Source organism: Curtobacterium sp. VKM Ac-2861 (assembly GCF_013204965.1).
GTDB lineage: Bacteria > Actinomycetota > Actinomycetes > Actinomycetales > Microbacteriaceae > Curtobacterium.
Map to the genome: position 1 here is coordinate 283552 of NZ_JABMLA010000005.1, position 57352 is coordinate 340903.

Consider the following 57352-nt stretch of genomic DNA (forward strand, 5'->3'; position numbering starts at 1 on the left):
CACCTGGGAGAGCACCTCCCGCGAACGCTTGTGGGACTCGAGCAGGGCGTCGGCGACGCCCAGGTCCGGGTTCGGCAGGCCGTACGCCACGAGGTTCGACGCGTCCTCGCCGCCGGCGAGCATCGCGGCGATGTTCGGCTCGTTGATCGTGCAGACGTACCGGACCCCGTCGGACACCACGGGCAGCGCGGCTTCGGTGTAGCGGGCGAACAGGTCGGCCGCGTCGGGTGCGCGCCAGAAGCCGTCGCGTTCGAACCAGCGGGGCACCGTGAAGTGCATGAGCGTGACGATCGGCTCGATGCCGAACTCGTGGCAGGCGTCGACCATGCGGCGGTAGTGGTCGATCTCGGCGCGGCTGACGAACCCGCGTTCCGGCTCGATGCGCGCCCACTCGATGCTGAACCGGTACGAGTTCAGGCCGAGCTCGGCGGCGATCCGGATGTCGTCGCGGTACCGGTGGTAGCTGTCCGCGGCGTCGCCGGACGGCTCGACGATGGTGGTGTCCGGCTCGTGCTCGTGCACCCACCAGTTCGAGTTGACGTTGTTGCCCTCGATCTGGTGCGCGGCGGTGGCGGCGCCCCAGAGGAAGCCCTTCGGGAAGTCGAGCGTGCTGATGACGGGGTCCTTTCAGTGGGCGTTCATGAACGCATCGAAGACGGCGACCGTGCCGAGCGGGTTCTCGATCTGGGGGCCGTGGTAGCTCTCGGCGATCACCTCGTACGACGCACCGAGACGCGAGGCCATGTCCGCCTGCCACGGGATCGGCCAGGCGCCGTCCCAGACGCCGTGCGCGACGAGGACCGACAGTCCGGTCGCGCGGAGTTCCTCGGTGGTGTCGGTGCGGTCCTCGAGGATCGCCGCGCCACCGAGCACGCTGAGCACGCTCGTGTGGTCGAAGCGCTCGCGGACCATCCGGGCGTCGTCGGGGAGTTCGGCGTCGGGGCGGCCGGCCCAGAGCGGGTTCTGCGCGTCGAACAGCGCACGGTTGGAGCACGTGTCGGCGACGATCGTCTTCTCGGCGGCCTTGCGGTACGACCAGCCGTGCGGGCCGGAGCAGAACATCGTCACGTCGCGGAACGACGTCGGCGAGGCGATCGCTGCGGCGCGGACGATCACGCCGCCGAGCGAGTGGCCGATGAGGTGCACCGGAGCGCCGTCGTCGAGCAGTCCGGCGACGCGGACGACGTCGGCGGCCTCCTGCTCGAGCGTGTACGCCGTGCGGTCGTCGGGCGAGACCGAGTCGGCCTGTCCACGACGGCTGATCGCCACCGCCGACCACCCGGCGTCGCGGAGGAGCGGCAGGAACGTGCGCCAGTCCTCCTTGGAGCCGGTGTAGCCCGGGACGATGAGCACGACACCCTTCGACACCCCGGACGGCACGATCCGGTACGCCGTGAGGCGGCCGATCGGCAGGTCGATCCCGACGACGTCGACCCCGTCCGGCGTCGGCAGGTGGCCGAACGCCGGCACCGCCGGGAAGTCGTGCAGCGTGGTCACAGCCGGCCCTCCGCGAGGGCGCGGCGGGGGTTCGGCACGGCGTCGAGCAGGGCGATCGTGTACGGGTCCTGCGGGTTCTGCAGCACCTCGGCCGTCCGTCCCCGCTCGACCACGGCACCCTCGTGGAGCACCATGATGTCGTCGGTGATGAGCCGCGCGCTGAGCAGGTCGTGCGTGATGTAGAGGAGCGAGACGCCCCACTGCTCGCGCAGGTCCTCGAGCAGGGCGAGCACGCCGGCGCGCAACGTCACGTCGAGCATCGAGACCGGCTCGTCGGCGATGATCACCTGCGGGTCGGACGCGAGTGCCCGGGCGATGACGACGCGCTGCCGCTGCCCACCGGAGAGCTGGTGCGGGAGCTTCTGCGCGAACTGCTCGACCGGGGTCAGGCCCACGGTCTCGAGGAGCTCGAGCACGCGGCGCCGGGCGTCCTGCCCCGTCAGGTCCGTGTAGTTCGCGATCGGGCGGGACAGCGTGTACTCCACGGTGTGCAGCGGGTTGAGCGCCGCGTACGGGTCCTGGAACACCATCTGCACCTCGGAGCGGAGGTCCCGCAGGCCGCGCTTGCCCAGGCGTGCGACGTCGAGGTCGCCGAACCGGACGGTGCCGGTCGTCGGCTTCTCGACCCCGGTCAGGAGCTTCGCGATGGTCGACTTGCCCGAACCGGACTGACCGACCAGGGCGAGCGACTGCCCCGGCTCGAGGGTGAACGACACGTCGCGCACCGCCTGCACGGGCTGCTCGCCGCGGCGCGGAGCCGGGTAGGTCTTCACGATGTTCGAGACGACGATCGGGTTCTTCGCCGCCGAGCGCTCACGCGACCCGACGGTGCTGAACGACGACGTGGCCTCCTGCCGCTTCTCGCCGGACGTCGCACGCTGCGACCGGTCCGGGAAACCGGGCAGGGACACGATCTCGGCCCGCGGGTCGGCGTAGTGCGACAGCAGCATCTGCGTGTACTCGTCCTGCGGGTTGCGCAGGAGCTCCTTCGAGCCGCCGTCCTCGACGATGCGGCCCTCGTGCATGACGAGCACGCGCTCGGTGGCCTCGAGCACGATGCCGAGGTCGTGGCTGATCAGGATCGCCGTGAAGCCCTCGGCCTGCTGCAGCTCGATGATCGTGTCCATGACGGCGTGCTGCACGAGCACGTCGAGTGCCGTGGTCGGCTCGTCGAACACCATGAGCTGCGGTTCGAGCGACAGGGCCAGGGCGATCGAGACACGCTGCCGCATGCCGCCGGAGAGCTCCCCGGGGAACCGGGCGAGCATCGACGTCGGCAGCTTCACCTTCTCGATGAGCTCCTTCATCCGGGCGTCCCACCGGTCGCGCGACACGTGGCCGTGCGCCTTGAAGATGTCGATGAAGTGGTTCCGCACGGTGCGCACCGGGTTGAGCGCGTTCATGCCGGACTGCAGCACCATCGCGAAGCCGCCCTGGCGTTGCTGCCGGAGCGCTTCCTCGTCGAGGTCGCGGATGTCGTGGCCGTTGAAGACGATGCTGCCGCCGTTCGTGCGCGCCGGCGGCTTCTGCAGACGCGTCAGCGCGTAGCCGAGCGTCGACTTGCCCGAACCGGACTCACCGACCAGGCCGACGAACTCGCCCTTCCGCAAGCTGAACGACACGTGGTCGACCGCCTGGACGGCCGTCTGGCCGGCCGATTCGTACACGACCGACAGGTCGCGGACGTCCAGCAGGACGCCCTGGGCGTCACCACCGTCGGACGGGAGGCCCGTGGCGGCGCCGTCCCGCGCCTCCAGGCCGTCTGCTGGTTGCGTCGTACGCGAGCCGCTCATGCGGTCGCCTCCTTGCGCTTCGGGCGCGCGCCTTCGCGCAGCCGCGGGTTGGACACGGCGTCGACGCCGAAGTTGATCAGGGTGAGGCTCATCGCGAGCAGCGCGATGCAGAGGCCGGGGGCGAAGAGCAGGATCCACTGGCCGGTGAGCAGCGCGTTGGAGTTCTGCGCCCAGTAGAGGATCGTGCCCCAGCTGACGATCGACGAGTCGCCGAGCCCGAGGAACTCGAGGCCCGCCTCGGCCAGGATCGCGCTCGTGGCCGCTCCGAAGAAGGAGCCGACGATGAGCGAGGTCATGTTCGGCAGGATCTCGCGGAACACGATGCGGGTCGCACCGTCACCGGAGAACTGCGCCGCCGTCACGAAGTCGCGACCGCGCAGGGACTGCGTCTGGCTGCGCAGGACGCGAGCGCCCCAGGCCCAGCCGGTCACGACGATCACCGCGATGATGACCGCGATGCCGCCGTTCTGCAGGTACGCCGCGATGACGATCATCAGGGGCAGGCCCGGGATGACCAGGAACAGGTTCACGATGAAGCCGATGACCTCGCCGATCCACCCGCGGACGTAGCCCCAGCTGAGGCCGATCGCGACGGCGACGAGCGTCGACAGGATGCCGGCGACGGCACCCACCATCACGGAGATCCGTGCGCCGTAGATGATCTGGGACAGCACGTCCTCGCCGGCGGCGGTGGTGCCCATCCAGTGGTCGGCGGTCGCGTCGGCGGACCGGGCGAAGCCGTTCTGGCTGGCACCGTACGGGGCCAGGAGCGGCGCGAAGATCGCGACCAGCACGAACACCGCGAGGATGATGATGCCGATCCGGGCCTTCGAGTTCGACCAGACGACGCCGAACTGGCGGGCGATGCTCTTCCACTTGGAAGGAGCCTGTTGTTCGTCGGTGTCCTGGGTCCGGACAGCGACAGTGGCGTTGTTGGTCATCGGCGCGTCCTCGGGTCCAGGACGCCGTACATGACGTCCACGATGAAGTTGGCGATGAGCACCGACACGGTGATCATCAGGAAGAGGGCCTGCATCAGCGGGTAGTCCTGCCCGATGACGGCGTTGAACAGCAGGTAGCCGATGCCGGGGTAGCCGAAGACCTGCTCGACCAGCACCGAACCGCCGACCACGCCACCGAGTGCCAGACCGAAGCCGGTCAGGTTCGGCAGGATCGCGTTCCGCGCCGCGTACCGGACGGCCACGGTGCGGCCGCGCAGACCGTTCGCCTCGGCGAAGGTCACGTAGTCGTCACCGAGCGTGTTGATCATCGCGTTGCGCATGCCGATGATCCAGCCGCCGAGGCTCGTCACGAGGATCGTCACCGCGGGCAGCACCGCGTGCTGCAGGGCATCGGCCGCGAACGCTCCGTTGAGCCCCGGGGTGGTGGTCGCCGAGTAGGCGCCCGTGGTCGGGAACCAGTGCAGCACGTAGCCGAGGAAGAACAGCAGGAGCAGGGCGGTCCAGAAGTACGGGAACGTCGACATGAACGACCCCGACAGCGTCGGGAGCGAGTCCAGCCAGGTGCCGCGCTTCCACGCCGCCGCGACGCCGATCAGGGTGCCGAGGACGAACGCGAGGATCGTCACGACGCCGACCAGGATGAGCGTGTACGGCAGGGCCTTCGACACGAGGTCGCCGACCGGCTGCGGGTAGAACGTGTAGCTCACCCCGAAGTCGAGCGTGACGACCTGGTGCAGGTAGTTGACGTACTGGTCCCACAGGTTGCCCGTGGGGACGCCGAGCTGGGCCTCGATGGCCTTCTTGGTGGCTTCGGTGACGGGGCCGTTCTGGCTGAGCTTCGCCAGCGCGGCGTCCGACGGGCTGCCCGGCATGAGGCGCGGGAGCACGAAGTTCAGCGTGACCGCGGCCCAGAGGGTCAGGACGAAGAGGACGAGTTTCTGGAGGATGTACTTCACTTCTGGTCCTCTTGCTGCTTCAGGATCTCCTGGCCGGCTGCGCTGTCCCGGAGCCGGAGCTTCGAGAAGATGAGCAGCGGTGCGGAGTCGTAGTTCTGCGGGGCCATGTACGGGTCCTCGGCGCTGGGCCAACCGACGAACTTGCCGGTGTTGAACAGCCCCCAGAGCCCGCCGTAGTACATGCCGATCACGGGCAGTTCGTCGTACACGATCTCCTGCAGCTGGTTCAGGATCTCCTGCTGCTTCGCCGTGTCCGTCGTCGCCTTGTACTCGTCGAGGAGCTTCTGGGTGTCGGCGTTCTTGTAGCGCTCGTAGTTGTTCACCGTCGACTTGCCGACCGGCTGGTAGAAGTCGCTGCTGAGCAGGGAGTTGAACGCCTGGTAGACGTCACCGTTGCCCATGCCGCCCATCGCCATGTCGAACGTGCCGTTGTTGATGTTCTGCTGGTAGCCGGCGGGCTGCGGTGCCTGGATCGTCACCTTCACGCCGATGGCCGTCAGGTCGCGACGGACCTCCTGCGCGGCACGGAGCCAGTCCGAGTAGCCGTTCGCGGTCATGATGGTGATGGACAGCTGCTTGCCGTCCTTCATGATCTTCCCGCCCTGCTCGGTCCAGCCGGACTTCGCGAACGCGGCCTTCGCAGCGTCGACGTCCTGCGTGACCATGCCCTTGTCCGGGATGTCCGGGTTGAGGTACTTCTCCTGGTTCGGCAGGATCAGGCCGGTCTGGCCCGCTGCCGCCAGGTTGCCCTCGGACGCGGTCTCGGCGATGTCGTCACGGTTCAGCGCGAGCGAGATGCCCTTGCGGACGTTGACGTCGTTGTACGGGGCCTTCGTCAGGTTCGGGATGAGGCCGATCACGCCACCGGCCGGGAACCACCACTGGTTCGTCTTCGACGCGGCACCCCAGGTGCCCTTGACGTCCGAGATGAACGAGTACGCCCAGTCGTAGCCGCGGGTGACGGTGTCGAGCTGCGTGTTCGTCGCCGGCAGGATGAGGTGCTTGATGGCGATCTTGTCGGCCTGCCAGTACGTCGGGTTCTTGTCCATCGAGTACTGCTGGTCGGTGTAGTTGCCGAGCACGAACGGACCGGTGCCGACCGGGTTCGGGTCGCGGAACGTCGTGGGGTCCTTCACGCCGCCCCAGTGCTGCTCCCCGAGGATGTACGTCGCGCCGATGATGTTCAGGCTGGGCACGTCGTCGCTCTTGAGGTGGAAGACGACGTGGTCGCCGTCCACCTCGATGCTCTTGATGTGCTGCCAGGCGCCCTTGACGTCCATCGCCGGGAACTTCTTCAGCAGGTCGAACGTGAAGACGACGTCCTTCGCCGAGAACGGCGAGCCGTCGGACCACTCGACGCCCTGGCGGATCGTCATGTCGATCGTGCTGGCGTCCGGCTGGCTCCACTTGCTGGCGAGCCACGGGGTGCCCTTGCCGTCGAGGGGGTTGATCTCGATGAGCGGCTCGTACATCCACTTGGAGGCCGTGCGGGCGTTCGCGATGTACGGGTTGAAGTTGCGGTCGAACAGCGGGTTGCCGTGGTCCGCGTTGATGAGCATCGTGTCCTTGCCGATCGTGGGATCGGGTTCGGACCGGACCTGGATGCTGCAGCCGGTGGCCATGAGGGCCACTGCTGCGAGCCCGGCGATCGCCGCGACGAGGCGTCCGCGTCGTCGGGTGCTGCCGGGGCGCGTTCCGGGAGCGCGGGTCCCGGGGTCGCGCTTGCCGCGCGTGCGCTGTGGGGGAAGCGTCATTGCTCGGTCGACCTCCGTGTCGAATCGGTACTGGGTCAATGTATGCGCTTACATCGCGTCGCGCAACACCGGGGTTCCGTGCCGGGGTGGTACGCAGTGGCGGGCGGCGGCAGCGAGGGTCGGAGTGAGGGTCGGAGTGAGGGTCGCTGCGAGGGTCGCTGCGCACGGTGCGCGTTCCGTTGCCGGGTGCGAGGCTGCCCGCTCCGTGCGCGGTTGCAGGCCCGCACCGGGCGGTCAACGTCGCACGGGATGAGCAAAGCCGCACGGTGCGGACGCATCGCCGCGCCGCTCGCCGCCTCGCTCGCCGCGCCGCTCGCCGCGCCGCTCGCCGCGCCGCTCGTCACAACGCCGGCGGGCAGCTTTCGCGCAGCAGCACCTCGACCGGCAGCCGGACGGCGCGCGGCGGTCCCTCGCGACGGTCCAGCCGGTCGACGATCGCCCGCACCGCTGCACGCCCGAGTTCCCCCATCGGCTGGTGCACCGTGGTGAGCCGCGGCGACGAGAACCGCCCGGCGTCGATGCCGTCGAACCCGGTGACGACGACGTCCTCGGGCACGCGCAGGCCCCGGGCGGTGGCGGCGTCGAGCACCCCGAGCGCCGACTGGTCGTTCGAGCACACGATGGCCCGGGGCACCTCGTCCGCCAGCAGCGTCGCCGCCAGCTCGCGCGCCCGCGCCCGGCCGAAGTCACCGTGCACGACCCGGACCGACGACGCCGGCACCCCGTGGTCCGCCAACGCCGACCGGAAGCCCGTCGAGCGCTCCATGTCGTCCGGCGAGTCGATCGGGCCTGCGACGTACGCGAGCGACCGGATGCCGAGCCGCCCGATCACGTGCGATGCGAGCGTCCGCATGCCGGCGCTGTTGTCCACGCTCACGGAGTCGAACCCGTGCGACCGCCGGTCGTCGGCGAGCACCACGACCGGGATCCGACGGGCGACGTGCTCGAGCAGGTCGTCCGGCACGGTCTGCGCGAGCACGGCGAGGCCGTCCACCCGGCCGGCGACGTCGTTGACGATCACGTCGCGCGAGGACCCCCGACCGGCGGCGACCATCAGCGCGAGTCCGCGCTGCCAGGCCTCGGTCTCGGCGCCGCGCAGGACCTCGTCGAAGTACAGGTTCGAGGAGAACGGCTGGGTCACGTGGCGGCGGTCGTCGACCACGCGGACGCCGCCGTCGGTGACCAGGTCCGGCCGTTCGTCGGGCACCACGTCGAACCCGGGCAGCAGCAGTCCGACGACGCCGGTGCGCTTGCCGGCGAGGGCTCGGGCGTTGCCGGAGGGGACGTAGCCGAGGCTGCGGATCGCCGCCTGGACGCGATCCCGGGTGCCCTCGCGGACGGCGTCCGGCGTGCGGAGCACGCGCGAGACGGTCGCGATCGAGACGTTCGCGGCACTGGCGACGTCGTAGACCGTGGGAGGTGCGGTACGTGGTGCAGCCAAGCCGTGCCTCCCGTCCGACGTCCGCTGGTGCGCACCGGGGCGGCGCGGCCGCACCATCCTAGGCACGGTCCGTGATGGCACTTCTCCACATGTGACGAAAGCCCTTGCGGCGGCCGGAGCGACCGCGCGACACTGTCACGACCTCAGTACGTCCCGTGAGGAAGCGCACCGGCGGGCAGGATGCCCGCGCACACCACGATGCCCACACGCAGGGGAAGGACACCGACATGTCACAGGCGACACGATCCGGAAGCAAGCTGGCGAACCGCGCGAGCCACGACGAGGCCGAGGTGCGCGACGCGCTGCTCGAGCGCACCGACGGCGGCGGTTCGACGTTCGACCAGCTCGACGCGACGGAGGAGCGCGCGGACCGCCCGTAGCGGGTCACGTCCGGCGTCGACCGGGCGACGGCCAGGAGGCGCGGACCGGCACCTGCTGTCGGGTCGCGTCTCCGGGGCGGTCGCGTCCAGTGCCCTGCTCGCGTCACGGCGGACCGCGTCACGCGCCGCGCGTCACGCGCCGCGCGTCATGCCGGGCCCCGGGGTTCGTGCTCCGTCAGGTCACGCGGTTCGCGTCAGCGCTCGGTGGCCCCGACGATCGTCATGCCCGCGCCGCGCAGTCGGCGGCGCTCCTGTGCGATCCAACCGAGCAACCGGTCGTTCGTCCCGGCGACGTGCGCTGCGACGAGCCCGGCCGCACGGTCGGCGTCGCCGTCGCGCACGGCGTCGATGATGGCGCTGTGCTCGTCCCACGCGGCGTCGCGGGCCTCGGGCGTGCGGACCTCGATCCACCGGGTGCGCTCGAGACGGGTCAGGGCATCGGCGATCGCGTCGGTGATGAACCGGTTGCCGCCGAGCGCCGCCAGGTCGAGGTGGAACGTCGAGCCCATCCGGATGCCGGCTTGCTGGTCGGGCGTCGGGCGCAGGGCGTCGAGGTGCCCGCGGACCTCGGCGAGCTGTTCGGCGCTCGCCCGCTCGACCGCGAGTCGGGTGGCGGCGGGTTCGAGCACGCCCCGGAGTTCGGCGAGCGAGGCGATCTCGTCGAGGTCGATCGGGGTGACCGTCCACGAGCGCCCCTCGTGCAGGATGAGGCCCTCGCGCTCGAGCCGCGACAGTGCGGCACGGACGGGGGTCCGCGAGGCGTGGAACCGCGCTTCGAGACCGCGCTCCGAGATGCGCTCACCCGGCGCGATGTCGAGCGTCAGGATCGCGGCACGCAGGTTGTCGTAGAGCTGGGCCGTCTGCGACACCGGGGTTGCATCGGTCGTGTCGGTCACGGCGAACAACTCTAGCGGGGACACCGTCGGAATGGTATACCGTTGTGGTATACCAATTGCTTCCGACATGAAACGATGCGAGCCACCACGATGACCGCGACCGCCGCACCCCCGACGCCCACCACGATCGGCCGCCGAGCGTGGACGATGCTCGCGCTCGGGGTCGCCGCGCAGGCCGCCGGGACCCTCGTGGTGACGGCTCCCGCTCTGCTCATCCCGTACCTGCACGCGAACGGCACGTCCCTGACCGTGGCGGGCGTGCTCGCCGCTGCACCGACGTTCGGCATGGTCCTGACGCTCATCGCCTGGGGCGCGATCACCGACCGGATCGGCGAACGGATCGTGATCGCCGGCGGACTCGTGCTGACGACCCTCGCGGTGGTCGGGGCATGGCTCACCGCGGGCGACCCGGTCCTGCTCGGGCTGGCCTTCCTGCTGGGCGGCATGACGAGCGCATCGACGAACGCCGCGAGCGGCCGGGTCGTCGTCGGGTGGTTCCCGAAGGAGCGGCGCGGGCTCGCGATGGGCATCCGGCAGATGTCGCAGCCGCTCGGGGTGACACTCGCGGCCGTCACGGTGCCGCAGCTCGCCGAGGGGTCCGGGATCCGCGCGGCCCTCGTCCTGCCGATCGTCCTCTGCGCCGTGCTCGCGGTGCTCTGCGCCGTCGGCATCCAGAACCCGCCACGACCGGCCCGGCACACGGCACCGGCCGACGCGACGGCGAACCCGTACCGGGCGAGCGGGTTCCTGTGGCGGATCCACGCGGTGTCGATCCTGCTCGTGGTGCCGCAGTTCACCCTGTCGACCTACGGGCTGGTGTGGCTCGTCGGGCTGGGCTGGTCGACGGCCGCGGCAGGGCTGCTCGTCGGGGCGTCGCAGTTCGTCGGGGCGATCGGGCGGATCCTGGTCGGCGTGTGGAGCGACCGGGCCGGCTCACGCGTCGGACCGCTGCGGATCGTGGTCGTGAGTGCCGCCGTCGTGATGGGGCTGCTCGCGCTCGTCGACGTCACGCACCTGGCCGCCGGCGCCGTGTTCTTGGTGATCGCGACGAGCGTCACCGTGGCGGACAACGGGCTGGCCTACACGTCGGTCGCCGAGGCGGCCGGGCCGTTCTGGTCCGGTCGCGCCCTCGGCACGCAGAACACCGGGCAGTTCATCGCGGCGAGCGCCGTCGGCCCGGGCATCGGCGCGTTGGTGACGGCGCTCGGGTTCGCGGCGTCGTTCGGCATCGTGGCCGTGCTGCCGCTGCTGGCGCTGCCGCTGGTCCCGCGCGCGGACCGGTCGCACGACTGACCCGCGCGGAGTGGGGCCGCCGAGGTTCCACGACTGACCCGCGCGGCGTGGGGGCCGCCGAGGTTCCACGACTGACCCGCGCGGTGTCGGGCCGCCGAGGTTCCACGACTCGCCGCACGCGGTTCGCGGAGGTTCCAGAGAACCGCGGCGCGAGCCCCGAGATGCCGAGATTTCGGAACCTCGGGGCGCGCGCAGGACGCTCGCGGCTCGCTAGGCGGGGACGACCGGACCCACGGGCCAGCGGAGCAGTGCGGCGGCGGGAGCGCCACCGGGCAGCGACGCGGCGTTGACGAGCACGAGCTCGGCGTCGGTCAGCACCGCGGCCCGCACGAGCGCGCACACCGCCGGCACCGCCCCGATGACCGGCGTCCCCGCGGCCTGCTCCGGTGCGGTGGCGACCCACGGCGCCCCGGCGAGCGCGAGCAGCGTCCGGTCGCCGATGGCGACGGCGTCGAGGGCGACGGTCGCGCCCTGGGCCTGCTGCAGCGCCTCGACGACGGGTCCGAGGCCGGTGACGACCTGGTTGTCGCCACGGCCGACGTGCGTGCGGAGCGAGTCCTCGAGGTCGTGACGGCGGGTGGCGACGACGCGGGCGAGTGCGGTCTCGACGTGCTCGACGAACGCCTGCTTCGAACCGGCGTCGGCTCGCGGGTCGCCCGGGAACACCGAGACGAGTGCACGGGTCTCGGACGAGAGTGCCTTCACCAGCAGCTCGCGGGCGGTGACGTCGCCGGCGACGACGACGAGTCCGGGGCGGATCGTCCGAACGGCCTCGTCGACGGCGGCAGCGGTCTCCGACGAGTTCTGCTTCCAGATCTCCTCGGTGTGCTGCTGCCAGTGCGGCTGCTTCCACCCGGTGCCGGCCTTGGCGTAGTGCAGGGTGTCGTTCCGTCCAGCCACCTGCTGCTCGGACGCGTCGGCCGCGACCGGGGCGTGGCCGAGGCGGTAGGCGCGGAAGGCCCCGCCCTCCTTGCCGGCGTGGACCATCAGGAACGGCAGGTCGACGGGACGGTGGGCGACGAGCGGCACCAGGTCCGGCACGGCTCCGACGCCGACGGACTCCGATCCGTGCAGGGGGCCGGGCAGGACCTCGCTCAGCACGACCTCGCCGTCGTGCACGAGCACGTACCGGGTGACGGGCGAGGGGACGCCGGGCTCCTGCTCGAACTCGGTGGCGACGGCGTCGACGACCTCGTCGGACGCACCCTGTGCCCGGAGCCCCTCCTCGACACCGCGGAGCTTGAGCGCCGCCTGTCGTCGGGGATCCTCGACGTTGCCGGAGACGTCGGCGTAGGCCCAGGCCCAGGTGCCGCCGCCCTCCAGTCGCTCTCCCAGGATCCGGTGCAGTTCGCTCGTCGCGTTGGTCGACGTCATGGCAGCTCCTCTCGGACGGTTGCCGGAGCCGATGAGCTCCGGCGCTCTCACGTGCGACCACACTCCACCTCGCCGCCACCGGGCGTCCACAGTCGGGAGCGAACACCCAGGCGCGAATCTGCAACGACGCTCGGTTTTGTGGTTGGCTGACCTGGACCCCGAATCGACGACGAACCGGAGTGCGGCAATGACGCCACGACCACGACCCATCTCCAGACGACAACTCCTGGGCTTCGGCATCGGCACGGCGGCGGCAGGGCTGCTCGCCGGCTGCGCCGTCCCCGGTTCCACCAACGTGAACAAGGCCGCCCTCGTGCCGGCCGCCGCGTCGGGCGAGACCGTCCAGCTCACCTACTGGGCCTGGTTGAAGGACCTGCAGAAGGTCTGCGACGTCTGGAACAAGACGCACCCGAACATCCAGGTGTCGGCGAACTGGATCCCCGGTGGCAACAGCGGCGGGTACCAGAAGATGTACTCCGCGCTGGCGGCCGGCGGCGGTCCGGACATCGGTCAGGTCGAGCTCCGGCAGATCCCCGAGTTCATGCTCGCCAACGGTCTCGTCGACCTCGCCCGCTACGGCGCGAAGGACTTCGAGTCGAAGTACGACGAGGCGGCGTGGGCGCAGGTGTCGTTCGTCGACGGCATCTACGGCATCCCGCAGGACACCGGCCCCATGGGCTTCTACTACCAGACCGCCCTGCTCGAGCAGGCCGGCGGCGAACCCCCGACGACGTGGGACGAGTGGCGGGACCTGGCCGAGAAGGTCCGGAAGACGGGCAAGCAGAACTACCTCGAGGTGTTCCCGGTCTCGGACGCGTCACCGTTCGCCGCGTACGCGCAGCAGGCCGGCGCCCGCTGGTTCAAGGTCGACGGTGACGAGTGGGTCGTCGACATGACCGACGACAAGACCCTGATGGTCGCGGACTTCTTCGACGGGGTCATCGACGACAAGCTCGTCGACACGAGCGCCGGTGCGTACTCCCCCGGCTGGTACGCCTCGGCCGCGAGCGGCAAGATCGCCGCGGTCACGAGCGCGAGTTGGGGCGACGCCCTGATCGAGTCCGTGCAGGGCGGCGAGGGCAAGTGGAAGGTCGCCCCGATGCAGAAGTGGGGCGCCGACGGCTTCGGCTCGAGCGCCATCGGCGGTTCGACGGCGGCGGTCCTGGCGAACGCGAAGCACCCGAGGGAAGCGCTCGAGTTCATCACGTGGATGACCACCTCGAAGGAGGGCATCGACGCGATGATCAAGCACTGCGGCATCGGCTGGTCGCCCGCGGTCGACTACATCGGCAAGCAGCGTGAGCAGCCGTCGAAGTGGTTCTCCGGCCAGAACTACAACGAGGACGTCTTCGTGCCGGCCTCGAAGGAGCAGAACATCGACTGGTCCTGGTCCCCCGTGACCCAGTCGGCGTTCACGAGCCTGCAGAACCAGTTCCGCCGGAAGCTCACCTCCGGCCTCAAGCTCTCCGACGCGGTGGAACTCGCGCAGCGGGAGATCGTCCAGTCCTTCAAGGACAAGGGCCTCAGCGTCAGGACGGCACGATGAGCCAGCAGACCAGCACGCGACCCGCCTTCCGCACGAGCACGAAGGCCACGAGTGCGCAGAAGCGTGCCCCGTGGATCCTGCTCGCGCCGTTCCTGGCCCTGTTCCTGCTGACGTTCATCATCCCGATCATCAGCGCCCTGTTCCAGTCGTTCACGACCGTCGACCGCGAGGGCTTGTTCGGCGAGGACGGCGTCGTCGGCAAGTTCGCCGGCTTCGACAACTACGCGATCGCCCTGCAGGACTCCGGTTTCGTCGCCTCGATCGGCCGCATGCTGCTCTTCGGCATCGTGCAGGTCCCGGTGATGATCATCGCCTGCACGATCCTCGCGCTGCTGCTCGAGTCGGCGAGCGCCCGCTGGCCGGGCTTCTTCCGCGCGATCTACTTCATGCCGTACGGCGTCCCCGGCGTCATCGCGACGATCCTGTGGTCGTTCCTGTACGTGCCCGGCCTGTCGCCGATCGTGTCCCTGCTGCAGTCGATGGGGCTGCAGCCGGACTTCCTCGGTGCCAACAGCGTGCTCTGGTCGATCGCGAACATCGTCACGTGGACCTACACGGGCTACAACATGCTCATCATCGTGGCCCAGCTGAAGTCGATCCCCGGCGAGGTCTACGAGGCCGCCAAGATGGACGGCGCCGGCCCGTTCCAGGTCGCGTGGCGGATCCAGATCCCGCTCATCGCGCCGGCCCTGGTGCTCACCACGGTGTTCTCGATCATCGGCACGCTGCAGCTCTTCGCGGAGCCGCAGATCCTGTCCACGGTCGCCCCGGCGATCGACACCGAGTACACGCCGAACTACGCCGCGTACACGAACGCGTTCGCGTTCAACGAGTACGGCGTCGCGAGTGCGCAGGCGGTCATCATCGCGCTGGCCGCGTTCATCCTGTCGTTCGCGTTCCTCGCGTTGACGAACCGCGCGCCGAAGGACGAACGCGACCGGCGCAAGCGCGCCAAGCGTGACGGCCTGGAGGCCCGCACCGCGCTCCAGACGCGCGCTGCGGCGGGCAGCACCGGTACTTCCCAAGCCGCACCGGGCCTCCAGCCCAGGTCCGGTCTGCAGAACGGAACGAAGGGGGCGGACGCATGACCAGCGAAGCCATCGAAGCGCCGGCCACGGCGAAGACCGCCGTCCCCGTGGACACCACGTCGATCTCGGCGCACCAGCGCCGGAAGCTCGACCGGTCTCCCCGCTCGCAGATCGTCGTGACGGGCATCCTCGTCATCGTCGCGCTGTACTTCCTCGTCCCGCTGTACTGGGTTGTCATCGCCGCGACGAAGACGACCGGCGCGCTGTTCTCGACGAACGGGTTCTGGTTCGGTGGCGAGTTCGCGCTCTGGAGCAACCTGCAGCAGGTGTTCACCTACGACGGCGGCATCTTCGTCCGGTGGATCGCGAACAGCATCCTGTACTCCGGCGTCGGTGCGGTCCTGGCGACCTACTTCGCCGCGGCCGGCGGGTACGCGCTGGCGAAGTACGACTTCAAGGGTCGGCAGTTCGTGTTCGGCACGATCCTCGGTGGCGTGCTCGTGCCCGGGACCGCGACGGCGCTGCCGCTGTTCCTGCTGTTCTCGACGCTGGGCCTGACCGACACGTACTGGAGCGTGCTCATCCCGAGCCTCGTCTCCCCGTTCGGCCTGTTCCTGTGCCGGGTGTACGCCGCCGCGTCGGTGGACACCACGCTGCTCGAACAGGCACGCATCGACGGTGCCAGCGAGCTCCGGATCTTCCACACCGTGGTGCTCCGGCAGATGACCCCGGCCCTGGTGACCGTGTTCCTGTTCCAGGTCGTCGGCATCTGGAACAACTTCTTCCTGCCGCTCATCATGCTGGCAGACCAGAAGCTGTACCCGATCACACTGGGGTTGAACAACTGGCGCTCGCAGGTCGACCGCCTGCCGGAGTTCTACCAGCTCACCACCGGCGGGGTGCTCGTCTCGGTCATCCCGCTCGTCATCGCCATCATCGTCCTGCAGCGCTTCTGGCGCGGGGGCCTCACGGAAGGATCGGTCAAGGGTTGACCAACTCCGCACTCGACGACCTCCACTCGACCTCGCCGGGTTCGGCATCACGGCTCCCTCCGCGGGCCGCGCTCCACACCGACGCACCGTCGCTCTCGCTGAACGGCGATTGGCGCTTCCGGTGGTCGCCGGTCGCGTCGGTGTCCGACGCGTTCGCCACCGACGCCGCCGTGGAGGACGATCCCGCGTGGGGCGAGCTCCCGGTGCCGTCGCACTGGGTGCTGCACGGGCACGGGTCGCCGAGCTACACGAACCTGCAGTACCCGTTCCCGATCGACCCGCCGCACCCGCCGGACGAGAACCCCACCGGTGACCACCGGCGGACGTTCGAGCTGCCGGCGTCGTTCGCGGCCGCCGGTCGGGTGCTGCTGCGGTTCGACGGGGTCGAGTCGCACTTCCGGGTGTGGCTCAACGGCACGCTCGTGGGCTGGTCGACCGGGTCCCGCCTGGCGACCGAGTTCGACGTCACGCAGCTGCTCCGTCCGGGGTCGAACGACCTGGCCGTGCGGGTGCACCAGTGGTCGGCGGCCTCGTACCTCGAGGACCAGGACCAGTGGTGGCTGCCGGGGATCTTCCGCGACGTCACGCTGCTCGCCCGTCCGACGGCGCCGATCGACGACGTGTTCGTCCGGGCGTCGTGGGCTCTAACCCTGGGCAGTGCCGCGACGGCCGGGACCGCTGCGTCCGGACGCCCGGCGACCGGCAGCGGGACCATCACGTTCCCGACGCTGGACGCTGGATTCCCGGTGCGGTTCGCGGTGCCCGACCTCGGCGTCGACGTGACGTGGGCGACGGCCGACGAGGTCACGCCGATCGAGGTCGAGGGCGTCGAGCCGTGGAGCGCGGAGCTGCCGAAGCTGTACGACGCGACGGTGTCGACCGGCCCGGACGCCGGCGGTGCCGCCGGTGGCGAGACCGTCTCGTTGCGGCTCGGCTTCCGCACCGTGTCGATCGAGGGCGACCGGTTCCTGGTGAACGGCGAGCGCGTGGTGTTCCACGGCGTGAACCGGCACGAGACCCACCCCGTCCGCGGCCGCGTCTTCGACGAGGAGCACGCCCGCGCGGACATGGCGCTCATGAAGCGCAACAACGTCAACGCGATCCGCACCTCGCACTACCCGCCGCACCCCCGCGTGCTGGACCTCGCCGACGAGCTCGGCTTCTGGGTGATCCTCGAGACCGACCTCGAGACCCACGGGTTCATCTTCACCGGCTGGGTCGGCAACCCGTCGGACGACCCGGCCTGGGCGGACGCCTACCTCGACCGCGTCGCACGGACCGTCGAGCGGGACAAGAACCACCCGTCCATCGTGATGTGGTCGCTCGGCAACGAGTCCGGCACCGGCCGGAACCTGGCGGCGATGTCGCAGTGGGTGCACGACCGCGACGCCGAGCGGCCCGTGCACTACGAGGGCGACTACACGGGCGAGTACACCGACGTGTACTCGCGGATGTACCCGTCGCTGCAGGAGACCGAGTCCATCGGAGGCGGCACCCCGACGCCCCTGCTCGGCTGCGGCCCGGCCGAGGCCGCACGGCAACGCTCGAAGCCGTTCATCCACTGCGAGTACGTCCACGCGATGGGCAACGGCCCCGGCCAGATCGCCGAGTACGAGGCCCTGGTCGACCGGTACCCGCGCCTGCACGGCGGGTTCGTGTGGGAGTGGCGCGACCACGGGCTCCTGGCGCAGACGGCGTCCGGCCAGGACTACTACGCCTACGGCGGCGACTTCCACGAGGTCGTGCACGACGGCAACTTCGTGATGGACGGCCTGGTGCTGCCCGACGACTCCCCGACGCCCGGGCTCGCCGAGTTCGCGGCCGTCGTCGCGCCGATCCGCCTGGCGGTGTCGGAGACCACGATCCTGGTCGAGAACCGGTACCACTCGGCCTCGACCGCCGGGCTGCGGTTCTGCTGGACCCTGTCGCGGAACGGCGTCGTCGAGGCCTCCGGTCGGTTCGCCGCCGGTGTGGTGGCCGCCCGCGAGTCGGCGACCGTCCCGGTGCCGTCCGAGGTGCTCGACGCGGCCACCGCCGAACTCGCACCCGGCGACGAACTCTGGCTCGACCTGACCGCCGAACTGGCGGGCCCGACCGCGTGGGCGGACACCGGCCACGTCGTCGCACGCACCCAGCGGCTCGTCGCGAGCCGTGTGGCGGACGCACCACGGGCCTCCCGGCAGGGGTGGGACGGCGACCGTCTCGGCGACGGGACGTTCTCGGACCGCGGCGACCTGGTGTCCTGGAAGGGACACGAGGTCGCAGGACCCCGCCTGGAGCTCTGGCGCGCCCCGACCGACAACGACCGCTTGGCGTCGCAGGGCGGCTACGAGACGGCGGACCCGGTGCTGACGCACGGTGTCGGTGACCCGGACGCTCCCCCGTCGGCCTCGCGCTGGCGGGACCGTGGACTGGACCGGCTGACCCACCGCCTGGTGTCGGTGGCACGGACCGACTCCGGCCTGGAACAGCGGGTGCGGGTGGCGGCGGCGAACAGCGGGTGGGGCCTCGAGGTCACGCACCGCTGGACCCTGACGTCCGACGGGCTGGTGCTGCAGACCGACGCGGTGCCGTTCGGGGCGTGGGACGTCACCTGGCCGCGGATCGGGGTGCGGTTCGACCTGCCGGCCGGGTTGGCCGACGAGACGGCCACGTGGTTCGGCACCGGACCGCTCGAGTCGTACGCCGACTCGTCGCACGCTGCCCGGGTCGGTCGGTTCACCGCTCCGGTGCGGTCGCTCGGGGTCGAGTACTCGCGGCCGCAGGAGACCGGGCACCGGCCTGCTCTGCGCTCGTTGTCCGTCGGGCCGTTCACGGTGTCGACCGTGGGGTCGCACCGTGCGGGCTTCACCCTGTCACCGTGGACCGCGCAGCAGATCGACCGCGCCGAGCACCCGTACGAGCTGCCGGCGTCGGACCACCTGTACCTGTACCTCGACGCGGCGCAGCACGGGCTCGGCAGCCGGGCGTGCGGCCTCGACGTGCTGCCGGAGCACCAGCTCTGGCCGCAGGCGTTCAGTTGGAGCGTGGCGCTGGCGTAGGGCGGGGCGGGCTGCACAACCAAAGTCACCCCGAACCACGGATCGCCGCGGTTCGGGGTGACTTTGGTTGTGCGGCGTCCGGCTGCCTACGCGTCGGCGGACAGGGCGCGCAGGGCGTCGGGGTCGCTCGCGTTCAGGAAGTCGGTCAGGCGCTCGGGCTCCCCGGGCTCGTCGATCGCCTCGGCCGCACGGCGCAGCGCGAACAGCGCGCGGAGCACGCCCCGGTTCGGCTCGTGCGCCCACGGCACCGGACCGGCACCGCGCCAGCCGGCCTTGCGCAGGGCGTCGAGCCCGCGGTGGTACCCGACGCGGGCGTAGGCGTACGACTCGAGCGCCGCGCCACGCTCCCAGGCCTCGTCGGCGAGCAGAGCCCACGCCAGGCTCGACGACGGGTGCGACACCACCACGCTGGCGACGGGGGCGTCGGCGGCGAGTGCCGCGGTCACCTCGGGTTCGGCGGGGAGCAGGGTCTCGGGGTTCGTCGACGGGTTCGGCAACAGGTTCTCCGGCATGCCCCCAGCCTGTCATCCCTTGCGCGTCCCCGTGGCCGGGATTACCGTGGGAGGCACCTCGTCGTCATCACGAGGCCCCCGGGGCGGGAGACCGACCGGCGGCACGGATGGCGGACACGGGGGTCCCCGACGGAAGAAGACGGATTGCTGTCGATCACCGGTTCTGCTCAGCCCACGCGCTGACACCGTGATCGCGCGCCCCCGTCGGGCGCTCCACCGCACAGCGGTGGGTTCGGTGTCGTGCGCCCAGCATCGACACCGGGAGGCATTCCCATGCCCAGCAGTCCATCCGTCGTCCTGCACGACGTCACCTTCGCCTGGCCCGACGGCACCGTCGCGCTCGACCACCTCACCGCCGCCTTCGGGCGTGGCCGGACCGGCCTGGTCGGGAGGAACGGGGCCGGCAAGTCCACGCTGGTCCGGCTCGCCACCGGCCGGCTCCACCCCACGTCGGGCACCATCTCGACGTCCGGCCCCGTCGACCACCTGCCGCAACGCCTGGCAACCGGGACCGACGACGCCGTCGCCGACCTGCTCGGCATCCGGTCGACGCTCACCGCACTCCGGGCCGTCCTGTCCGGTGACGCGTCCCCCGAGCACTTCGAGGCGGTCGGCGACGACTGGGACCTCGAGGAACGCGCTGCCGCAGCGATCGCGAGCGTCGGGCTCGACGGCGCCGACCTGGAACGTCCGGTGTCGACGCTGTCGGGCGGGCAGTCCGTGCTCGTCGCCGTCGCCGGGGTGCGGTTGCGCAGCCGTCCGATCGCGTTCCTCGACGAGCCGACGAACAACCTCGACCGTCGGGCACGAGGGCTCCTGCTCGACCTGGTCGACGACTGGCGCGGCACCCTCGTGGTGGTCAGTCACGACCGGGAGCTCCTCGAGCACGTCGACGAGACGTGCGAGCTCCGCGCCGGTGCGATGACCGTGTTCGGCGGGACGTTCAGTGCGTTCGAGGAGCACGTGGCCGTGCAGCAGGCGGCCGTCGAACGGGAGGTCCGGGTCGCCGAACAGCGACACCGCACCGAGAAGCGGCAGCGCATCGAGGCCGAGACGAAGATCGCCCGGCGAGCGCGCGCCGGGGTGAAAGCCGTCGAGAACATGCCGAAGGGCTACGCGAACGAGCTGCGGAAGAAGGGCGAGCAGACCGCCGGCCGGCTGCGCGTCGGGTACGCGGACGACGAGGCCGCTGCCCTCGAGACGAAGCGGGAGGCACAGCTCCGGCTCCGCGACGACGAGTCCATCCACGTGACCCTGCCCGACCCGGACGTCCCGGCGTCACGGCAGATCGCGACCGTCACGGTGCGCGGGCGGGACGTCATCGTGCAGGGGCCGGAGCGGATCGCGGTCACCGGGGACAACGGCGTCGGCAAGTCCACCCTGCTCGAACAGCTCGTCGGTTCGCCGGAGGCCCGGGAGCACCCGCTCCCCGACACCGGAGCCGTCGCCCACGTCGAGCGGATCGCGTACCTGCCGCAGCGGAAGGACACCCTCGACGACACCGCCACGGTGCTCGACAACGTGCGACGGGACGCCCCGCACGTCGCCGTCGCCGAGGTCCGGAACCGCCTCGCGAAGTTCCTGGTGCGCGGCGACACCGTCGACCGGCTCGCGGGGGCGCTGTCCGGCGGGGAGCGCTTCCGGGTGGCGTTGGCGAGCCTGGTGCTGGCCGACCCGCCGCCGCAGCTCCTGGTGCTCGACGAACCGACGAACGACCTCGACCTGACGAGTGTCGACCAGCTCGTCGACGCGTTGCGGGCCTACCGCGGCGCGCTCGTCGTGGTCAGCCACGACGAGACGTTCCTCGACCGACTCGCGCTCGACGCGCGCATCGAGCTGTCGTAGCCCGCTGTCAGCGCCGTCGGGTCGGTCGGATCGCGAGCGACTCGACGGTGCCGCGATCGGGCAGGTCGACGACCGTCCGGACGGCGGCGGCCACGTCCTCCGGCGCCAGGTAGTACGCGGTGTCGTAGTCCTCGCCGAGCTTCTCGGTCAGCGCCCGCTGCATGTCCGAGTCCGTCCGGCCCGGGTGCACGCTCGAGACCCGGACGCCGTTCGCCCGCTCTTCTTCGCGCAGGGCATCGGCGAAGGCCCGCAGTGCGAACTTCGACGCCGCGTACACACCACCGCCGGGGCCGGAGTGGAACCCCGAGCCGCTGTTGATCGGCACGACGATGCCCCGAGCCGCCCGGAGTGCCGGCAGCGCCACCCGGGTGAGCTCGGCGACCGCGAACAGGTTCGTGGCGAAGACCTGCTCCCACACGGCACGCGCGGTGTCGGCGATGGTCGTGCCCTGCTCGACACCGGCCGAGTGCACGAGCACGTCGAGCCGGTCGGGCAGCGCCGGCAGGTCCCCCGCGCCGAGGTCGCCGACGAACGGCACGGCGCTCGGCAGCTCGGCGACGAGGGCGTCCACTGCCTCGGCGTTCCGCCCGCCCACGAACACGTGGTGGGTGCGACCGAGGTCGGTCGCGATCGCGCGGCCGATGCCGCGGGTGGCACCGGTCACCAGGGCGACCGGACGGTTCTGGAGCTGTTCTGTCGTCACGTGGGCCAGCCTACGGAAGCCGGGCCGGGCCTCCTGTCCGGTTCCGCGATCTGTGGAGAACCGTCACCGCGACGACCATCGCGACCACCAGGACGGCCACCGCCGCGATGCCCCAGGGCGAGCCGGCCAGCGCGGCGACGACCGCCCAGAACACCGCGAGCCCGACGGTGGCGTAGAGGAAGGCCCACGCGACGCACCCCGGCACCATCGCGATCGTGTACCGCCACCACGCCACACGGGCGAGCCCCGCGGCCGCGTTCATCACCGTCTGCAGCCCGACCACCACGAAGCTCACCGTCACCACCGGCAGGCCCCATCGTTCGAGGAGCACTGAGCCGCGGCGGACCGCCGGCGAGTGCAACCAGCGACCCCAGCGGGAGCGCGAGGCACCCGTCACCGCGAGACGCGCGACCCAGTACGTGGCCTGCGCACGGCAGAACACGATCACGAAGAGCGCGAGGACGAGCTGCCAGAACGGCAGCCCCTCGAGGAAGTCGGGCACGGTCGCACCGTAGCGCCTCCGTCCGGAGGAACGCCGCGGGTGTCAGTCGCCGTCGGCGCCCTGCCGGATCCTGATCCCCTCGAGCACGTCCTGCGCCCGCTTCTCGTCCTGCTTCTCGATCTGGCGGGTGTCGCGCTCAGGGAGCTGGATGTCCTCCTCCGCCCGGATGCCCGCCTGCAGCTGCCGGCCGCGCTCGAGCTCGGCGTCGAACTCGGCACCGAACAGCAGCGCGTTGTTCGTGATCCAGAGCCACAGCAGGAACACGATGACCCCACCGAGGGAGCCGTACGTGGCGTTGTAGTTCGAGAAGTTGGCGACGTAGAACCCGAAGCCGACGCTCGCGATGATCAGGATGAGGATCGCCAGGATCGACCCACCGCTCACCCACCGGAACTTCGGCTGCTTGACGTTCGGCGCCCAGTAGTAGAGCACTGCGACGACGATGATCGCGACGACGAGCAGGATCGGCCACTGCACGATCAGCAGGACCGTCGCGGCCGCGTCGCCGAGTCCGATGACGTCACCGAAGCTCCGGGCGAGCGGGCCCGAGACGAGCACGAGCAGGCCGACGACGAGCATGACGACGGTGAACACTGTCACGCCGAGCATGGTCGGGCGGAGCTTCCAGATCGGTCGGCCCTCGCGGACGTTGTAGATCCGGTTCATCGCCCGGCCGAAGGCGCCGACGTACCCGGATGCCGACCAGATCGCGCCGACGATGCCGACGACGAAGGTGATGCCCGCTGCGGGCGACCGGACGAGACCCTCGATCGGGTCCCTCAGCAGGTCGACGACGCTCTGCGACCCGACGTTGCCGATGATCGTCAGCAGGGAGTCGATGGTCTTCTGCGGGTCGGACACGAGGCCCAGGATCGAGACGATCGCCAACAGTCCGGGGAAGAGCGCGAGCACCGTGTAGTAGGTCAGGCTCGCCGCGAGGTCGGTGCACTGGTCGCCGGTGAACTCGCGCAGCGTCTTCTTGAGCGTGTAGACGAGCGTGGGCTTGGTGAGGTCGGTGGGGCTGTCCGGCTTCCGGGAGTCGTCCGGGTCCGGCTTCTGCTGCTCCTGCGCCATCGGACTACCCCCGCGCCTTCAGGGCCTGCTTCGACCGCTTCACGGCGGCCTTGCGGTTCTTGTTCGCCCGTCGCTGCACCGCGGCGATGCCGGTCTGCTGCTTCACGCGGGCCTTGTGGGCCGGGTCACGGTCCAGCGCCTGCTCGGCGGCCTTCGCCCGGGCCTTCCGACCCTTGCGGCCGGACTGTGCCTGCTCCTTGGCCGAGGGGCCGTCGCCGCGCGCGCCGAACGGCAGCAACGCGGTGAAGGCCGAACTCGCCGGAGGCGTCGCCAGGTGGCCGGCGGGGCGGTTGCGGATCGCGATGCCGGTGATGATCGCCGCGATCCCGGTGAGACCGGTGATGCCCATCGCCACGAGGGGCGTGGGGTCACGGTGCCAGCGCTGGCGGGTCTTCGCGGCTGCGAGCCGTGCCCGCGCCGGGAGGTTCGCACGGCGCTTGAGCTCGGTGACGGTGTCGGTCATGCGCTCACGCGTGCGGACGTTCGCGAGTTCGAGCTCGGGGAGACTGTCCTTGGCCATTCCCCAGTTTCTACACGGTGGGGCCGGGGGCGCGCCCAGATGGCCGCGGTGAGGCCTCCTGCTCGGTGTCGCTCCTGCGGCAGTGGGCGTGGCCCCAGGGCGGACGGGAGGCCCGTGGCGGGCCCGCCACGGGCCTCCCGTCCGTCGGTCACGGCGTTCAGGACGGGACGACGACGTCCTCGGGCTGGCCGCTGGCAGCCGAACGACCGGCTGCCTCCATGAGTGCGAGGCTGCGCAGGTTGTCGCGGCCGCTCGTCGCCGGTGCCGGACCGCCCTCGACCGAACGGGCGAAGGCCTGCAGCCCGCCCTGGCGGTCGGTGTGCTCGAGCACGGGCAGCTCGACGGGCTCGGCCTCGTCGTCCTGGGTGCGGCGGAGGGTGGCCACGTCGCCGTCGACCGCGTTCGGTGCTCCGTCGCGGCTGGTGAACCAAAGTTCGCCGTCCTCGCCCTGGATGCTCCACTCGCCGGCCCACGCCGTGCGGGGGCCGCGGCTCAGCCAGCTGCCGCGGTAGCTGACGACCAGCCCACCGTCGAGCTCGATGAGCATCGAGGCGATGGCTTCGTCCTGGTACTTGCTGTAGGACGGGAAGGTCGCCTTGGCGAAGACCCGGACGGCCTCCTGCCCGGTGACCATCCGCAGCAGGTCGAAGTGGTGGATGGCCATGTCGTTGATCATGGCGTGGGGGAACTTGTAGTGCGGGTGTTCCTCGAACGCCAGGTCGTTGTCCCACTGCCGGAAGTCGACGTTGATCGCGGAGAGCTCGCCCACGGTGTTCGCAGCGAGCAGGTCCTGCACGGCGCGCGGTGCCGGGTACCAGCGGTAGTTCTGGCTGACCTGCAGCACGAGGCCGAGCTCCTCGGCACGGCGCACGGCGGTGACGGCCTCGTCCGTGGTGTTGGCGAACGGCTTCTCGACCAGGACGTGCTTGCCGGCGTCGAGGGCCTCGAGCGCGAGCGGCACGTGGGTGACGGCGGGGGCGGTGATGACGACGGCGTCGGCCTCGACCCCGGCGAGCGCCTCGGTCAGGGACGCGAACGCAGCGGACGCGGGCAGCCCGAGGTCCTGCTGCACGGCGGTCAGCGTCGCCGGCACCGGGTCGACGATCCCGACCACCTCCACTTCGGAGACCTCTGGGATGGCGGTGCGGGCCCAGTTGCCGCCCCACCCTCCGAGACCGACGTGGATGATCCGGACCGTCATGCGTGCACTCCTTCGTGGCTGCCGCGTCACGACTCCCGTGACGCGTCCGTCCAGTCTGTCAGTGCTGCGGGCGGTGGGCGCCGAGGTTCGGGCGCCGAGGTTCCACGACATGCCGCGTGCGCGGCGCCGAGGTTCCACGGATCGCGCCGGGCGACGTCGAGATGCCGAGATTTCGGAACCTCGACGGGACGACCGACGGGACCGGCGCGACCAGCGCGACCCGGGCGCTCAGTGCGTGAAGGCGTAGGCGATGAGCGCCATCGTCACGATGAACCCCGCCAGGTAGTTGATCCAGAGGAACCGCTTCCACCCGGCGTTCGCGGCCTCGGCGCCCTGGTCCGTGATGTTCCACCACGGCAGCACGTTGAGCGCGTACGGGATCACGACGACGGCGGCGATCGGCCCCGGGAACGCCGAGAACAGCAGCGCGACACCTGCGACCACGTACGCGACGAACGCGAGTCGCACGGTCGCCCGCGCACCGATCACGGTCGCGACGGACCCGATGCCGCCGGCCCGGTCGGCCAGGACGTCCTGCACGGCGCCGAACGCGTGCGAGGCGACCCCCCACAGGAAGAACGCGATGCAGACGGCGACGAGCTCACCGGTCCAGTGCGGGCCGGCGAGGGCGAGGCCGTAGATCGCGGGCGAGACGAAGTGGGTCGACGAGGTCAGGGAGTCGAGGAACGGCTTCTCCTTGAACCGCAGCCCCGGCGCCGAGTACGCGATGACGGCGAACACGCTGATCGCGAGGACGAGCCACGACCACGGCCCGTTCCCGCTCACCGCCCCGAGCACGACGAGCGCGACCAGGAACGGCACGTTCGTGACGACGACGGCCCAGAGCGTGGTGCGGTGGACGCTCTTGTCGAGCAGCGCCCCCTCGACGCCGCCCTTGCGCGGGTTGCGCAGGTCGGACTCGTAGTCGAAGACGTCGTTGATGCCGTACATCGCCAGGTTGTAGGGCACCAGGAAGTACACGACGCCGACCAGGAACGCGACGAGCGAGAACCCACCGCCGCCGCTGCTGTCGTCAACGCTGACGCCGACCCCGCTGCCGAGCAGGTACGCGGCACCGAACGGGTAGGCGGTGTTCACCCAGCTGATCGGGCGCGACGAGACGAACAGTGCTCGCAGGGTCGACGGCCTGGAGGCGGTGCTGGCGTTCACGGGGTGTCCTCCGGTGGTGCGGTGGTCGGGTCGGGCGCGGGGCGCGCGGCGGCCGGGTCGCGCGGGCCCGTCCGGTCGAACAGGACCCACAGGCTCGGCAGCAGCACGATCGCCGCCATCGCGTACGCGAGGTCCTCGACCGGGATCGCCCCGATCTTCGCGCCGCTGATGAGCGAGGGGTCGTAGGCGACGATGCGCAGGGTCACGATGACGTTGTCGAACACGATCGTCATCACGAGCAGCGCGATCCCGGCGACGAGCGACGTGACCAGTGCGACCCGACGCCCGGGCCCCGGTGCGCGTCCCGCCGCTCGTGCACGGCGCGCGGCCACGATGCCGGCGACGACCGCCACCACCGCCACGACGGCGAAGAACGGCAGGGCCAGGAGGGCGTACGCGCCGGAGCCGGTCACGGACGCCGCCGTCCGAGCGACCGCTGCACGACGGGCCGGACGAAGCCGACCAGGTCCATCGTCGAGTAGCAGAGCAGCAGCAGGAAGAAGAGCTCCTCGAGCGGGACCTCGGGGGCGAGGAGCACCCCGGTCAGCAGGTGCTGCGGGCCGATGAAGAAGATGCCGTACCCGACCCCGGCGACGTCCCACACCATGAAGAACGCGACACCGACGACCATCACCGCAGCCGCACGCCACGGTGCGCGCCAGAAGAACAGCCGGAAGCGGGCGTCGAGCACGGTCATGCCGATCAGCGACACGACCAGGCCGGCGAGGTACAGCCCCGGCATCAGACGGTGCCGGCCTGGTTCCGCGGGGTGCCGAGCGGCGTCGGCAGCGGTTCGGTGCTCGTGTCGCCGTGGATCCGCTTGAGCAGGACCTCGGCGCTGATCAGGCACATCGGCAGACCGATGCCCGGGATCGTGGACGCCCCGGCGTAGTACAGGCCCTCGACCTTGGCCGACGCGTTCTTCTCGCGGAAGAACGCACTCTGCTTGAGCGTGTGCGCGGGGCCGAGCATCGACCCGTTCCACGCGTTGAGGTCGTCGGCGAAGTCGCGCGGTCCGATCGTCCGGCGGACCCGGATGCGGTCCCGCAGGTCGGGGACGCCCGAACGCTCGGCGACGACGTCGATGGCGCGGTCGGCGATCTGCTCGACCTCCCAGTCGCCGGCACCGTCGATCCCGCCCTTGCCGATGGACAGGTCGGCGGGCAGCGGCACCAGGATGAAGAGGTTGCTCGAGCCGCGGGGCGCGACGGACGGATCGGTCTCGGACGGCGCGCAGACGTAGATCGACGCGGGGTCGGGGACGTGCCGGTCCTTGCCGAAGATCGCGCCGAAGTTCGCCTTCCAGTCCTCGGTGAACACCAGGGTGTGGTGCAGCAGGCCGGGCGTCGGTCCGTCGATACCGAGGTAGACGAGCACCGCGCTCGGTCCGGGGTCGCGGGTCTTCCAGTGCTCGGCGCCGTGGGTGCGGTGCTCGCGGTCGAGCAGCTGCATCTCGGTGTGCTGCAGGTCGGCGGCGCTCACGACCAGGTCGGCCGGGGCGGTGTGCTGCACGCCGTCGCGGTCGCGGTGCACGACCCCGGTGGCGACGCCGTCCTCGACGACGATCCGTTCGACCTTCGCGCCGGCGATGATCTTCGCGCCCTCGGCACGGGCAACCCGCTCGACCGCGGCGATCACCTCGGTGATGCCGCCCTTCGGGTAAAGCACCCCGTCGGCGAGGTCGAGGTGGCTCATCAGGTGGTACATGCTCGGCGCGGCGTACGGGCTCGTGCCCAGGAAGACGGCCGGGTAGCCCAGGATCTGCCAGAGTCGCCGGTCCTTGACCGCCGAGGCAGCGCGGGACGACAGCGGCTGCAGCAGGAGCCGGGCGAGCTTCGGCAGGCGACGGAGCACGTCGGGGGCGGCGAGCTTCGTGAGGTCCTGGAACGTCGTGTACAGGAACCGGCGGATCGCCATCGCGTAGGTGTCCTGCGCCGAGGCGAGGTACTTCCGGATCCGCTTGCCGGCTCCGGGCTCGACGGACTCGAACAGCGCGATGTTCGCCTCGGCGTCGGCGCGCAGGTCGATCGGCTCGTCGTTGCCCTCGCTGTAGACGCGGTACCCGGGGTCGAGCTTCACGAGGTCGAGTTCGGCGTCGGCCGAGGTGCCGAGCAGCTGGAAGAAGTGGTCGAACACCTCGGGCATGAGGTACCACGACGGCCCGGTGTCGAACCGGAAGCCGTCGCGCTCCCACGAACCGGCACGGCCGCCGAGCTGCGACCGCTGCTCGAGCACGGTCACGGCGAAGCCGTCCCGCGCGAGCAGCGCCGCGGACGCCAGTCCGCTGATGCCGCCGCCGATCACGACGGCGCGTCGGGCGGGCACCTTGCGCCGGGTGGTGGCGGCGACGGCCGTCGGACGGGAGGCGCGGGGCGGGGTCATGACGTGCCTCCTGGCCGACGTGTGGCCACCTTCGACCGCACGGGGGCGCGTCCGGCGAGCACCTGTGCGGCCAGGCGTGCCTTCACCGGGTTCGGGACGCGCACGCGCGTCGTCACCAGGCGCGTCGCCGGTGTGCGGGCGATGCGGTCGTTGAGTTCCTGGAACAGGGCGTGCGCGAGCCCGACGGCGTTCCGGGCGTCGGCCGGCAGCAGCCGGATCGTCCGGGCCGCGTGGTCGAGGTCGGCCTGCACGTCGGCGACCAGGCGGTCCTTGGTGGCTTCGTCGAACGACCGGATGTCGACGCCCGGGAAGTACGAGCGACCGAGCACCTCGAAGTCGGCGTGCAGGTCGCGCAGGAAGTTCACCTTCTGGAACGCGGCGCCGAGCGCACGCGCCCCGGCGACGAGCTCGGCCTGGTCGAACGTCGGCTTGCCCGCGCGGTACACGAACGCGCGGAGGCACATCAGGCCGACGACCTCGGCGGAGCCGTACACGTACGCGTCGAACGAGGCGTCGTCGTGCTCGGTGCGCTCCAGGTCCATCCGCATCGACGCGAAGAACGGCTTGGTGAGCTCCGCGCCGAAGCCCGTGACCCGTGCACTCCGGGCGAACGCGTGCACGACGGGGTTCACCGAGAAACCGAGGGCGATCGCGCGCTCGGTGTCGGCCTCGAGCTCGTCGAGGACCGTCCGTGCCAGGTCGGGGTCGAGCCCCGCCTCGGTCGCGGGACCGTCGACGACCTCGTCGGCGACGCGCACCAGCGCGTAGACGTTGCGGATGTGCTCGCGGGTGTCCTTGGCGAGCAACCGGCTCGCCAGGCCGAACGACGTCGAGTAGCGGTCGATGACGACGCTCGACGCTGCCTCGGCCGTGGCGTCGTACAGGGGGAGCCGACCGGACGGCGCACTGCCGGTCCGGGTGGTGTCGGTCGTCACCGGGCGCGCTCCACGAGTTCGGTCACGAGGCCCTCCAGGCGGTCGGCGAGGTCGTACGGCAGTCCGGAGAGCTCGGCACGGGCGAGTGCGACGTGGTCGGCGATCCGGGACTCGGCTGCGGCACGGGCACCGCAGGTGACCAGGGTCGCACGGAGTTCGGCCGCGCGGTCCTCGGTCAGGTCCGGGTCACCCAGGTAGGGAGCGATGTCCGGCCAGCAGTCCGTCGTGGCCGCGTAGGCGATGAGCATGGTCCGCTTGCCCTCGCGCAGGTCCCCCAGCACGCTCTTGCCGGTGGTCGTCTCGTCGCCGAACACCCCGAGCAGGTCGTCGACGATCTGGTAGGCGATGCCGATCTCGCGGCCGAAGGCGCCGAGCGCGGTGACGACGGTCTCGGGCGCGCCGGCGAGCACGGCACCGGACTGCAGCGGTGCCTCGAACGAGTACACGCTCGTCTTCGCCCGTTCCATCGCCAGGACCTCGTCCACCGTCGGCATCACGCCCAGGGCCAGGTCGACGTCGGTCATCTCACCGGCGGCGCTGGCGAACACGGCTTCGTCGAGCAGTTCGAGCAGACGCCCACGACGCTCGCCCGTCACGCCGGAGGACTCGATGAACCGAGGGGCGCCGGAGAGTGCGAGGTCGCCCGCGATCACGGCGGCGCTCATCCCGCGGTGCTCGGCGGTCGGCAGCGGCAGCCCACCGGTGGTGCCGGCGTCGCGGTAGGAGCCCGCGACGTTCGGCTGGCCGCGGCGCGCCCAGTCACGGTCGATCACGTCGTCGTGCACCACCAGCGCGGTGTGCAGGAGTTCGTAGGCCGCGGCGACGTGCGCGGCAGCGTGCACGTCGTCCCCGCCGAGGCCGAGGTACGCGGTCAGGACCATGCGCGGTCGGAAGCGCTTGCCGCCCAGGCTCGCCTTGCGGAGCACCCGCCAGAGTTCCTCGGACGGACGGCCGTAGCGCGCGGCACGAGCCGAGGACACGACGAAGAAGCGCTCGAGACAGTCGTCGACGAGCGCGAGGTCGATGTGCGCCACGGTGGCCGCTTCCTCGCTCATTGGCCTAACCTATCGGTGCAGATGAGCGCTTTCCCGGAAACCGTGGTCCTGCTGGCCGACGACCGTACCCCGATCGGCACAGCGGACAAGTTCACGGTGCACACAGACCACACGCCCCTCCACCTGGCCTTCTCGTGCCACGTCCGCAACACCGACGGGGACGTCCTGGTGACCCGTCGCGCCCTGTCGAAGAAGACGTGGCCCGGTGTCTGGACGAACACGTTCTGCGGGCACCCCGGCCCCGACGAGTCGTTCGAGGACGCCATCGCCCGCCGGGCATCGCGCGAACTCGGCATCACCGTGCGCGACGTCGAGCTCGTGCTGCCGGACTTCCGGTACCGCGCGGTCGACGCCTCGGGGATCGTCGAGAACGAGGTCTGCCCGGTGTTCCGCGCCGTCACCGACGACCTGCCCGCCCCCGCGGACGACGAGGTCGCCGAGTACGCCTGGGTCGCCGAGGACTCGCTGCGGGCCGCCGTCGCCGGTGCGCCGTTCGGCTGGAGCCCCTGGCTGGGCTGGCAGCTGACCGAGCTCGAGGCCGCGGGCCTGCACATCACCCGCTGACCCTGGCGGCCGCCTGGGCCGAGACTCGCGCTCCGCGACACTCCTCGTGCCGGCGAGCACGAGAACCGTCGCCCAGGCCGAGTCGCGGACGAGCGCGGCCGAGCGCTTGGCTCCCTCGTGCGTCCGGAGTAGGGTCGGACGTCGGCCACGGTTGTGGCCACGAGGCTGCGCACCGCGGCCGCACGACCAGGAGAAGGGCAGGTGAGGCGCGATGTCGGGTGACCATCCTCGCGCGGGCCGGCAGCCCCTCCCCCTCGCCGCCGCGCCCGTGTCCTAGATCTCCTCCGCCCGCTGCGGCCCGCCCGCGGCATCGCGCCTGCCTGCTCCCGACCACGAGGAGCACGCGCATGGCAATGATCGACAACGCGATCTACGTCGAAGGACGTCGCATCGATTCTCCGTCGACCCTGTCGCTCGGCGCACGCCACGAGGTCGCACGGTGCGACCTGGCGTGGATCGGACTCCTCCGCCCGGACCCGAAGGAACTCGACGCCGTCGCGACCGAGTTCGACCTGCACGAGAACGCGGTGGAGGACGCCCGCAAGGGGCACCAGCGCGCGAAGCTCGAGCGGTACGGCGACACGCTCTTCCTGGTGCTCCGTCCGGCCTGGTTCGACCGCGCCGAGGGCACGGTCGAGTTCGGCGAGGTGCACCTGTTCGTCGGCGACCGGTTCGTGGTGAGCGTCCGGCACGCCGAGCGCCCCGACCTCGCGGCGCTCCGCGCCCAGGTCGAGGCCGACCCCGAGTTCCTGGCGCTGGGTTCGGAGGCCGTGACCGCCGCGGTGCTGGACGAGGTCGTGGACGGCTACGCCCCGGTGGTCGAGGTGCTGCAGGACGGCATCGACGCCATCGAGGACCAGCTCTTCGCCGGGCAGGTCGACCCCGGTGTCTCGAAGCGCATCTACCAGCTGCTCAGCGAGGTGCTGTCCTTCCAGCGCGCCACGAAGCCGGTGCCCGCGATGGTGAAGGGCCTGCTCCGCGGGGCCGACAAGTACGGCGTCGACGACGAGGTGCAGCACCGACTGCGCAACGTGCTCGACCACGCCCTGCGCGTGACCGAGCGGGTGGACTCGTTCCGGTCCCTGCTCGAGAACGCTCTGACACTGCACGCGACCCTGGTGTCGCAGGAGCAGAACGAGGCGATGCGGCGGATGACCAGTGCGAGCCTGGCGCAGGGCGAGGAGAGCCGGCAGCTCGCCCGCGCCGCGCACCGTCAGGGCGAGGAGGTCAAGAAGATCTCGTCGTGGGCGGCGATCCTGTTCGCCCCCGGGCTGATCGCCGGCGTCTACGGCATGAACTTCGACCACATGCCCGAGCTGCACTGGCGGTACGGCTACCCGGTCGCGATCCTCGGCATGCTCGCCCTGATGGGCGTGCTCTGGGCGATCTTCCGCAAGCGCAACTGGCTCTGACGCGCCGCGAGGGCGCAGCGAGGCTGCGGCCCGGCACGCCGCCGGGCCGCAGCCTCGAGGACGTTCAGGTGGCGTCGATCCGCCGGACGTGCATAATGATCTGGCCCGGAATGTGAACGTGCACATCGACGTGCCACGGCCCCGGGCGGAAACGAGCAGCAATGGCGTCATCGCGGGCACAGCAACCGCGTTCGCCCAGCATCCGTGACGTCGCACGGATCGCGGGCGTCTCCCACCAGACCGTCTCGCGGGTGCTGAACAACTCCGACGCCATCCGCGACGCCACGCGCGACAAGGTGCTGGCGGCGATGGAGCAGCTGCAGTACCGGCCGAACCGTGCGGCGCGGGCCCTCGTCACGAGCCGGACCCACACGATCGGCGTCCTGACGGCCCGGCGCGCCCACTACGGCCCGGCGGTCGCACTGCAGGCGATCGAGGACGCGGCGATGCTGCGCGGGTACTCGGTGACGACGGCGAACATCGCCGAGGCGACCGACACCGCCGTGCGCGAGGGGCTCGGGCACCTGCTCGACCTGGACGTCGAGGGCATCGTCGTCATCGCGCCCCAGCAACGGGTGTTCGACCTGATCGAGGAACTCGGCATCCGCACGCCCTACGTCACGATGCGGGCCAGTGTCGGCGAGGACCCGACCGCCCTCTGGGTCGACCAGATGGAGGGCGCGCGGCTCGCTACCGAGCACCTGCTCGACCTGGGCCACGAGTACATCCGGCACATCGCCGGCCCGCAGGACTGGATCGAGGCGGACGCCCGCATGCAGGGCTTCCTGCGCGCCATGTCGGACCGCGACATGTCCGTCGTCCCGCCGATCCTGGGCGACTGGACGGCGGACTTCGGCTACCACGCTGGCCGCGAACTCCTGCGGTGGCGGGACTGCACGGCGGTGTTCTGCTCGAACGACCAGATGGCCCTGGGCGTCATGCACGCGGCCCGCTCGTACGGGCTCGACGTGCCGGGCGACCTGTCGGTGGTCGGCTACGACGACATCCCCGAGGCGAAGCACTTCTGGCCACCGCTCACCACGGTGCAGGTCGACTTCGCCGAGCTCGGCCGCCGCTGCGTCGACCTGCTCCTGCCCGGCGAGGACGAGCTGCTCCGCCCGATCGACATCGTCCCGCAGCTCGTCGTGCGGGCGTCCACGGGAGCCCCGCGCGGTCGTTGACGCGACCACCGTCGATCCGCAGGACGCGGGTCGGGCCGGCACCGTGCCTCCCGTCCGGGGGACGTTCGTGCGGGATCACGCAGGCCGTTACGAAAACGCGACCAATCCGAATTGACAGCCGCACCGGGGCTGTGCGTAAATTACCTCCGTCCAGCCGATGTGACCGTTCACATGAGCGTCACACCAGCGGGGCACCGGACGCGACAACGAAGTCCACGCAGGCCACCTGCGCCCTTTCGCTGCCGCAGCAGAACCACCCGAACAACTGCCGCATCGCAGCGGCAGAAGGAGATGCACTGTGGCGTCAACCCCGATCGACACCGGCCTCGAGACCCGGTCGATCACCGCACCCGAGACCATCCTCGAGATGCGCTCGATCACCAAGGAGTTCCCTGGTGTCAAGGCGCTCTCCGAGGTCTCCCTCAACGTCCGCGCCGGTGAGATCCACGCGATCTGCGGTGAGAACGGCGCCGGCAAGTCGACCCTGATGAAGGTCCTGTCGGGCGTCTACCCCTACGGCACCTACGACGGCGAGATCGTCTACGAGGGCGAAGAGGTCCGCTTCAAGGACATCAAGCAGTCCGAGCAGGCCGGCATCGTGATCATCCACCAGGAGCTCGCGCTGATCCCGGAGCTCTCGATCACCGAGAACCTGTTCCTCGGCAACGAGCCCGGCAAGTTCGGCGTGATCGACTGGACGAGCGCCCAGCTCCGCGCGCAGGACCTGCTCGCCCGCGTCGGCCTGGCCGACGACCCGGACACCCAGATCAAGAACATCGGTGTCGGCAAGCAGCAGCTGGTCGAGATCGCGAAGGCCCTGCACAAGGACGTCAAGCTCCTCATCCTCGACGAGCCGACCGCGGCCCTGAACGAGAACGACTCGCAGCACCTGCTCGACCTGATCGTCGGGCTGAAGGCCAAGGGCATCTCGAGCATCATCATCAGCCACAAGCTCAACGAGATCGAGCAGATCGCCGACGAGATCACGATCATCCGTGACGGCAAGACCATCGAGACGCTGAACGTCAAGGGCGACGGCGTCAACGAGGACCGCATCATCCGCGGCATGGTCGGCCGGTCGCTCGAGAGCCGGTTCCCGGACCGCACCCCGAAGATCGGCGAGACCTTCTTCGAGGTCCGCGACTGGACCGTGCAGCACCCGCTCGACGCCAGCCGGCTGGTCTGCAAGGGCTCGAACTTCCACGTCAAGCGTGGCGAGATCGTCGGCTTCGCGGGTCTGATGGGCGCCGGCCGCACCGAGCTCGCGATGAGCCTGTTCGGTCGCTCCTACGGCACCTGGCTCGGCGGCGAGATCATCAAGGACGGCCACGAGATCAAGGTCACGAACGTCCAGCAGGCGATCCAGAACGGCATGGGCTACGTCTCCGAGGACCGCAAGGCCCTCGGCCTCAACCTGCTCGACACCGTCAAGCGGTCCACCGTCTCCGCCGATCTGCAGAAGATCTCGAAGGGCGGCGTCGTCGACTCCATCGAGGAGTACGACGTCGCCGAGAAGTACCGGAAGATGCTCCGCACCAAGGTGCCGAGCGTCGAGGAGAACGTCGGGAAGCTCTCCGGCGGGAACCAGCAGAAGGTCGTCCTGTCCAAGTGGATGTTCACCGACCCGGACATCCTGATCCTCGACGAACCGACCCGTGGCATCGACGTGGGCGCGAAGTTCGAGATCTACGGCATCATCCAGCAGCTCGCAGCACAGGGGAAGGGCATCATCCTGATCTCCTCCGAGCTCCCCGAACTCCTCGGCCTCTCCGATCGCATCTACACGATCTTCGAGGGCCAGATCACGGCCGACGTCCCCGCGGACCAGGCCGATCCAGAAACGCTCATGCGCAGCATGACCTCCGCGCGGAAGGGCGCTCCCGTCTCATGAACAACCTGAAACTGCTCTTCGGCAAGGGCAACTCGATCGGCCAGTACGGCATGATCATCGCCCTCGTCGCGATCGTCATCTTCTTCTGGTTCACCACGGACGGGCTCATCCTCGAGCCCACCAACGTGATCAACCTGTTCCTGCAGTACTCCTACATCCTCATCCTCGCGCTGGGGATGGTCATGGTGATCATCGCGGGCCACATCGACCTGTCCGTCGGATCGGTGGCGGCGTTCGTCGGCATCATCGTCGCCCAGTCGATGTCCGTCTGGCACTTCCCGGTCTGGCTGGCGATCGTGCTCGGCCTGGTCGTCGGTGCGCTCGTCGGTGCCTGGCAGGGGTTCTGGGTGGCGTTCGTGAAGGTCCCGGCCTTCATCGTGACCCTGGCCGGCCAGCTCATCTTCCGCGGTGCGAACCAGATCATCGGTGCGTCCACCTCGGTCCCGACGCCGGACGGCTACAACACCATCGGCTCCGGCTTCCTCGGTGACTTCGGCCCCGACTTCGGGTTCTCGAACGGCACGCTGCTGATCGGCGCCGTGACCATCGCCGTCCTGATCATCGTCGAGGTCCGCGGTCGTGCCCGTCGCCGCAAGATGCAGGCCGAGGTCCCGCCGCTGTGGGTCTCCGTCGTCCGCACCGGCATCCTGGTCGCCGTCACCCTCGTCGCCACGTACCTGTTCGGCGCCGGCCCGGTCGGCACGTCGATCCCGATCGTCGCGATCATCCTCGGTGTCCTGACCATCGTCTACGGCTTCATCACGAAGAACACCATCTTCGGTCGCCAGGTCTACGCGGTCGGTGGCAACTCCAGCGCCGCCGTCCTGTCCGGCGTCAGCGCCCGCAAGGTGAACTTCTTCGTCATGGCGAACATGTCGGTCCTCGCCGCGATCGCCGGCATGGTGTTCGTCGGCTACTCGAACGCCTCGGGCCCCGCGGACGGCACCGGCTGGGAGCTCGACGCGATCGCCGCCGTCTTCGTCGGTGGCGCAGCGGTCGCCGGTGGCATCGGCACCATCTCCGGCTCCATCATCGGTGGCCTCGTGATGGCGCTGCTGTCGAACGGTCTGCAGCTGATGGGCATCGAGTCCAACAAGGTCCAGATCATCCGCGGTCTCGTCCTGCTCATCGCCGTCGCCTTCGACGTCTACTCGAAGTCGCAGGGCCGCCCGTCGCTCATCGGCGGCATGATGCGGCAGTTCCAGCGCAAGGACGCAGCCGAGGTCCCCGCTGCCCAGCAGCAGCCGCGCTCGATCGAGGACCAGCCCGACAAGATCACCCTCCCCTAGTCCAACCCTTCCCCTCACAGCACCACCACCTCAACGAAGAGAAAGCACTCTCATGCGCAAGAAGCTCATCGCCGGCATCGGTCTGGCACTCGTCGCGGGCCTGGCCCTCAGCGGCTGCTCGGCTCGTGGCACCTCCGACTCGGGCGACGGCTCCGGCTCGTCCATCAAGAAGGGCGACCTCATCGGCGTCGCCCTGCCGGCCAAGACCTCGCAGAACTGGGTGCTCGCGGGCGCCGCGTTCAAGAAGTCCATCGAGGACGCCGGCTTCAAGGCCGACATCCAGTACGCCAACGCCGGCAACCCGGTCCCCGACCAGCAGTCGCAGATCTCGGGCATGGTCACCAAGGGCGCGAAGGCGATCATCATCGGTGCCGCCGACGGTTCGCAGCTCGGCTCGCAGGTCAAGGCCGCCAAGGCCCAGGGCACGACCGTCATCGCCTGGGACCGCAACATCCTGAACACGAAGAACGTCGACTACTACGTCGCGTTCAACAACTTCAAGGTCGGCCAGCTGCAGGCCCAGGCACTGCTCAAGGGCCTCGAGGAGAAGAAGGGCGACGGACCGTACAACGTCGAGCTCTTCGCCGGTTCGCCGGACGACGCCAACGCCACCGTGTTCTTCAACGGTGCGATGGACGTCCTGCAGCCGAAGATCGACGACGGCACGCTCAAGGTCGTCTCGGGTCAGACCACGTTCGCCAAGGTGAACACGCAGGGCTGGCTCGCGCAGAAGGCCCAGTCGCGCATGACCGACCTGCTGGCCCAGTACTACACGGGTGACACCAAGCTCGACGGCGTCCTGTCGCCGAACGACACCCTCGCCCGTGCGATCCTCACCGCGACCAAGGCCGCCGGCAAGGACAACCCCGTCGTGACCGGGCAGGACTCGGAGACCGCTTCGATCCCGCTCATCATGAAGGGCACGCAGTACTCGACGATCTACAAGAACACCACGGAAGAGGCCCAGGCGGCCATCGACCTGGTGTCCGACCTCGCCGACGGCAAGACCCCGAAGACGACCAAGGACAAGAACAACGACAACGGTTCGAAGGTCGTCCCGGCCGTCGAGCTGACGCCGATCCTGGTCACGAAGGACAACGCGGTCGAGGCCTACAAGGGCAACGACACCCTCGAGGAGCTCGCCAAGAAGGGCTGATCTCCCCCGCTCACACGGACGGCCCCGTCTCGCCTCGGCGAGACGGGGCCGTCCTGCGTCGTCGTGGGGCCGGCCACGGTCGGACGGGAGGCCCGGGGCACGTCGTGATCCGTGCCTCCCGTCCGCCGTGCACGCACGTCCGGTGCCCGCGCGACCCGCCGGGTCAGGGCCGGGTCGCGCGCAACCGCCGCGCTGCGTCGGCCAGGTGCGGCACGTCCGTGTGGGCCGTGCCGAACACCACCGCGCGAGTGGTGTCGAAGTAGCGCCGGGTCAGCCGGTCGCCGAGGTCGGACACCCGCGACCACGGGATGTCCGGCTCGCTCGCGGTGACGGTGCTCGGCAGGACACGGACCGCCTCGCCGATCTCGACCAGCCGCATCCGGACGGCGTCGTGCACCAGGTCCTCGGGCAGCCGCTCGTCGCCGACGTACCGGCCGATGGCCTCGCACGCGCCGATGACGTCGTCGAGTCGGTCGCCGACCAGCCGGGGCGTCACCGGTTCCTGGCTCACAGCGGCACCGCGCGTCGGACGACCTCGGGACTCATGCCGGCGGCGTCCACGACGTCGACGCGCACGCCGAGCAGTCGCTCGGCGCCGTCCTGGATGCGCATGAGCGCGAAGATGCCGAGCCCGGCGTCGACGTCGATCATCAGGTCGACGTCGCTGCCCGGGCCGTCGTCCCCACGGGCGACGCTGCCGAACAACCGGGGGTTCCGGCCACCGAACCGCTCGACGACGGCGATCAGGTCCTGCCGCGCGGCGGCGACGCGTTCACGCAGCGGCGGTGGGTCCTCGACCGGCAGCAGGTCGATCGACGTGGTGAAGCCCGCGGCCCGGAGCATGCGCTGGAGTGCGGCGAGCGAGGGTTCGCGTCGGCCGTTCTCGTACGTGCTGATGACGCTCTGCGTGACGCCGGCGCGGCGGGCGAGCTGGACCTGCGTCAGTTCGGCGCGGTCACGGGCGTCACGGATGAGCGCGGCCGCCGACACCGTCGGCATCGGACGTGGAGGGACTGCGGACATGCTGCAACGATACACAGCATGCGACATTTCGTCCGCTGGATGACGCGCGGTGTCGACCCGGAACGACGTCATCGATGTCGCACGACGTCGATGACGTCGCTCCGGGTCGGACGGACCGCGGTCAGGGGCGCGCTGAGACGTCCGCGCGGTGGAAGTTCTGCGCCGAGCGCGACGGGGTCGGCCCACGCTGGCCCTGGTAGCGCGACTGGTACTCGGCCGAGCCGTACGGCTTCTCGGCAGGGCTGGACAGCTGGAAGAAGCACAGCTGCCCGATCTTCATGCCGGGCCAGAGCTTGATCGGCAGCGTCGCGACGTTCGACAGCTCGAGCGTCACGTGGCCGGAGAACCCGGGGTCGATGAACCCCGCGGTCGAGTGGGTCAGCAGGCCGAGGCGTCCGAGCGAGCTCTTGCCCTCGAGCCGCGCGGCGATGTCGTCGGGCAACGTGACGACCTCGTACGTCGAGCCGAGCACGAACTCGCCGGGGTGCAGCACGAACGCCTCGTCCGGGTCGGTCTCGACCAGCCGGGTCAGGTCGGGCTGGTCGACCGCCGGGTCGATGTGCGGGTACTTGTGGTTGTCGAACAGCCGGAAGAACTTGTCGAGCCGGACGTCGATGCTCGACGGCTGGACGAGCGAGGCGTCGTGGGGGTCGAGACCGATCCGGCCCTCGGCGAGCTGGGCGGTGATGTCGCGATCGGAGAGCAGCACGCCGTGCAGCCTAGCGGCAGCGGACCCTCGCCGATATGCTGCGAGGCTGTCCGGAGCCGGGCGGCGTCGCACCGCCGGGAGGAACCGACATGACCGCGTACACCGTCCACGAACTCGTGGTCCCCGCCACGATGGACGACGACCCGGGGACCGTGCGGGCGTTCCGCGAGTGGGTCGACGTGCAGAACCGCGCCGAGGTGTCGATCACCGGACTGCCGGAACTGCTCTGGACGCCCGAGGAACAACTGCCGTACCTGATCGACCCCGACGCGCCCAGCCGACTGTTCCTGGTCCGTGACGACGAGGGGGCCGCGGTGGGGGCCGGCTCGTACGAATCGAAGGCGGTCGCGGACGCCCCGAACTGCTGGATGGCGGTCAGCGTGGCGCCCGAGCACCGGCGCCGTGGCATCGGCACGCTCCTGGCCGAGCACGTCGAAGCGGTCGCGAGGCAGCAGGGCCGCACGCAGTGGAAGACGTACGCCGTGTCACGGCAGGTCGGCGCGGCAGCAGGCCCCGGGTACCTCCGTGCACCGACCGGGTTCGGCGCCGTGCCCGAGGACGATCCCGGAGCCCGGTTCCTGACGGGCCGGGGGTGGCGGTTCGGCCAAGTGAACCGGATCAGCCGTCTGGAGCTCCCAGCCGACCCCGATGCACTCTCCGGTATCCGCGCGGCAGCGACGCGGGCGGCGGCCGACCGGTACCGCGTGCACACCTGGGCCGGACCGACTCCGCCCCGGTGGCAGACGGACGTCGCACTCCTCCTGACCCGGATGAGCACCGATGCCCCGGCCGGCGACATGGCCGAGCCCGAGGACGCCTGGACGATCGACCGGCTCCGGACGCACGAGCAGCACCTCGACGACGGCCCGCGCACCATGCGCACCGTCGCCGTGGAGGACGTGTCGTCCGGCGGACTCGTCGGCTTCACCCAGCTCGCCGTCCCCGGGCCCGTGGTCCAGCCGGTGATGCAGGGCGACACCCTCGTACTGCGCGAGCACCGCGGCCACCGGCTCGGGTGGCTGCTCAAGGTCGTCGGGATCGAGACGATCGAGCGCGACCACCCGGGGCACCCGTCGATCATCACGTTCAACGCCGAGGAGAACCGCCCGATGCTCGACGTGAACGAGGCCGTCGGGTTCGTGGGCGTCGGCAGCGAGGGGATCTGGGAACACCGCCCGGCGTAGAGTTCCCCCATGGCGCGCTCACGGGGGATGGACGATCTGGTCAGCGACGGGGTCTTCCTGGCCTGGGAGGCGCAGCTGCAGCTCGCCGACCTGTACGACGACCACGAACGCTGGAACGTCGACCTCGCCGCCGGCACCCTGCAGTTCGTCGGGCCGCACCCGGGCGAGTTCCGGATCCAGCTCCTGGGGTCGGCCGCACCGGGGCCGCGCAGCTGGCTCTGGGGCTGGGCGAACCCGTCGCAGTACCCCGCGTCGGTGCTCGCCGCCGCGAACGCCACCCGCGCGCTGGGCGAACGGCTCGGCATCCCGGAACTCGTGCAGGGCGAGGTCCCGTTCGGCGAGCACCGGCAGGCCGACGCCGCAGACGCCGGGTACGAGTTCGCGTGGGACATGTCGATCGCGGCACGGCTGGCGACCGGTTCGTGGTTCGGCTTCGGCGGGCACGTCGGCGGAGGTTCCCGCCTGTGGGTGCTGTTCGAGGGTCTGCTGTTCGCGCCACCGACGGTCCCCCGGATGGTCCGGGTCTTCGGTGAGGGCCTGCAGACGACCGAGGTGCACGACCACCGCCGCGCCGTGGGGAGCTGGGCGTCGCTCCGCGGTGTCCCCTGGGACGGGCGCACGCTGACGTTGGCAGACGGGACCATCACGGTCGACTTCGACGAGCTGGGCCGGATCCGCGACCTGCAGGGGTCGTCGGCGCGACCCTGAGGCGGGCCGCAGCGCGCGCTGCGGACTGACACCGCGCCTCCAGACCGACCCGCCTACCATGGAGGGTCCGCGGTCTCGCGGACGCACGCGTCCCTGGAACAAGGTTGATGACCGTCACGTCCCCCGCAACCCAGCCTGGAGGCCCGGCGCCGGAATCCGCGCCCGTCACCGCGCGCACGTCCACCGTCGCGACCGTGCTGGTCGTCGCCATCCCGCTCGCGGTCGCGTGCTCGATACTCGGCCTGACGATCACCGGAGCGTTCACCGCGAACCAGCAGCTGGTGTCCGCCGGCGACGTGGTCGAGTACGGCCTGCCGATCGCCCGCGTGGTGCACGACACCATGGCGGCGCTGACCGTCGGCCTGCTCATCGTCGCCGCGTTCGCGCTGCCGGCACAGAAGAAGGACCACCGGGCACTGTCGAGCGTGCAGCACCGCGCCACGCGCTGGGCGGCGGCGACCGGATCGATCTGGTTCCTCGCCGCGGCCGTCACCGTCGTGCTGACCGGCGCCAACACCCTCGGCGTCCCGCTCACCAGTCCGGTGTTCGCCCGCAACTTCATGCTGTTCGCGTTCCAGGTCGAGATCGGCCAGGCGCTCGTGGTCTCCGCGGCGGCGATCCTCATCGCGACCGTGCTCGCCGCGTTCGCCACCCGGGTCACGACGCTCGCCGTCGCCACCGTGTTCGGCCTCTTCGCCCTGCTCCCCCTGGCACTGTCCGGCCACGCCGCCGGCTCGCTCGAGCACGCCAACGCCGTGAACTCCCTCGCGATCCACCTGATCGGGGTGTGCGTCTGGGCCGGCGGGCTCGTCGCCGTCGTGCTGCTGCGCACCCGCACGAAGGGCGCGACCGGTCGGGTGGTCTCCCGCTACTCCACGCTGGCCGGGTGGTCGTTCGGCGCCGTCGCGTTCTCCGGCATCGTCAACGCCTCGCTGCGGCTGACCGGTCCGCTCGACCTCGTCACCACCCCGTACGGCGCGCTCATCACGGTCAAGGCCGTCATCCTGGTGGTGCTCGGGGTCGCCGGCGTCGTGCAGCGCCGCAAGCTGGTGCCCGGGCTGCTCCGCGCGCCGCTCGACCGCCGTCGGTTCACCCGGTTCGCGCTCGCCGAGATCGTGTTCATGGCCGTGGCGATCGGCGTCTCGGTGGCCGTGTCCCGCTCGCAGCCGCCGATCCCGCAGACGCCCGAGACCGGTGAGGACACCCGCTCCGGTCTGATCGGGTTCCCGTTCCCGCCGGCCCAGACGATGCACACGTACCTGACGCAGTGGCACATCGACTGGGTGTGGCTCGGGCTCGCCGTCGTCGGTGCGGTCTGGTACCTGCTCGCCGTGCGGAAGCTCCGGAAGCGCGGCGACAAGTGGCCCGTCGGGCGCACCATCGCCTGGGTCATCGGCTGCGCCCTGTTCATCTGGACCACGTCGGCCGGACCGGCCGTGTACGGCATGATCCACTTCTCGTCGCACATGGTCCAGCACATGCTGCTCATGATGTTCGTGCCGCTGCCGCTCGTGCTCGGCGGCCCGGTGCTGCTCGCCATGCGCACCCTGCCGGTCCGCAACGACGGTTCCCGCGGGGCCCGCGAGTGGCTCATGCTCTTCGTGCACTCCCGGTACATGCAGTTCATGGGGAAGCCCGCCGTCGCCGGTGTGATCTTCGCCGGGTCGCTCGTGGTGTTCTACTTCACGCCGGCGTACCAGGCGGCGATGCAGTCGCACGAGTGGCACGTCGCGATGGTCGTCCACTTCGTGCTGAGCGGCTACCTGTTCTTCTGGGTGTTCGTCGGCGTCGACCCGGGGCCGAAGCGTCCGCCGTACCCGATCCTGATCATCGCGCTGCTCGCGACGCTGGCCTTCCACGCGTTCTTCGGCGTTGCCGTGATGACCTCGCAGTCGGTGTTCGCGATCGACTGGTTCCACGCGCTCGGCCAGACGAACGACGCCGCACTGCTCGACGACCAGCACACCGGCGGCGGCATCGCCTGGGGCGCCTCCGAGCTGCCGATGGTCTTCGTCGCGCTGCTCGTGGTGCGGAACTGGATCCGCACGGACAAGCGCGACGCGAAGCGGCTCGACCGCAAGGCCGAGCGCGACGGTGACGCCGACCTGAAGGCGTACAACGAACGTCTGGCGGCGATCAACGCGTCCGACACCGCGCGCCGCGACTGACGGACACCAGGCGCACGAACAGGACGGCGCCCCGGGCATCTGCCCGGGGCGCCGTCCTCGTCCGTGCGGTCGGTCACTCCGCGGTGGTGTCGGCGACCGTGCCGCGAGCAGCTCGGGTGCGACGGACCATCAGGAGCACCAGGCCCGCGATGAGCAGCGCTGCCGCCAGTGCCATGGCGGTGCCCACGGCCACGGGCGAACCCGTGAACGCGAGCGCACCGGTGGTGGTCGGCGCAGGCGTGGCGGACGCCGTGGCCGACGCCGACGGGGCGATCGGTGCGGCCGTCGCCGAGGGGTCGGCGGAGTCCGACGGTCCCGGGGCAGGCGCCGAGGTCTCCGGCGCGGTCGGCTCGTCGGTCGGCTCCGGCGTCGGCTCGACGGCGGGGAGCGCCGCGACGACGACCTCGAGCGTGCTGCTCGACGCGGCGAACGACGCGTCACCGCTGTAGGCAGCCGTGACCGTGTTCGTGCCGACCGGCAGGGCGTCGGTCTCGCAGGTCGTCTCGGGCAGCGTGACGGTGCACAGGACGGAGCCGTCCGCTGCCGTGAAGGTCACGGTGCCGGTCGCGCCGGCGGGCAGGCCGGATGCGGTCAGGCGGACCTTCGAGCCGACGACCGGGGCCGTCGCGTCGGTGCTCGCCACGAGGGCTGTCGACTGCGCGGTCACGACCAGCTCGAACGGCGCACCGTCGGCGGCCTCGTAGTTGTCGTCGCCGCTGTAGTGGGCGTGCACGGTGTACTTGCCACCCGGCAGGTCGGACGGGATCGCGCACGTGGTGTCGGGCAGCGTCGCGGTGCACAGGACGGTGCCGTCGTCGGTGACGTACTCGATGGTGCCGGTGGCGTCCTCGGGCACGTTCGGGGTGTCGAGCGTGGTGGTCTCGCCGTGCGTGACCGTCACCGTGGTGTCGGGTGCGGTCGGCTCGCCGCCGTCGCTCGGGTCACCGCCGTCGCTCGGGTCACCACCACCGGTACCGGGCTGGGTGCCGATGGTCGTCGAGGCCTTCCGGACCGTCAAATCCACTGCGACCGAGGTCGAGCCGGCGTGCAGCGCGTCGCCGGAGTAGACGGCGGTCACCGTGTGCGTGCCGGCACCGAGGCCCTCGGCCACGCAGCTCGTGTCGGGGAGCGTCGCCGTGCACAGGACGGTGGAGCCCTCGCGGTACTCGACCGTGCCGGTCGGCGCGGCGACCGTCTCCGAGCCGGAGCCCAGGCCGGTGACGTCGAGCGTGATCTGCTCGCCGTACGCAGCGGACGTCGGGGTCGACTCGACCGCGACGGCCGTCGGCACCTTGGTCGCGGTGAGCGCACCCGTGCCGGACGCAGCGGTGTGGTCCGCGTCACCCTCGTAGGTCGCGGTGATCCCGCTGGTGCCGACCGTCGACGTCGTCGTGTCGCACGAGGCCGCACCGTCGACGATCGTCGCCGTGCAGAGCACCGCGCCGGTCTCGGTGTCGGTGAACGTGACGGTGCCGGTCGGCGCGGTCGCACCGGTCTTCGCAGACGACGCGACCTGGGCGGTCAGCGTGACCGTGTCGCCCACGGTCGCGGTGGCGTCGGCGACCGTGAGCGTCGTGCCCTGCGGCTCGACGGTCAGGCCGCGGGTGACGGTGACCGCCTCGGCGTCGGTCGACGCCAGGACGGTGGAGATCGTCGCGGTGCGCGCTGCGCCCGTGACCGAGTACGGGATGGAGAGGGTGGGCAGCTCGGTGCCCGGGGCGAGGGGCGATGCGGCGTCGACGGCCTGGTCGCACGTGACGACCTGCCCGACGGGCGGCTGGCAGGTCCAGCCCGCACCGGTCACACCGGAGACGTCGGGCGTGACGCCCGCCGGGAACGTGGTGGTCGTCCGCACGAGCTGCGACTCGGAGCCACCGTCAGCGGAGACGGTGGGGGTGATCGTGTACGCGCCGGAACCGGCGTGCGCGACGGTGGCCGTGCCTCCCGTGCTGGCGGTCAGCACCGGCACCGGACCGGCGGCCGTCGTGGTGCGGAGGTAGTTGACCTCGTGGATGTCGTTCTGCCCGCCGGTGCCCGCGACCCACCCGTAGGTGAGCTTGTAGGGGTAGCCGGTGGCGGGGTCGACCCACGACGGGTCGACGTTCGCGGCGTTGCCGGTGGTGAGCTTCGGCAGGGCGCCACGGACGACCTGCTGCGAGCCGCCGATGGACGTGAAGACGACCGCGTACTGACCGGCGGGAACGGACACCGCGGTGTTCTCCTGCGCGGCGAGCGCCGACGACGTCGGGTTGATCACGATCTCGACGGGCACCTTGGCCTGCGCACGGTCGGTGACGCCGGTCTTGTTGAGCGACCCGTTGACCACGGTGCGGGACTGCACGCAGTAGCCGGTGCCGCCGTCGCCGGGGCCTCGGACGGTCACGGCGTTCGCCGTGAGGCTGCCGTTGGTCGCTTGGTCGGACTCGCACCCGGTGCCACCGAACTGGCGGTTGCCGAAGTTGCCGTAGCGGTCGAGGCCGATGCCGAGGTACGCGTGGGACAGACCCTGCGCGTTGTTCGTCGTGCTCGCGCTGTAGCCGAGCGAACCGCCCAGGTAGCCGATCTTCGCCGGCACGGTCGGGTTGTACGGGTCGGTCGCGGCGAGGTAGAAGACGATGCCGTCGGCCGAGGAGCCGTTGTACTGGTAGCTGTCGAAGACCGCGTCGATGCCCTTCGTGATCGGCACGGACTGCTTCGCACCGAGGCCACCGGCCTGGTTGTTCACCGCACCGGTCAGGCGGAGCGCGCCGCTGCCGTCGGCGTCCGTGGCGCCCGCACAGGTCGGGATCGAGCCGGTGTTCGCCGAACCTGCTGCGGGCTTCGCCGTGAGGCACGCGACGTTCGCGGCACCGGACTGCGTCGACGGCAGGATGTAGGCGTCGCCGGCGCTCGCGCCGGTGAACCCCTCGTTCACGAAGGTGGTCTGCGCGGGTGCCGCGGCGGACGCGGTGGTCGCTCCGACCCCGACGAGCGCGACGCCCGCGAGACCGGCGACGACCACGCCGGTGAGGATCTTGCGAGCGCGCGCGACGGCGCGCCCCTGGTGGTGTGTACGCACTGGAGCCCTGTTCAGTGAGAAGGGTGCCGACGAGGAGCGTGCTCGCCCGGCTCGTCGGCTCGGGTCCTCACACCGTAGAGCGGCTCTGGGTACTCACGGGTCTCGAAACGTGAGTTCTCACCACAACTGGGGGCAGACCGTGGCCGATCCGCGCGACGAGCCGCTCCGGCAGGCGTGGCGTCCGGCAGTCGTCGCGTCCGGCGGACGTCGCCGGCCGGCCGCGCCGGCTCCGTCAGTCGCCGTGGACGATGCAGACCGCGTCGAGGTCGAGCGCGGCCTCGAGCGCCGCCGAGATCCCGGACTCGCCGTCGGCCCCCGCCGGGGTGACGGTGTCGACCCACCACAGCGGCGTCGCGATCGTGGGAGCGTCCGGCAGGATCCGCTCGACCTCGTCGAACGAGTCCACCCGCCGCACCCCGAGCACGGTGATCACCGGGTGCGTGGCGTCGCGGCAGACCTGCAGCATCGGGCCGTCGTCGAGTGCTCGGACACCCCAGGACTCGTCGTGCAGGAGCAGTGCCTCGGCGACCTCCCGCGGCTCGACCGGCTGGCGGCAGAGGATGGTGACGTCACGCGGCACCGTGACCGCCTGCCACCCGGGCGTCCCGCACGTGTCCGTCGAGCGTGCCCTCGTCGTGGGCCGGGTCGAGGGGCGCTCCGCCGACGAGCTGCAGGAAGCGGTCCTCGTCGATGCGGTCGAGGAAGGACTCGAGGGCTTCCCAGCCGTCCTCGAAGCGGACGATCATGCCGCCGTCGACGATGTCGCTGTCAGCGGTGCCGGTGTCGCCTGCTCCGGACGGGTCGCCTGCGCCGGACCGGTCGCCTGCCCCGGACCGGGTGCCGAACGTCGCCGTCGTGGTGCGCGGTGGCGGCCAGACCCCGTCGCGGTCCAGGAACTCGGAGGCTTCGGGTCCGACGACGACGGCGAGCGGCGACGGCTCGCCGTGCGACACCGCGCGGATCAGGTGGTCGGCGTCCCCCCGGCGCTGCATCACCACACCGAAGACGGGCACGACCTGGTCGGCGACCTGCTGCACGGCGTCGAACAGGCGGTTCGCGAGCTCCGGGTCGGTGTTCTCCTCGGGCACGGTCAAGACGGCGGACATCGTCTCGACGACGACGCCACCGACCAGGTGGGCGGTCATCGTGGCAGAGAAGCCCTCGCCGACGGCGTACGAGGTCGACACCCCGGGTGCCTCGTGCTTGGCGTACTGCGTGACGACCCATCGGTCCCACGGAACGGTGAGCGGTTCGGCGGTGCCCCAGCGGGTGGGGCAGGTGCCGACGGTGTGGCACAGGGCCTCGATCGCGGACCCCATGTCCACGGCACGCTCGGCGTGGTGGCGGAGCGTCAGGTCGATGCTGATCTGGCGGACGGAGTCGGCTGCGACCGGGTGCTCGGGAGACGGTGTGCCGACGAGTTCGGGGCCGCGGTGCACGAAGTCCTCGATGCCCGAGGCTGCCGCACCCGTCCGGCCGTCGCGCAGTGTCCCGTCGAAGTCGGCGACGGCCCACGCGGCACCGTAGGCACCGAGCGCGTGCCGCAGGGCGGGGGTGATCGCGGATTCGCGCCCGGTCCGCAGCACGACCATGCGGCCGGCGTCCGCCGACCGGCGGAGCAGTGAGGCGAGCGCGTCCGTCAGCCACACGACCGGCGAGGCGGACTCGACCACGATGGCGGGACCGACCACGTCGTCGATGAGGGGATGCCTGACCATCCGGTCCTCCTCGGGTTCTTCGGCGCTGGAACTCCCTGGACGGTACACACGAGGACGACACCTGTCCGTCAGGCTGGCGTGCTCACAGCGGAGACTCGGGAGGCACGACACACGCCCGACAGGAGGCGTACGGTGCGCGGTCGGCTGGCTTCCAGGCGAGAATCCGCTAGGCTTGTGGAGTCCCGTTCTGCGGGGCGCGCGAGTGTAGTTCAATGGTAGAACTCCAGCTTCCCAAGCTGGTAGCGCGGGTTCGATTCCCGTCACTCGCTCCAACTAGCATCGTGCTGTGGAGTCCAAGCCGGCATCTGTCCTCAAGGCGATCAGGGCCGAGATCATCGCCGGCACGCTCGCACGTGGCTCCCGGCTGAAGGAAGACGCCCTCGCCGAACGCTTCGGCGTCTCGCGGGTCCCCGTGCGCGAAGCACTCCGGCAGCTCGAGACCGAGGGGTTCGTCGAGTCCGAGAAGTTCAAGGGCGTCCGGGTCGCCGACTCCTCGACCGAGGTGGTCATCGAGCTCATGCAGATCCGCCGAGGACTCGAGGTCCTGGCCGCCGAGCTCGCCGCCCGTCGCCAGGGTGGCGAGTGCGCCGACCTGCTCCGTGCCGTCGGTCGCGAACAACGGTCCGACCAAGAGGTCGAGGCCGCGCAGTCACCGCGGTTCGCGTTCCACGGGCTGGTGGCACGAGCCTCGGGGAACAGCCGGCTCGAGACGATGATCGACCACCTCATCCACCAGACGGCGTGGGCGTTCGAGCGGGTCACGCAGGACGAGGTGGCATCGAGCAGCGATGACCACACCGCCGTCGCCGGCGCGATCCTGCGCGGCGCCTCGGTGCAGGCAGGGCTGCTGATGGACGAGCACCTGCGCCGCGACGAAGCGATCTACCGGGCCCTGAACCCGTAAGAACGTATACAAAACAGCCCGCGAGCTTGGCGTGGCCCCGTCTGGATGCTTGAATATCCAGGTGATTCAGGCAGCCGTAACGAACCGTCTCGTGTTCGAAACCAGCCCGAAACAGCTTTTCGTATACAAAAGAGTGACCGCACGGTGCATCCACCTCACTCTTCCCCCGCTGGAGTTACGAATGACTGCTGTAACCCGCTCCACCGCACCAACCCGAACCGCTTCCGCTGCCCGAACCGAAGGCGGCATCGGATCCGCCCTCGACTCGATCGGCTTCACCCGGGCCCAGTTCTGGGTCCTCATGCTCATCCTCGCCGGGGAGTTCTTCGACACGCTCGAGCAGAACTCCGTCGGCGCCATGGCCACCAACATCAAGGCCTCGCTCGCCATCGGCGACGTCCAGCTCTCCACGATCAACACCGCCACCGTCCTGGGTGGGCTGGTCGGCCGGTTCCTGGCCGGCTGGCTCGCCGACAAGTACGGTCGGCGGTTCTCACTCGGGCTCAACCTGCTCGTCTACACGCTCGGCGGCCTCCTCAGCGCCGTCTCCTTCAACTTCGACATGCTGCTCGTCAGCCGGTTCATCGTCGGGATCGGCGTCGGCGGCGAGTTCATGATCGGCATCGCGATGCTGTCCGAGATGGTGGCCACCAAGTACCGCGGCGGCCTCATCGCGACCATCAACGTCGGCGCCGGCGGCATCGGCAACTTCATCTCCTACGGCCTGTTCCTGCTGCTGCTCGGCCCGCTGGCCGCCCCGCTCGGTGGTGATGACCACGTCTGGCGCTGGACGTTCGTGATCCTCGCCATCCCCGCCCTGTTCGTCGTCCTGTACCGCCGCAAGCTGCCCGAGACGCCTCGCTGGCTGCTGTCGAAGGGCCGGGTCGACGAAGCGAACCGTTCGCTCGCGGTCCTCGCCTCGAACACGCTCACCCCGCCCGCCGACGCCGCTCCCCCGGTGCGCCTGACGCCGGCCGACCTGCCCCCGGTCGCTCTGCACTCGTCGCCCGCAGCGGTGTTCCACAAGCTGGTGCTCCGCCGGACGATCGCCATCGGCGTCGCCTCGTGGATGGCCTTCGGTGTGCAGGTCACGCTGAACTTCCTGATGCCGACCCTGCTCGTCGAGCGTGGCTACACCGTGTCGCAGAGCCTGCTCTACACGATGATCATGAACATCGGATCCCTCCTCGGGTGCACGGCAGCGGCGCTCCTCGCCAACCGCGTCGGACGACGGCCCCTCATCGCCGTCGCGGGCATCCTCGGCTGCCTCACCGCCCTGGCGTTCGCGGCCTTCGGCAACGACACCGCCGCGATCCTGGTGCTCGGCGCCCTGTTCCAGTTCTTCACGATGTTGACGAACACCACCCTCGCGGCGTGGACCGCCGAGGTCTACCCGACCGCGATCCGTGCCTCCGGCGCCTCGATCGTCAACGGCATCGGCAACATCGCCGGAGCGGTCATGCCGTTCGCCGCGATCGCGCTCTACGGCTCGTGGGCCTTCGCCGGCGTCTTCGGACTCGCCGCCGTCATGTACGCGGTCCTCGTGGTCGCGTCACGCTTCGCCCCGGAGACCCGCGGCCGGTCGCTCGAGGACGTCAACGAGAACGCCCTCACGACCACCACCGCCTGACCCACCTGACCACCCGCACCAACCGCACCACCCCGGTGGGCCGGACACCCCGGCCCACCACCCCACGATCGGAGAACACCATGGACACCCTGAAGATCTCGGCGACCGCGAACGGCCTCAACTACCTGCCCGAGTACGTCGCCGACGTGGGCGGTCTGTTCGCCGAGCGCGGCCTGTCCGTCACCGCGAAGGCCTGCGACCCGTGGACCGGCGTCCTCGACGACATCGACTCGCACGAGGCCGACCTCGCCCTCGGCGGTCTCTGGGTCCCCGCGATGTACGCCGGGACCCCGCGGAAGCTCTCCGTCGTGGGCCAGCTCAACCACGGGTTCCCGATGACCATCGTCGCCCGCGACGAGACGACCCCGATCACGCTGGACTGGCTCGCCGGCAAGGTCGTCCTGGCGCCCGGCGCCGGCGGCAGCGCCCCGTACGAGTTCACGGCCGGACTCGTCCGCGAGGCCGGGTTCGACGTCGCGGCGACCCGTTTCGTCCGCGACCTGTCGACCGCGATGCTCATCGAGCTGTACCAGGGCGGGCTCGGTGACGCGATCATCCTCGACCTCGTCTCCGCCCAGGAACTCGTCGCCGCCGGTGGGGGCACGATCGTCTTCCGGCACCTCGACGCCGGTGGCGTGATGCCGAACAGCGTCTACTACACGCGCACGGACCGCATCGACGAACTCGGCGACCGGGTCGACCGGTTCATGGACGGCATCGCCGCCGCGATGGCCAAGATCACCGCGGGCGACGCCGACACCGAGATCGCGGCCGTGCTCGCCGCCCGGTGGCCCGAGAAGGACGCCGCCCTGCTGCGACGGGCCGCCGACGAGATGGCTGCCGGGGGCGTCTGGGACTCCGCGGTCGTCGACCGCGAGGCCTCCGACCGCTGGATGCGCATCCTGTTCGACGGTGGCCTCACGACCCACACCCCGTCGCTCGAGGAGCTGCTCGGCGCCTCGACCGTCGTCACCGCGTCGTGACCGTCGTCCTCGGCGCCGCCGACGTCGCCGGTCTCATCGACGCCGTCGACGTCGTCGGGGCCGTGGAGGCCGTCCATGCCGACCTCGGGACCGGCGCGATGCAGCAGCCGGCTCCGGTCGCCCTGACCGGCGCCGACGACGCGCTCTTCCTGCCGATGGCCGTGCGCTCGGACCGGCTCGGGCTCGTCGCCGTCAAGCTGATGGCCGACATCCCCGACAACGGTGCGCGGGGGCTGCCGTCGCAGCGCTCCACGATCCTGGTGTCCTCGTCGGTCACCGGCGAGTGCGTCGCCGTGCTCGACGGCATGACGATCACCCGGGCACGGACCGCGGCGACCACCGTGGTCGCGACGAAGCACCTCGCCCGCTCGGGCAGCCGGACCCTCGGGATCCTCGGCGCGGGCAACCTCGCCGTCGAGCACGTCCGTGCCTTCGAGGCGACGCGACCGTTCGAGCGGATCGTCCTGTGGTCACGGTCGTCGGGGACGGTCACCCGGTTCCTCGAGGCCGTCGGACCGGACGTGGCCCGGCGGTGCGTGGTCGCGCCGGAGGTCCGTCGCGTGGTCGAGGAGGCCGACGTGCTCTGCACCCTGACGCCCTCGGTCGACCCGATCGTCCGCGGCGCCTGGTTGCACGCCGGCCAGCACGTGAACGCGGTCGGGGCCCGTCCCCGCCCGACGCACCGGGAGCTCGACGGTGCGGCGATGGCACGCGGCACACTCTTCGTCGACAGCCGGGCCACCGCCTGGACGAAGTCGGGTGACCTGCTCGAGGCCGTGGTCGAGGGGGCGGTCCCGCATGACCTCCACCCGGCGGAACTCGGCGAGGTCGTCGCCGGACGCGCACCCGGCCGGACCGGGGACGACGAGATCACCGTGTTCGACTCGGTCGGGCTCGGCGCGCAGGACCTCGCCGTCGCCGCCCGGCTGATCGATCTCGCACACGAGCGGGGCGTCGGGACGCAGGTCTCCGTCGCCCGGGTCGGGGTGCCGGTTCCCGGCGTGTGACCAGGGTCGAGCGGCAGGGTGCTCCCATGCGCCGTGCTCTCCCCCTGGTCGTCGGCGGCACCGTCGCCGTACTCGTCCTCGCCGGGTGCTCCGGTGGCGGCTCCGGTGGACCGACCGCGTCGGCCACGTCGTCCGCACCGTCCACGAGCACACCGACGAGCACCCCTGCGACGAGGACGCCGCCGCCGCCGAGGACGGACGCCGCGACCACCGCCACGGTCCGCCGAGCACTCGCAGGCCTCGAACGCGAGTACGACGCGACGGTCGGCGTCGTCGCGACCGACACCGTCACGGGTGAGACGGTCGCCTACAACGGCGACCGACGCTTCGGCTACGCCTCGACCATCAAGGCGTTCGCCGCGGCACAGTTCCTGCGCTCGGTACCCGCGGACGCCCGGAACGAGGTCGTGCGCTGGACGGCCGCGGACGTCGCCGCTGCCGGGTACTCCCCCGTGACGGAACAGCACGTGGCCGACGGGCTGTCGTACGAGCAGCTGGCCGAGGCAGCCGTCCGGATGAGCGACAACACGGCCTTGAACCTCGTGCTCACGCGCATCGGCGGTCCGAGCGGCCTGGACGCCGCGTTGACCGAGCTCGGCGACACCACCACCGAGGTGGTCCACGGCGAGCCGGACCTCAACACCATCGAGCCGGGCAGCACCGAGGACACCACGACCCCGGCGGCGTTCACCGCAGCCCTGGCGACCGTGCTCGACGGCAGCACCCTGGACCGCGCCGACACCGCGCTGCTGGTCGACTGGATGGGCGGCAACGCGACCGGCGACGCACTCATCCGGGCCGGCGCACCCGACGGCTGGGTCGTGGTCGACAAGTCCGGGGGCGCCGGACCGATCCGGAACGACGTGGCGCGGGTGACCCCGCCCGGCGGCGACCCGCTCGTGCTCTCGGTCCTGACCACGCGGAACGACCCCGACGCCGCCTACGACGACGCCCTGGTGGCACGGTCGGCATCGGCGGTGCTCGGCGCGTTCGACCGCTGATCGACCGCTGATCGACCGGGGCGGCGATCGCCGTTCTGCACCGCGTCACACGGCGTCATGAACGACACCTGTCGGGGACCCCGGGACACTACGCTCGCTCCATGTCCTCCTCCGGATCCCCCGTGGTCGTCGTCGGCGCCGGCATCATCGGACTGAGCGCCGCGTGGCACCTCGTCGGGCTCGGGCAGCGGGTCCTGCTCCTCGACAGCGGGACGGTCGCCGGGGGCACGACCACGGCGGGTGCCGGGTTCGTCGGCCAGTGGGCAGCCGGGTACGCCTGGTACTGGAACGAGTCCGAACGCGACGTCGAGCAGTACGGCATCGACTTCTACCGCGACCTCGCCGGCGCCGGCCACGGCCCGACCGGGTACCGGCAGAACGGCAACGTCTGGCTGACCGTCACCGAGCAGGGCCAGGCCGACCACCTGCCGCCGTTCGAGCAGCACCCGCTCCGGCCGGCCGGGGCGCGGACGCTCACCCCGGCCGAGGCGGCCGACCTCGTGCCCGGGCTCGACCCGACCGCGGTCACCGCGGGCTTCCTCCATCCGGACGGCATCCAGATCAGTGCGCCGGACACGGCCGCAGCGCTGGTGCACGCGGTCCGTGCGCGGGGCGTCGAGATCCGCGAGCACACGCCGGTCGCCGGTCTGGAGGGCCGTGGGGGCTCCGTCACGGGCGTCCGGACCGCGAACGGCGAGGTCATCGACGCCGCGAAGGTCGTGCTCGCCGCCGGCAGCTGGACGAACGCCCTCCTCGCCCCCTTCGGGCGCGAGCTGCCGACGGTCCGGGTCATCGCCAGCCGGCTCGTGACGACACCGTTCGGTCTGCCGGGCACCCTGCCGACCCTGATGCTGCCGGAGCTGCACGGCCTGTGGATCCGTGAGCACCGCGGCGGCCTGACGTACGGTGCCGGGCCCGGGTACGAGCCGCTGCACGTCGGCGGTGCGGACCGGAGCGACGAACCCGACCGCCGACCGGTTCGCACGGACCTGCTCGACGCCATGCGGACGTACCTGCACCCGATCGTCGCCCGGCTGCTCCCCGCCGCCGCGAGCGCGCTCGGGGTCGACGAGACCCCCACGCAGGGCATCGTCTCGATGACCGCCGACCGGAACTTCATCGTCGGCGCGATCCCCGAGCTGGACGGACTCGTGGTGGCCGGTGGCGACAACGAGTCCGGCGTCACGCACGGCCCGGGTCTCGGGCGGATCGCGGCGGAACTGAGCGTCACGGGCACGACCACCCTCGGCGACGCGAGCCGCTACGCCCCGGCACGGTTCCCGGCGGCGGCCCCGACCGAGGCCGAGGTGGTGGCGATGATGCCAGCGCGGCGCGAGGCCGACGCCCGACGAGCCGGAGCCGTGGCATGAGCGACGTGCTGAGCGACCGGGCCCCGACGCACGTCGTGATCGGCGGCGGGGTCGTCGGCGCCGCCACCGCATACGCCCTCACACTCCGCGGCGAGCGCGTCCTGCTCGTCGAGCAGCACGAACGCGGGCACCACAACGGCTCGTCCCACGGCGCGACCCGGATCTTCCGGCAGGGCTACGCCGACCCCGAGTACGTCGCCCTGACCTCCCGCGCGCTGGCGCTGTGGGAAGCGCTCGAGGGCGCTGCGGACGAGGAGCTCATCGTCCGCACCGGGGCCGTCGACCACGGCCGCGCCGAGGTCGTCGACGCCATCGCCGCCGCACTGACGGACGCCGGCATCCCGCACGAGACCCTCAGCCCGGACGCCGCGGCCGCACGCTGGCCGGGGATCGCGTTCGAGGGGCACGTGCTCGCACACGCCACGGCCGGTCGCATCCGGTCCGACCGCGCCATCGAGGTGTTCCTCACCCTGGCGGAACGGACGGGGCTCGCCGAGCTGCGCTTCGACACGGGGGTGACGGGGCTCGACGACCACGGCGACGACGTGACCGTGACGCTGTCCGACGGGTCCACCCACCGCAGCTCGTCCGTGGTGGCGGCCGTGGGGTCGTGGGCACCCGCGCTGGTCGGCGACCTGCTCGCCGGACGCGGGGCGGGCCTCCCGGCCATCCGCGTCACCCAGGAGCAGCCCGCGCACTTCCCCAGCCGTCTGCCGGACCAGGCGTGGCCGAGCTTCGTGCACTGGGCGGCCGACGACGACGTGTACGGCCTGCTCACCCCGGGCGAGGGCGTCAAGGTCGGGTTCCACGGCACCGGCCCCGTCGTCGATCCGGACCACCGCGACTTCACGCCCGTGCCGGCCGAGGCCGAGCGGCTGCAGGCCTACGTCGCGCGGTACGTGCCCGGTGTCGACGCGACGAAGCCGACCTTCATCAGCTGCCTGTACGACAGCTCCCCCGACGAGGACTTCGTGATCGACCGACGTGGTCCCGTCACCGTCGCGACCGGGTTCTCCGGCCACGGCTTCAAGTTCGCACCGCTGCTCGGCGACATGATCGCCGACCTCGCGACCGGCGGGGCCGCACATCCCCGTTTCTCCCTCTCGAAACCATCCCACTCAGGAACCCCGTGACGACCCGACTCCTCTCCGCGCTCGCGCTCTCCGCTGCCGTCGCCGCCGTGCTCACCGGCTGCGCCTCGACCGGGGCGTCCACCGACGTCTCCGACGGCCTGGTGATCGGGACGACCGATCCCGTCACGTCCCTCGACCCGGCCGGCGCCTGGGACCGCGGCAGCTACACGGTGCAGACGCAGCTGTACCAGCACCTGCTCACCTACCCGGCCGGCAAGACCACGACGAGTCCCGAGGTCGCCGAGTCGTGCGACTTCACCGACGGCACCCACTACGTGTGCCGGATCCGCGACGGGCTCACGTTCTCGAACGGTGACGCCCTGACGGCGAAGGACGTCGTGTTCTCGTTCGAGCGCCAGGTCGGCATCGGCTCCGAGAACGGTCCGGGGTCGCTGCTCGCCAACATGGCGT

51 protein-coding genes and 1 tRNA gene (2 of these 52 running past the window's edge) are annotated in these 57352 nt (G+C 70.9%); 25 read left to right on the top strand and 27 right to left on the bottom strand.

Translation table 11 applies throughout. The annotated features are described in order from the left end of the window. The 7 genes from HQQ88_RS14440 to HQQ88_RS14470 all read right to left on the bottom strand — a co-directional run. Window positions 1–615: the 5' portion of a family 1 glycosylhydrolase gene (locus tag HQQ88_RS14440; RefSeq protein WP_173169997.1), read on the bottom strand. Its footprint begins 576 nt before the window's first position; 615 of the gene's 1191 nt are visible here — the first part of the coding sequence; its start codon is at window positions 613–615; the stop codon falls past the left edge of the window. Window positions 616–627: 12 nt separating this feature from the next. Then, window positions 628–1497, bottom strand: a complete 870-nt coding sequence (locus HQQ88_RS14445; RefSeq protein ID WP_173169865.1) for an alpha/beta fold hydrolase — start codon at window positions 1495–1497, stop codon at window positions 628–630. Next, window positions 1494–3290: an ABC transporter ATP-binding protein gene (locus HQQ88_RS14450; RefSeq protein ID WP_134195416.1), complete on the bottom strand. Its 1797-nt coding sequence runs from the start codon at window positions 3288–3290 to the stop codon at window positions 1494–1496. The genes HQQ88_RS14445 and HQQ88_RS14450 overlap by 4 nt, the downstream gene beginning before the upstream one ends. Next, window positions 3287–4231 (bottom strand): ABC transporter permease, encoded by a 945-nt coding sequence (locus tag HQQ88_RS14455; RefSeq protein ID WP_123293511.1) that lies wholly within the window; start codon window positions 4229–4231, stop codon window positions 3287–3289. The genes HQQ88_RS14450 and HQQ88_RS14455 overlap by 4 nt, the downstream gene beginning before the upstream one ends. Then, window positions 4228–5208: an ABC transporter permease gene (locus HQQ88_RS14460; RefSeq protein ID WP_111085432.1), complete on the bottom strand. Its 981-nt coding sequence runs from the start codon at window positions 5206–5208 to the stop codon at window positions 4228–4230. The genes HQQ88_RS14455 and HQQ88_RS14460 overlap by 4 nt, the downstream gene beginning before the upstream one ends. Further along, complete coding sequence (locus HQQ88_RS14465; protein ID WP_254067117.1) at window positions 5205–6962, bottom strand: ABC transporter substrate-binding protein; 1758 nt, start codon at window positions 6960–6962, stop codon at window positions 5205–5207. Before HQQ88_RS14465 ends, HQQ88_RS14460 begins: the two co-directional genes overlap by 4 nt. Window positions 6963–7302: 340 nt before the next feature. After that, window positions 7303–8403 (bottom strand): LacI family DNA-binding transcriptional regulator, encoded by a 1101-nt coding sequence (locus HQQ88_RS14470; protein WP_254067118.1) that lies wholly within the window; start codon window positions 8401–8403, stop codon window positions 7303–7305. A gap of 227 nt (window positions 8404–8630) precedes the next feature. On the opposite strand from HQQ88_RS14470, the gene HQQ88_RS14475 reads away from it, so the two are divergent. Then, the gene (locus tag HQQ88_RS14475) at window positions 8631–8783 is read left to right on the top strand and encodes a hypothetical protein (protein ID WP_159570996.1); all 153 of its coding nucleotides are present in this window, start codon (window positions 8631–8633) and stop codon (window positions 8781–8783) included. A 194-nt stretch (window positions 8784–8977) separates the two neighbouring features. On the opposite strand, the gene HQQ88_RS14480 is transcribed toward HQQ88_RS14475, so the two are convergent. Beyond that, window positions 8978–9679, bottom strand: a complete 702-nt coding sequence (locus tag HQQ88_RS14480; protein ID WP_235035805.1) for a GntR family transcriptional regulator — start codon at window positions 9677–9679, stop codon at window positions 8978–8980. A 90-nt stretch (window positions 9680–9769) separates the two neighbouring features. Here HQQ88_RS14480 and HQQ88_RS14485 point away from each other — a divergent pair, with 90 nt between their 5' ends. Then, a complete protein-coding gene (locus tag HQQ88_RS14485; RefSeq protein ID WP_173169867.1) occupies window positions 9770–10972 on the top strand; it encodes an MFS transporter in 1203 nt (400 codons plus the stop codon). Between the two features lie 210 nt (window positions 10973–11182). Here HQQ88_RS14485 and HQQ88_RS14490 read toward each other — a convergent pair whose 3' ends face one another. Beyond that, on the bottom strand, window positions 11183–12346 hold the full coding sequence (locus HQQ88_RS14490) for a hypothetical protein (RefSeq protein ID WP_173169869.1): 1164 nt from the start codon (window positions 12344–12346) through the stop codon (window positions 11183–11185). 187 nt (window positions 12347–12533) lie between these two features. Here HQQ88_RS14490 and HQQ88_RS14495 point away from each other — a divergent pair, with 187 nt between their 5' ends. Genes HQQ88_RS14495 through HQQ88_RS14510 form a run of 4 tightly spaced genes read left to right on the top strand, consistent with a single transcriptional unit; the run spans window position 12534 to window position 18953 of the window. Further along, window positions 12534–13892, top strand: coding sequence for a sugar ABC transporter substrate-binding protein (locus HQQ88_RS14495; protein WP_123293506.1), 1359 nt, complete (start codon window positions 12534–12536; stop codon window positions 13890–13892). Then, complete coding sequence (locus tag HQQ88_RS14500; RefSeq protein ID WP_173169871.1) at window positions 13889–14980, top strand: carbohydrate ABC transporter permease; 1092 nt, start codon at window positions 13889–13891, stop codon at window positions 14978–14980. Before HQQ88_RS14495 ends, HQQ88_RS14500 begins: the two co-directional genes overlap by 4 nt. Next, on the top strand, window positions 14977–15912 hold the full coding sequence (locus HQQ88_RS14505) for a carbohydrate ABC transporter permease (RefSeq protein WP_111085425.1): 936 nt from the start codon (window positions 14977–14979) through the stop codon (window positions 15910–15912). Before HQQ88_RS14500 ends, HQQ88_RS14505 begins: the two co-directional genes overlap by 4 nt. After that, a complete protein-coding gene (locus HQQ88_RS14510) occupies window positions 15909–18953 on the top strand; it encodes a glycoside hydrolase family 2 TIM barrel-domain containing protein (RefSeq protein ID WP_173169873.1) in 3045 nt (1014 codons plus the stop codon). The genes HQQ88_RS14505 and HQQ88_RS14510 overlap by 4 nt, the downstream gene beginning before the upstream one ends. 86 nt (window positions 18954–19039) lie before the next feature. On the opposite strand, the gene HQQ88_RS14515 is transcribed toward HQQ88_RS14510, so the two are convergent. Beyond that, window positions 19040–19465 carry a DUF3151 domain-containing protein gene (locus HQQ88_RS14515; protein WP_173169875.1) on the bottom strand — a complete coding sequence of 142 codons (426 nt, stop codon included), beginning with the start codon at window positions 19463–19465 and terminating at the stop codon, window positions 19040–19042. Window positions 19466–19738: 273 nt separating this feature from the next. On the opposite strand from HQQ88_RS14515, the gene HQQ88_RS14520 reads away from it, so the two are divergent. Continuing rightward, window positions 19739–21310, top strand: a complete 1572-nt coding sequence (locus tag HQQ88_RS14520; RefSeq protein ID WP_173169877.1) for an ABC-F family ATP-binding cassette domain-containing protein — start codon at window positions 19739–19741, stop codon at window positions 21308–21310. A 7-nt stretch (window positions 21311–21317) separates the two neighbouring features. On the opposite strand, the gene HQQ88_RS14525 is transcribed toward HQQ88_RS14520, so the two are convergent. The 11 genes from HQQ88_RS14525 to HQQ88_RS14575 form a co-directional block, all read right to left on the bottom strand. Further along, window positions 21318–22013: an SDR family oxidoreductase gene (locus HQQ88_RS14525; RefSeq protein ID WP_173169879.1), complete on the bottom strand. Its 696-nt coding sequence runs from the start codon at window positions 22011–22013 to the stop codon at window positions 21318–21320. Between the two features lie 10 nt (window positions 22014–22023). Continuing rightward, window positions 22024–22515, bottom strand: coding sequence for a DedA family protein (locus tag HQQ88_RS14530; RefSeq protein ID WP_123293500.1), 492 nt, complete (start codon window positions 22513–22515; stop codon window positions 22024–22026). Window positions 22516–22557: 42 nt separating this feature from the next. Further along, window positions 22558–23589: a YihY/virulence factor BrkB family protein gene (locus HQQ88_RS14535; protein WP_131922154.1), complete on the bottom strand. Its 1032-nt coding sequence runs from the start codon at window positions 23587–23589 to the stop codon at window positions 22558–22560. Between the two features lie 4 nt (window positions 23590–23593). Next, a complete protein-coding gene (locus tag HQQ88_RS14540) occupies window positions 23594–24109 on the bottom strand; it encodes a hypothetical protein (protein ID WP_123672087.1) in 516 nt (171 codons plus the stop codon). Between the two features lie 157 nt (window positions 24110–24266). After that, entirely contained in the window at window positions 24267–25310 is a 1044-nt protein-coding gene (locus tag HQQ88_RS14545; RefSeq protein WP_131844736.1) for a Gfo/Idh/MocA family protein, read from the bottom strand. Between the two features lie 228 nt (window positions 25311–25538). After that, window positions 25539–26480: a prenyltransferase gene (locus HQQ88_RS14550; protein WP_173169881.1), complete on the bottom strand. Its 942-nt coding sequence runs from the start codon at window positions 26478–26480 to the stop codon at window positions 25539–25541. Continuing rightward, the gene (locus tag HQQ88_RS14555; protein WP_165901151.1) at window positions 26477–26893 is read right to left on the bottom strand and encodes a lycopene cyclase domain-containing protein; all 417 of its coding nucleotides are present in this window, start codon (window positions 26891–26893) and stop codon (window positions 26477–26479) included. Before HQQ88_RS14555 ends, HQQ88_RS14550 begins: the two co-directional genes overlap by 4 nt. Beyond that, window positions 26890–27222 (bottom strand): lycopene cyclase domain-containing protein, encoded by a 333-nt coding sequence (locus HQQ88_RS14560; protein ID WP_131922150.1) that lies wholly within the window; start codon window positions 27220–27222, stop codon window positions 26890–26892. Before HQQ88_RS14560 ends, HQQ88_RS14555 begins: the two co-directional genes overlap by 4 nt. Then, complete coding sequence (gene crtI, locus HQQ88_RS14565) at window positions 27222–28862, bottom strand: phytoene desaturase family protein (protein WP_216834816.1); 1641 nt, start codon at window positions 28860–28862, stop codon at window positions 27222–27224. Before crtI ends, HQQ88_RS14560 begins: the two co-directional genes overlap by 1 nt. After that, complete coding sequence (locus HQQ88_RS14570; protein WP_367917026.1) at window positions 28859–29797, bottom strand: phytoene/squalene synthase family protein; 939 nt, start codon at window positions 29795–29797, stop codon at window positions 28859–28861. The genes crtI and HQQ88_RS14570 overlap by 4 nt, the downstream gene beginning before the upstream one ends. Then, window positions 29794–30852: a polyprenyl synthetase family protein gene (locus tag HQQ88_RS14575; protein WP_123340003.1), complete on the bottom strand. Its 1059-nt coding sequence runs from the start codon at window positions 30850–30852 to the stop codon at window positions 29794–29796. The genes HQQ88_RS14570 and HQQ88_RS14575 overlap by 4 nt, the downstream gene beginning before the upstream one ends. 21 nt (window positions 30853–30873) lie before the next feature. On the opposite strand from HQQ88_RS14575, the gene idi reads away from it, so the two are divergent. The 6 genes from idi to HQQ88_RS14605 all read left to right on the top strand — a co-directional run bounded on the left by idi (window position 30874) and on the right by HQQ88_RS14605 (window position 38345). Beyond that, complete coding sequence (gene idi, locus HQQ88_RS14580) at window positions 30874–31416, top strand: isopentenyl-diphosphate Delta-isomerase (protein ID WP_173169883.1); 543 nt, start codon at window positions 30874–30876, stop codon at window positions 31414–31416. Window positions 31417–31763: 347 nt separating this feature from the next. After that, entirely contained in the window at window positions 31764–32828 is a 1065-nt protein-coding gene (locus HQQ88_RS14585; protein ID WP_173169885.1) for a magnesium and cobalt transport protein CorA, read from the top strand. Window positions 32829–32989: 161 nt separating this feature from the next. Continuing rightward, window positions 32990–34009, top strand: a complete 1020-nt coding sequence (locus tag HQQ88_RS14590; RefSeq protein WP_134195433.1) for a LacI family DNA-binding transcriptional regulator — start codon at window positions 32990–32992, stop codon at window positions 34007–34009. 367 nt (window positions 34010–34376) lie between these two features. Beyond that, window positions 34377–35900 carry a multiple monosaccharide ABC transporter ATP-binding protein gene (mmsA, locus tag HQQ88_RS14595; RefSeq protein WP_123293834.1) on the top strand — a complete coding sequence of 508 codons (1524 nt, stop codon included), beginning with the start codon at window positions 34377–34379 and terminating at the stop codon, window positions 35898–35900. Next, window positions 35897–37189: a multiple monosaccharide ABC transporter permease gene (gene mmsB, locus HQQ88_RS14600; protein WP_123293491.1), complete on the top strand. Its 1293-nt coding sequence runs from the start codon at window positions 35897–35899 to the stop codon at window positions 37187–37189. The genes mmsA and mmsB overlap by 4 nt, the downstream gene beginning before the upstream one ends. 52 nt (window positions 37190–37241) lie before the next feature. Then, the gene (locus HQQ88_RS14605; protein WP_123937388.1) at window positions 37242–38345 is read left to right on the top strand and encodes a sugar-binding protein; all 1104 of its coding nucleotides are present in this window, start codon (window positions 37242–37244) and stop codon (window positions 38343–38345) included. Window positions 38346–38508: 163 nt separating this feature from the next. Here HQQ88_RS14605 and HQQ88_RS19640 read toward each other — a convergent pair whose 3' ends face one another. The 3 genes from HQQ88_RS19640 to dcd form a co-directional block, all read right to left on the bottom strand. After that, the gene (locus HQQ88_RS19640) at window positions 38509–38856 is read right to left on the bottom strand and encodes a DUF86 domain-containing protein (protein WP_123293489.1); all 348 of its coding nucleotides are present in this window, start codon (window positions 38854–38856) and stop codon (window positions 38509–38511) included. Then, on the bottom strand, window positions 38853–39368 hold the full coding sequence (locus tag HQQ88_RS14615) for a helix-turn-helix domain-containing protein (protein ID WP_165932432.1): 516 nt from the start codon (window positions 39366–39368) through the stop codon (window positions 38853–38855). Before HQQ88_RS14615 ends, HQQ88_RS19640 begins: the two co-directional genes overlap by 4 nt. A 121-nt stretch (window positions 39369–39489) precedes the next feature. After that, entirely contained in the window at window positions 39490–40077 is a 588-nt protein-coding gene (gene dcd, locus HQQ88_RS14620) for a dCTP deaminase (RefSeq protein ID WP_123339996.1), read from the bottom strand. An 89-nt stretch (window positions 40078–40166) separates the two neighbouring features. Here dcd and HQQ88_RS14625 point away from each other — a divergent pair, with 89 nt between their 5' ends. The 3 genes from HQQ88_RS14625 (at window position 40167) to HQQ88_RS14635 (ending at window position 44137) form a co-directional block, all read left to right on the top strand. After that, a complete protein-coding gene (locus tag HQQ88_RS14625) occupies window positions 40167–41261 on the top strand; it encodes a GNAT family N-acetyltransferase (protein ID WP_173169887.1) in 1095 nt (364 codons plus the stop codon). Between the two features lie 9 nt (window positions 41262–41270). Then, window positions 41271–41969, top strand: a complete 699-nt coding sequence (locus HQQ88_RS14630) for a DUF6882 domain-containing protein (protein ID WP_173169889.1) — start codon at window positions 41271–41273, stop codon at window positions 41967–41969. A 107-nt stretch (window positions 41970–42076) separates the two neighbouring features. Further along, the gene (locus HQQ88_RS14635; protein ID WP_173169891.1) at window positions 42077–44137 is read left to right on the top strand and encodes a cytochrome c oxidase assembly protein; all 2061 of its coding nucleotides are present in this window, start codon (window positions 42077–42079) and stop codon (window positions 44135–44137) included. 73 nt (window positions 44138–44210) lie between these two features. Here the strand turns inward: HQQ88_RS14635 and HQQ88_RS20225 are convergent, their stop codons facing one another. From HQQ88_RS20225 to HQQ88_RS14650, 3 genes are all read right to left on the bottom strand, one after another. Further along, window positions 44211–47195 carry an Ig-like domain repeat protein gene (locus tag HQQ88_RS20225; protein ID WP_173169893.1) on the bottom strand — a complete coding sequence of 995 codons (2985 nt, stop codon included), beginning with the start codon at window positions 47193–47195 and terminating at the stop codon, window positions 44211–44213. A 232-nt stretch (window positions 47196–47427) separates the two neighbouring features. After that, complete coding sequence (locus HQQ88_RS14645; protein WP_123293483.1) at window positions 47428–47775, bottom strand: hypothetical protein; 348 nt, start codon at window positions 47773–47775, stop codon at window positions 47428–47430. Next, complete coding sequence (locus HQQ88_RS14650) at window positions 47765–48913, bottom strand: DUF6177 family protein (protein ID WP_133937507.1); 1149 nt, start codon at window positions 48911–48913, stop codon at window positions 47765–47767. Before HQQ88_RS14650 ends, HQQ88_RS14645 begins: the two co-directional genes overlap by 11 nt. A gap of 198 nt (window positions 48914–49111) precedes the next feature. Between HQQ88_RS14650 and HQQ88_RS14655 the strand changes: the two genes are divergently transcribed. The 9 genes from HQQ88_RS14655 to HQQ88_RS14695 form a co-directional block, all read left to right on the top strand. Next, window positions 49112–49185: transfer RNA gene (locus tag HQQ88_RS14655), tRNA-Gly, on the top strand. A 14-nt stretch (window positions 49186–49199) separates the two neighbouring features. After that, window positions 49200–49817, top strand: coding sequence for a GntR family transcriptional regulator (locus HQQ88_RS20230; protein WP_123293481.1), 618 nt, complete (start codon window positions 49200–49202; stop codon window positions 49815–49817). A gap of 181 nt (window positions 49818–49998) precedes the next feature. After that, window positions 49999–51447 carry an MFS transporter gene (locus tag HQQ88_RS14665; RefSeq protein ID WP_254067120.1) on the top strand — a complete coding sequence of 483 codons (1449 nt, stop codon included), beginning with the start codon at window positions 49999–50001 and terminating at the stop codon, window positions 51445–51447. 80 nt (window positions 51448–51527) lie between these two features. Continuing rightward, the gene (locus HQQ88_RS14670) at window positions 51528–52430 is read left to right on the top strand and encodes an ABC transporter substrate-binding protein (protein WP_173169895.1); all 903 of its coding nucleotides are present in this window, start codon (window positions 51528–51530) and stop codon (window positions 52428–52430) included. Further along, window positions 52427–53437 (top strand): ornithine cyclodeaminase family protein, encoded by a 1011-nt coding sequence (locus tag HQQ88_RS14675; RefSeq protein WP_173169897.1) that lies wholly within the window; start codon window positions 52427–52429, stop codon window positions 53435–53437. Before HQQ88_RS14670 ends, HQQ88_RS14675 begins: the two co-directional genes overlap by 4 nt. Before the next feature lie 26 nt (window positions 53438–53463). Then, window positions 53464–54438: a class A beta-lactamase gene (gene bla / locus HQQ88_RS14680; protein ID WP_173169899.1), complete on the top strand. Its 975-nt coding sequence runs from the start codon at window positions 53464–53466 to the stop codon at window positions 54436–54438. A 101-nt stretch (window positions 54439–54539) separates the two neighbouring features. After that, window positions 54540–55808, top strand: coding sequence for an FAD-binding oxidoreductase (locus HQQ88_RS14685; protein ID WP_173169901.1), 1269 nt, complete (start codon window positions 54540–54542; stop codon window positions 55806–55808). Further along, window positions 55805–56941, top strand: coding sequence for an FAD-dependent oxidoreductase (locus tag HQQ88_RS14690; protein ID WP_254067121.1), 1137 nt, complete (start codon window positions 55805–55807; stop codon window positions 56939–56941). Before HQQ88_RS14685 ends, HQQ88_RS14690 begins: the two co-directional genes overlap by 4 nt. Continuing rightward, a protein-coding gene (locus tag HQQ88_RS14695) for an ABC transporter substrate-binding protein (RefSeq protein WP_173169903.1) crosses the window boundary here: on the top strand, window positions 56938–57352 show its beginning. It continues 1145 nt past the right edge of the window; only the first 415 of its 1560 coding nucleotides appear in the window; it begins with the start codon at window positions 56938–56940; its stop codon lies beyond the right edge, outside the window. The genes HQQ88_RS14690 and HQQ88_RS14695 overlap by 4 nt, the downstream gene beginning before the upstream one ends.

What these genes read in the sequence shown, in the direction of transcription:
- HQQ88_RS14450 (WP_134195416.1), bottom strand. Translation starts at nt 3,290, where the DNA reads ATGAGCGGCTCGCGTACGACGCAACCAGCAGACGGCCTGGAGGCGCGG.
- HQQ88_RS14455 (WP_123293511.1), bottom strand. Translation starts at nt 4,231, where the DNA reads ATGACCAACAACGCCACTGTCGCTGTCCGGACCCAGGACACCGACGAA.
- HQQ88_RS14465 (WP_254067117.1), bottom strand. Translation starts at nt 6,962, where the DNA reads ATGACGCTTCCCCCACAGCGCACGCGCGGCAAGCGCGACCCCGGGACC.
- HQQ88_RS14475 (WP_159570996.1), top strand. Translation starts at nt 8,631, where the DNA reads ATGTCACAGGCGACACGATCCGGAAGCAAGCTGGCGAACCGCGCGAGC.
- HQQ88_RS14485 (WP_173169867.1), top strand. Translation starts at nt 9,770, where the DNA reads ATGACCGCGACCGCCGCACCCCCGACGCCCACCACGATCGGCCGCCGA.
- HQQ88_RS14490 (WP_173169869.1), bottom strand. Translation starts at nt 12,346, where the DNA reads ATGACGTCGACCAACGCGACGAGCGAACTGCACCGGATCCTGGGAGAG.
- HQQ88_RS14495 (WP_123293506.1), top strand. Translation starts at nt 12,534, where the DNA reads ATGACGCCACGACCACGACCCATCTCCAGACGACAACTCCTGGGCTTC.
- HQQ88_RS14500 (WP_173169871.1), top strand. Translation starts at nt 13,889, where the DNA reads ATGAGCCAGCAGACCAGCACGCGACCCGCCTTCCGCACGAGCACGAAG.
- HQQ88_RS14505 (WP_111085425.1), top strand. Translation starts at nt 14,977, where the DNA reads ATGACCAGCGAAGCCATCGAAGCGCCGGCCACGGCGAAGACCGCCGTC.
- HQQ88_RS14515 (WP_173169875.1), bottom strand. Translation starts at nt 19,465, where the DNA reads ATGCCGGAGAACCTGTTGCCGAACCCGTCGACGAACCCCGAGACCCTG.
- HQQ88_RS14520 (WP_173169877.1), top strand. Translation starts at nt 19,739, where the DNA reads ATGCCCAGCAGTCCATCCGTCGTCCTGCACGACGTCACCTTCGCCTGG.
- HQQ88_RS14535 (WP_131922154.1), bottom strand. Translation starts at nt 23,589, where the DNA reads ATGGCGCAGGAGCAGCAGAAGCCGGACCCGGACGACTCCCGGAAGCCG.
- HQQ88_RS14540 (WP_123672087.1), bottom strand. Translation starts at nt 24,109, where the DNA reads ATGGCCAAGGACAGTCTCCCCGAGCTCGAACTCGCGAACGTCCGCACG.
- HQQ88_RS14545 (WP_131844736.1), bottom strand. Translation starts at nt 25,310, where the DNA reads ATGACGGTCCGGATCATCCACGTCGGTCTCGGAGGGTGGGGCGGCAAC.
- HQQ88_RS14560 (WP_131922150.1), bottom strand. Translation starts at nt 27,222, where the DNA reads ATGCCGGGGCTGTACCTCGCCGGCCTGGTCGTGTCGCTGATCGGCATG.
- crtI (WP_216834816.1), bottom strand. Translation starts at nt 28,862, where the DNA reads ATGACCCCGCCCCGCGCCTCCCGTCCGACGGCCGTCGCCGCCACCACC.
- HQQ88_RS14575 (WP_123340003.1), bottom strand. Translation starts at nt 30,852, where the DNA reads ATGAGCGAGGAAGCGGCCACCGTGGCGCACATCGACCTCGCGCTCGTC.
- idi (WP_173169883.1), top strand. Translation starts at nt 30,874, where the DNA reads ATGAGCGCTTTCCCGGAAACCGTGGTCCTGCTGGCCGACGACCGTACC.
- HQQ88_RS14585 (WP_173169885.1), top strand. Translation starts at nt 31,764, where the DNA reads ATGGCAATGATCGACAACGCGATCTACGTCGAAGGACGTCGCATCGAT.
- HQQ88_RS14590 (WP_134195433.1), top strand. Translation starts at nt 32,990, where the DNA reads ATGGCGTCATCGCGGGCACAGCAACCGCGTTCGCCCAGCATCCGTGAC.
- mmsA (WP_123293834.1), top strand. Translation starts at nt 34,377, where the DNA reads ATGCGCTCGATCACCAAGGAGTTCCCTGGTGTCAAGGCGCTCTCCGAG.
- mmsB (WP_123293491.1), top strand. Translation starts at nt 35,897, where the DNA reads ATGAACAACCTGAAACTGCTCTTCGGCAAGGGCAACTCGATCGGCCAG.
- HQQ88_RS14605 (WP_123937388.1), top strand. Translation starts at nt 37,242, where the DNA reads ATGCGCAAGAAGCTCATCGCCGGCATCGGTCTGGCACTCGTCGCGGGC.
- HQQ88_RS14615 (WP_165932432.1), bottom strand. Translation starts at nt 39,368, where the DNA reads ATGTCCGCAGTCCCTCCACGTCCGATGCCGACGGTGTCGGCGGCCGCG.
- HQQ88_RS14625 (WP_173169887.1), top strand. Translation starts at nt 40,167, where the DNA reads ATGACCGCGTACACCGTCCACGAACTCGTGGTCCCCGCCACGATGGAC.
- HQQ88_RS14630 (WP_173169889.1), top strand. Translation starts at nt 41,271, where the DNA reads ATGGCGCGCTCACGGGGGATGGACGATCTGGTCAGCGACGGGGTCTTC.
- HQQ88_RS14635 (WP_173169891.1), top strand. Translation starts at nt 42,077, where the DNA reads ATGACCGTCACGTCCCCCGCAACCCAGCCTGGAGGCCCGGCGCCGGAA.
- HQQ88_RS14650 (WP_133937507.1), bottom strand. Translation starts at nt 48,913, where the DNA reads ATGGTCAGGCATCCCCTCATCGACGACGTGGTCGGTCCCGCCATCGTG.
- HQQ88_RS14665 (WP_254067120.1), top strand. Translation starts at nt 49,999, where the DNA reads ATGACTGCTGTAACCCGCTCCACCGCACCAACCCGAACCGCTTCCGCT.
- HQQ88_RS14670 (WP_173169895.1), top strand. Translation starts at nt 51,528, where the DNA reads ATGGACACCCTGAAGATCTCGGCGACCGCGAACGGCCTCAACTACCTG.
- bla (WP_173169899.1), top strand. Translation starts at nt 53,464, where the DNA reads ATGCGCCGTGCTCTCCCCCTGGTCGTCGGCGGCACCGTCGCCGTACTC.
- HQQ88_RS14685 (WP_173169901.1), top strand. Translation starts at nt 54,540, where the DNA reads ATGTCCTCCTCCGGATCCCCCGTGGTCGTCGTCGGCGCCGGCATCATC.
- HQQ88_RS14690 (WP_254067121.1), top strand. Translation starts at nt 55,805, where the DNA reads ATGAGCGACGTGCTGAGCGACCGGGCCCCGACGCACGTCGTGATCGGC.